Raw genomic sequence first — 57,671 nt, 5'->3', positions numbered from 1 at the left:
GGTTATGCAACTTGCCCTATGATTGGCTTTGACAAACAATCTGTAATTGACGCATTTAATATTGACGATAACTTAGTACCCGCTATGCTTATTTCAATTGGTAAAGGTGAAATGACAAATGATAGAGCATCACGCTTACCAGCTTCATCATTTGCAAAATTTGAATAAAGAATGTACTAATTTTGTAATAATATGATAATACTACACCTCAAAAAAAGATTATAATATAGGTAATGAAGTGAGGTGTTTAAGATGAACAAACGTTATCAAAAAGTTCTAGTACTTTACTTAATATCAACGTTAGTACCTTATATATTGATCAATAAGAATAAGAACATCTCTTTAACAAAGAGATGGTTACCTAGCTCTTTAATTGGTTATGGTATATTTGCATATGGGCTAAAGGCACTAACTAAAATGAAAAAAGCAGCTTAATTAGCTGCTTTTTTCATTTCTATATATTCATCATTCGTTATAACATAAATAGCATCATCTACAACTTTTTCTTTATGAATTCTATTTTTTGGCATAACACCAATTTTTTTCATTCCTAATCTTTCCATAACTTGTCCAGATTTAGGATTAATAGTGCTATGCATTGCATTTACTTGGTTTAATTTTAACTTATCAAACGCCAATGACAATATCTCTAATCCCGCTTCTGTCATATAGCCATTTTTAGAATAATTTAAATTGAGCACATATCCTATCTCACCTTTTTTATGTTCTGTATCTACTCTTAAATCTATTGTGCCAATTAATTTATGTTCTTCTTTTAAGACTATTCCATATTTGCCTAATGGTGATTTCAAATAGTAATTTGCGATGACTTCTTTTGTTTCTTCTTTTGACAAATGGGTTGGAAATACATGAGAAGTATTTTCTATATTAGATGAATATTCATAAAGTGATTCTGTATCATCTAAACTTACAGGTCTCAGTATAAGTCTGTCTGTTTCTAATGTTTGATTCTCACCTAAAGTTACTAATAATTCCATAATTCACACCTTCTTATGCTTTATTTTCATTTTGTGCTAAAGCTAAACAGCCAATTATTCCTTGTTCATCATTCAAACTTGGAGTAACGATGTACTCTTCTACTGGTGGAAGTGCAATATAGTCATTATTTAATAACTCAAATTGCTTATGAATTTTACTCAACAAATGATTTTGATGCATTACGCCTCCACCAAAAATGATTTTTTCTGGTGATAACATTAACGTTGTATTCAATGCTGCCTGAGCAATATAATAAGCTACTATATCCCAATCTTTCGAATCTTCTTTAATCTCTTTCGCTGATATACCAGCTCTTTTTTCAATAGCAGGTCCTGATGCAACCCCTTCTAAACAGTTACCATGAAATGGACATTTACCTTCAAAGCTTTGGTCATCTTCATGTATCTTTACCGTCATATGTCCCATCTCTGGATGACTATACCCTTGAACAAATTTACCACCGACCATAGCTCCTCCACCGATACCTGTACCAACTGTATAATATACTGCTGAATTAATATCTTTTGCGATACCTTTTTTAAACTCACCATATAATGAAGTGTTTACATCAGTTGTAAAAGCGACCGGAATATCAAAATGCTCTTTAATAGCCCCAATGAAATCAAAATTTTTCCATGCTGTCTTTGGTGTGGAAGTTATATAACCATATGTATCAGATTCTTTATTAATATCTATTGGACCAAATGAACCAATACCAATACTTATAATGTCATGCTCTTTAAAGAATTCTATAACTTTTGGCATCGTTTCAGTTGGTTCCGTAGTTGGTATAGAAACACTTTCTATAACAGTTAAGTTATCATCACCTACTGCACATACAAATTTTGTTCCCCCTGCTTCAATCGCTCCATAAAGTTTCAATAATCCCACTCACTTTCTATGATTATATTTTTTTAACTCAACTTAACATCTATACCTAAAACCATTTCTTTCTTTTAAAAACAGTTAACATTATAAACGCAATGATGACCATAATAATTAGAATGATATAATATCCGTCGTGCCAACTAAGCTCAGGCATATTTGTAAAGTTCATTCCGTATATCCCTGCAATCAAAGTTAAAGGCATAAATACTACTGAATATATCGTTAAGATTTTCATAATATTGTTCATTTTAAATGAGTTTAGAGAAATGTAATTATCACGTATGTCACTCGTCATTTCTCTCGAAGAATCAACCATTTCCATTTGCTTGATAAGATGATCATTAATATGTGTAATATATAGAAATTGCTGTTCATTTAGATGTAATACTTTCCCTTCTCTCATTCGATATACTAAATCTCTCATTGGTTGAACAGTTCGTTTAATAATTAACAACTCTTGCCTTAAATCAAAAGTATCATCTATTAAAGACTTCGTTGAAATATCTATATTATGACGATCTTCAAAATTAAATACTTTATCTTCAATATCGTAAATAAATGGGAAATAATTATCTACTATATCATCTAGCAAATTTAACAAAATATCTTTTGGCTCTTCCAAATTGATTGTTTGATTAAACAACTTTATTTTAACAGTATCTATTTCTTCAAAGCGCTCTTTATGATAAGTCACAATAAAATCATCGCCAATAAAAATATCAACTTCTTCAGCTTCAAGTGTTTTTAAATCTAACGCATGGAACACAACAAATTGATAATCATCATATTGTTTGAATTTGGGTCTTTGTTGAACAAGCGTAGCATCTTCAATAGATAATTCATGAAAATCAAAATAATCTACTAATACTTTTGCCTCTTCTTCTGTAGGTTCGTTTAAATCAACCCATAACCATTTTTTGTCTTCTGCAATATCTTTTGGTGATGTCGTTTCTTTTAGTTCATTATTTGAATTGCAATAATAAGTTTTAATCATTATATTCACACCAATTTTCATTTTACTTTTATCTATATTATACAATTTAAAAAGCAGTGAGCAAATATACTCACTGCTAACAAGTATTTAGGTAAATACGACTGTTTTATTTCCGTTTACAATCACTTTGTGTTCACAATGCCACTGTACTGCTCTTGCTAATACTTGAGACTCCACATGTCTACCAGTATTTTTCATGTCTTGTGCTGAATATCGATGATTAACTCTTACAACATCTTGTTCAATGATTGGACCAGCATCTAAATCTTCTGTAACATAATGACTTGTAGCTCCTATTAATTTGACACCTCTTGTATAAGCCTGTTTATAAGGATTTGCACCAATAAATGATGGCAAGAATGAATGGTGAATATTAATAATTTTTAGATGATGCCTTTCAACAAAGACTTCTGATAAAATCTGCATATACTTAGCTAGTACGAGTAAATCCACTCCATAACCATCACATATTCTCGAAATTTCATCTTCACTTTCACGTTTTGTTTCTTTAGTCACTTTTACATGGTGGAAAGGTATTCCCATATCTTCTACAAATTTACGGTTATTTTCATGATTACTAATAACACAGCTTATTTCTATTGGGAATTCTTGACGATTTGCGCGTAATATAATTTCACTTAACGCATGATCTTCTTTAGAAACTAATACTGCCGTTTTTACTTTTTCTTCAGCGTCAAAAATTTGAAAATTAATATTTCTTGTTGTTAGTTCTTTTTCTAAAATTGATTTCACTTCATCATTTTTATCAAATTCAATGCGTAGATATAAGTGATTCTCATTTTCTTGAACATCAGTATAATGATCTAAATGAAATATATTTGAATTTGTTTCTTTTATAATTGTTGATATTAGTGATGTAATACCAATTTCATCTTTGCAATCCGCTAATAAAATATAATGCTTACTCATGTATCTCATCCCTTTATTAATATTGGAAATATTCTAACAATAACAACTATTATAAAATTTAATTTGCAATAAAACAATGAATTGAGTAGCATATATTCAATGTAAACGCATTCACTATTAATTTGTGCTCAAATACATAAATTGGTCTAATTGCAATGCTTCTAAAGTCTCTCTAATTAATCTTTTACGGTCATAATAATTAAGCCCTTGATTTTCTAATTCAGTGACTTTTCCTTCATATACATATGCTCCATTAAATAAAGATTTATCTTTCGTTACTTTAATTGTAGACATTGCACCTTCTCTAGGTGAAATAAACATAGAGTCAAACATTTTATAAATTAAATCTCCAAATTTATGATTATATTTAGTTTTTCCTAAGTTGGTGGAGACAGCGCCTGGATGGACAGCTGTTACATTCAATCCACGATGATGAAACTGCTCGTATAATTCTTGCATGAAATACAATGTAGCTAGCTTAGATCTGCTATAAGATTTAATCGGATTAAATCTCAATGGATATTTGAAATTATGATGTCCTATATGAGCATATTTATATGCCCCAGAAGATACAATTATAATTTGTTTATCATGGCTTCTCATTATAGATTCAAATAAAATATGTGTTAATAAAAAGTGACCTAAATAATTTGTACCAAACATTAATTCAAAACCATCTACAGTTTTTTGTCTTGTTAATGAAACGACACCTGCATTATTAATTAAACAATCAATATATGGATATTGATCTAGTATTTGAGTAGCGGCTTTCATTACATTGGCTAAATTAGATAAGTCACATTTTATTACTTCTACAGTTATTTTTTTATGTTCTGCTATTAAAAGTGATTTTAAATGTTCACCTTTGTCTATATTTCTACACAATAAAATAATAATGTCATAGTCATTGGCTAACTCTTTAACTGTTGATTCACCTATTCCTGATGTTGGACCTGTAATTGCTAGTATTCTATTCGCCATTGTATATACTCCTTTAATTTATTACCGTTCTTTTACCCTGAAATATATATTTTAACTATGACATTTATTTTTTTACATAATTTTGATGTACATATATTAATTCTTTTGCCATTTCTTTAATAATTTCAGTTGAAATAAGCTGATCTTCAGCATGCATTAATAAGAGCGTCATCGGTACTGTTTCACCACTAGCTTCTGCTTGTATTAAATCTTTATGCACTTTATGACCATCAATTAAAAATTGATTACCTTCACTAATTAAATCTTCGGATTCTTTAAATTTTCCAGATTTAGCTTCATTAATTGCTTGCATATAACTACTCTTTGCCATACCAACATTAGTTATGATTTTAAAAGCAATTTGTTCGTATTTTTCCATAATATCACCTTACTTCATTAGGCTTTCAGCATGTTTTAAGACACGCTCTCCATCCATCATGCCATATTGTTGCATATCTATAACGTCTACCGGCACTTTACCATTAGCTACTTTTTCAACTTGTGCCTTTTGAAATCTCACTTGTGGTCCAAGTAGAATAACATCTACATCATCAACCTTTGTTTCCGCTTCAGATAAGGCTAAAGCTTTGACTTCATAATCTTTACCTTCATTTTCTGCTGCCTCTTGCATCTTTTTCACTAACATACTTGTCGACATACCTGCTGAACAAACTAATAATATTTTTTTCATTTATTTCATCTCCTGATTATTAAATTTAAAGAACGCCCATGGTTTCAAATAATTGAGCAATTGTAAATCATGAGGTGCAATTCTCCCAATTACATTTACTTTACCTGTATTTATCATAGGCTTTAAAGCAATTTGTAGCTCACCTTTATATTGTCCATATTCTTCGTTATCTATTAAGATGTCACCTCTTTTAATAGCAGTTGTATGATGAACAGGAAATGATTCTGCTTTATATTTCACACGACTTTGAGTTGAACGAATCATATAGTCACTTACATCACCTCTATAAAAATGTGGTTCTTCGATAACTATTTTTCTTTCTAATTCCGTAATATCATCAAATAACTTTACATCAAACGTGATTGCTTCGTTTTTTAAATAACTCAGTCTTTTTAATTCTTCTTCTGATGGATAACAATTACTTATAATCACATCATCAATGAGATCAGTTGCCCATAAGTATTGTGCTTGTGTAGAAATGGGGATTCCTCTATGTTCTTCTAAAGTTGGCAATCCTTCTGTAACTGGCCATGGTCCAAAGTCAGCTTCTTCACTTGAAACGAATGCTGCTGTTCTAAGACCATATTTTTTGAATTTTTTACTACCTTCAAGAAAGAATGCTTCCGATATACCAGCATATCGATGAGGATAAAAATTATGGCATCCTACTAAATGAGCTCGATTTGGTTCAAAGTCCATTACATTATCTATATAGTGATTCATGACACTCATGTTCAATTCAACCATTATGTCATATGGATTATACGTCATATCACTTGTTAATTTTGCGCCTACACCTTCATCAAGCCTTATTCCATCAACACCTAGATCATTAAAAAAAGATAAGTCATTAGGTTCAATACCGAGGACTTTAAAAGTTCTTGGTGCTACATCTATAAATATTTCAAAGTCTAAACTTTTAGCATAACGAATCGTTTTTTCAATGATAGGTAATAAAGTCGATTTATTATCATCAGTTAATTGCAATAAATTCGTAAAAATTCGTGTAAAACCATGCTCATGTGCTTTATCAATATAATTTAAATCCTCAGATTCTTTAGATTTTCCAGGATACAAAGATATACCTAAACGCCTCATAGAAATCACTTCCATTCGTAATATATTTATTTTTATATTATTTTGAATATTTAATCTATTTAGTTTATACTATAACAAAATCGAAGCGCTTACAAACAAAGGGGGAATTTTATGAATAACTTTGCTACTTGGATAGAAGGAAAACTTTCTGGTCCAATGACAAAGCTTTCGAATCAACGTCATTTACTCGCTATACGTGACGGGGTTATTTCGGCACTCCCATTCATTATTTTCGGTTCATTCTTTTTAATATTTGCAACTCCACCGTTACCTGAATCATGGGCAGTAACTCAGTGGGCAACTGAACATGCAGAACAAATTTTAATTCCTTATAGAATGACCATGTTCATTATGAGTTTATACATTGTCTTTGGGATAGGTTACAATCTCGCAAAATCCTATGATTTAGATCCATTGTCAGCAGCACAGCTTTCTACAGCAGCTTTTTTATTAACTATTGCGCCAACAATGGATAAAGAATTAGGATTCGTCTTACCAATGACCAACTTAGGAGGCCATGGATTATTCGTCGCAATGTTTGTAGCAATTTTCTCAGTAGAAACATACAGATTGTGTAAAAATAAAAACATCACCATTAAAATGCCACCACAAGTACCGCCATCCGTTAGTCGCTCTTTTGAGTCGTTAATACCAGTAGTCATCGTACTCGGTGCAATGAGTGTGATTACAGTTGTGTTTCAACTCGATTTACATACACTTGTAGATAAAATTGTAGGACCTCTCGTATTTGCAGGTGATACATTACCTGGTGTATTAGTACCAGTATTCTTAACAACATTCTTTTGGGCATTTGGTATTCACGGTATGTCAATTGTAGGTACGATTGAACGTCCGTTATGGGAAGTATATTTAGCTAAAAACGCAGAAGCACATGCAGCAGGAGAACCATTACCACATATAGCACCAGAAACATTCTTCCAGTGGTTTGTATGGATTGGAGGAGCAGGAGCAACATTAGGACTTGTTATATGTATATTATTATTTGCGAAATCTCAGTTCTTGAAAAAATTTGGTAAAGCCGTTTCTATACCATCTTTATTTAATATAAACGAACCCGTAATATTTGGATTGCCAATAGTACTAAACCCAATAATGGTTATTCCATTTATCATAATCCCTATCGTTTTAACAGTCATAACTTATTTCGCAACATTATTCGGACTCGTCAATGCAACAAGCGTAATGGCACCATGGACACTGCCAGCTCCAATCGGTGCATACTTAGCAACAGGAGGAGATTGGCGAGCAATCGTACTCGTCCTAATTAATATAACAGTATCCGTAATAATTTATTTTCCATTCTTCAAAATGTACGATCGCAAAATGGTACTAGAAGAAAGCGGAGAAACTAAAGAAGAAATAGAACATGATATGGAAAAATAGTAAATAGTAAGAACAGAGCAAACGCCTGAAATCCTGGTGTTTGCTCTGTTCTTTACGTATGATTCTTAGTTTGCGTTTCTTAGATTGTGCTTACTGGCAGAATTCTGAATTGTGCTCCTTAGACTGTTCTTACTGGCAGAATTCTGAATTGTGCTCCTTAGATTGTTCTTACTAGCAGAATTCCGAATTTTGCTCCTTAGAATGCTCTTACTGGCAGAATTCTGAATTATGTCCCTAACACTACCTCTTACGGACATTACTCGGAATTTTATCCCTTACAACACTTCTTACGGACATTTCTCGGAATTATGTCCCTTACAGCACCTCTTACGGACTTTTCTCGGAATTTTGTCCTTTACAGCACCTCTTACGGACTTTTCTCGGAATTTTGTCCCTTACAACACCTCTTACGGACATTTCTCGGAATTTTGTCCCTTACAACACTTCTTACGGACATTTCTCAGAATTTTGTCCCTTAAAAATAATCCTTCAACTTAAATATAACTATTAAAAATCCCCCGTTTTGTTGGCATTCCAACGAATCGGGGGAATCTCTTTAAAAGATTATATCAATAAAGAACCATACAACCATAACGAGCATGATTAAGGCTTTGGCTATTGAACTGGTTAAGAAACCAAGTAATGAACCGATACTTGCATTCGTAGCTGCTGAAATATCATTTTTTTGAATCATCTCAGTAACAAATACTAATACGAAAGGTACGATGATGATACCAAATGGTGGAAACACGAAACAACCTATTATTACACCGACTGCTGCCATTGTTTCTCCTAGTTTAGAACCACCGAATTTCTTAACGAAATAGCTATTCATTATGATATCTGAAAGTATCATAAATATAGTAAGTACTACCATTACAGTCCAGAAGACCCACGATAATTTACTTGAATCAATTGCAAAATGATATATAAAATAGCCTACCCATAAAAATAGTACTGATGGAATAATTGGTTTGATTAAACCAACAAAGGCAATTACAAACATTAGTATAATTAATATCCAACTTATTGCTGTCATTATTTTACTCCTAACTTGTTTTAACGTTATTATGTGTTACATGTTCTACTGTAAAAATTAATAATATAAATGCTAATCCTATTGATAAACTTGAAACGAAGAACACATTTCCTAGACCTACTATATCACTCATCACACCACCGAGTAAATTTCCACCTAGCTGACCTATTACCATAGCGTTAGCAAACAATGTTGATGCATATCCAGGAAACTCTGGTAAAATGTCTTGGAAATAACTGATTCCTAATCCAAGTAAAATTGCTAAGAAAAATGCTAATGCTAATTGACCAATTAACATTGCTTGGAAACTATCAAACACACCTATACTAAAGTAATAGCCGAATCCGAATATTGCTCCGACCATAAGTAGTGTCTTAGTTTTAAATTTACTTGCTATAATACCTAATATAATCATGAAAGGTACTTCTAAACCTGCACATAGACTTGCTAAATACCCTACATGCGATTCATCATCTTTCAAATATTCCGTTACATATAAAGGCATATTTAAGGTATACATCCATTGTCCAACATGTAATAAAATAAATGCTAAAAATGGTATCAATAATGTAGGTTCTTTTACTAAGTTTGGAGCTTTCTTTTCAGGAAAGTTTCCAATCGCATTATTGATAATTTTCTTAGGTTCTTTATAAAAAATAATTAATAAAACTAAAACTGTTAAAAATAATGTCATCGTTCCACCAAATAAACCATCATACCCAAATATGCTAAGTAATAATGTTCCGATTAATGGACCAAATAAAAACCCTAATGAAAATGTAGAACGTAGAACAGTATTGGCAAATATACTTCTATCTTTATAAGCAGATTCATTTATAGATTCACGTGCTGAGGCATACATTTGAGGCATTGCAGGTGCAGCAAGCCCTTGAAACATCGCATATAAAGCGATGAACAGCCATATAGTATGTATGTAGAAATAAATCGAGAAACATAACGCCCCCATTATTAAAGCGGTGATGATGAGATATTTACGATTAATTTTTCCACTATCAGAGAATCTTGCAACAATAGAGTTCACAGTAAATGATGCACTAGCTGCAAGCGCCATTAATAAACCGTACTGTCCTTTAGACATCCCTAATTGCTGAGTCGCATACAATACTAAAAAAGGAACCGTAATAGCAATAGCCATTCCTAATAAGCCCATATTAACTGTAAAAAGCTTATAATTTTTTATTTGAAATAATTTCAAAAACATGAATTCACAACTTCCTATATTTTTATTATATGTTTGTACTTTAATGCTAAACACCTATTACGTCAACGCTTAATTGATATATTTATCACAAACATGTAAAATCATTACTAAATATAATTAAAGGGGATATTGTAGTGGAATACAAAGTGAACTATATTTCAATTGGAAAAGTCGAAGATGTGACTTTTAACAATCAAAAAACTAAAAAAACTGCTATTTTTAAAGAACCCTTCGAAAATAAAATGTATCTTTCAAAAACAGGATTTGTTGAAGATCAACAACAATATAAAGGTCATGGTGGTCCAGAAAAAGCTATTTGTTTTTACAGTAAAGATAATTATGCCTATTGGAATGACATTATAGATCGACTACCCAAATATGCGATTTTTGGCGAAAACATTACAGTGTCTGGCTTAACCGAAAAAGATTTAAATATTGGAGATACTTATCAACTTGGTGAAGCCATCATTCAAGTTTCTTGTCCAAGACAACCATGTGCTACAATCGCTTTAAGATATGGAATAAAAGATTTAGTCAAACGTATGGCAGACAATTTAAAAACAGGATGCTATTTTCGAGTAATCAAAGAAGGCTATGTATCCCAGAATGATAACATGAAATTATTAAATACATGTAAACCACAACTTTCCATTTATGAGCTTAATGAAACACGTTATAAAGATAGTAGCAATCGTGAGCGCATAGAATATATATTAAATCACAAAGGTATCAATGAAGAAACACGTGATATTTTCAATAAATTACATAAGCGCCTTTCATAAACACGAAGGCTCAAATAAAAGAAAGGCTGGGACAAATTAATTGTCTCAGCCTTTCTTTTATTTCTTACCTATTTCAAGTTGATTAATATAATTTTTCAGTACTTCAATGAATGATTTAACTTGTGGTAACTGTAAGACATTATGTTCATAACAAATATATGTTGATCGTGTAAGTGGTTTACGCATAACATTTAACTTCTTGATTTCAAATTTATCTGTATCTATGTCACCTATTACCAATTCTGGCAATACTGTTACGCCTACTCCATTTAATAAGAGTTCTTTACATGTAGCTATTTGGTCTACTTTAATTAGTGCGTGGTATTCTTGTTGTAAATAATCGGAATACCATTCTTCAATTTGTTTTAAGTAAATTGGTTCTGCTTGAAACTCAATCATTGGTAATAGATGTAAGTCTTGTTTTTTACTTTTAGGATAAATAAAATAATGTTGTTCATTTAGTAAAAGGTCATTTTGAACATTCATCACTTCGTTTCCTCTAACTACCATGATGTGAAAGTCATTTTGATATTGTTTTATATGTTCACTAGAACCAATTTGTAATTGTATATCTACATTTGGATATAAATGCGTATATTCCCCCATAACTTGTGGAAGAATTGTTTGCCCAATCAACGAAGAAACTCCTATTGAAATGCTTCCGTTTACTTCTCCTAATTTCGAACTAATTTTATCTAATAGTAAACGTTCTTCTTTCAACATTTTTCTTGCATGCTCTATGACTAAGGATCCTTCATTAGTTGTAATAAGCTGCTTTTTTGTTCTTATAAAAATGTCTATACCAAAAAAGGTTTCTATAGATTTCAATCTCTGACTGACTGCTGGCTGCGATATGTAGAGAATGTCTGCAGCTTTTCGCAAAGTCTTTACATCTTCTAATGTTACTAATAACTTATAATCATCTACTTTCAAATGACACACTCCTTACTTTCATTTTATTATACCATGATTTAATTCAAGCACCACGACTACAACTTTAGACCGAAATATTAATTTTTTAAATTCTAAAATTGAAACTCTAATTATAATTCGTTATAGTTGAGAATGTACATAAAATAGGAAGGATAAAATCATGAACTTTTTAGAAATTATAAAATATATATTCCTTGGTTTACTTCAAGGAATAACAGAACCCATACCCATTTCTTCAAGCGGACACTTAGTAATGGCACAAGAATTTTTAGGATTACATACTGAAGGATTAACATTTGAAATTGTAGTTAATACCGCTTCATTGATTGCTGTACTTATATTATTCCGCAAAGACATTATCGAATTAATTGTCGACACATTTAAATATATTAAAGGCGATCGTACTGAAACTGTTAAAAAGAATTTTCAACTTGCTATGTATTTAGTAATTGCCACTATACCAGCTGGTGTATTAGGCATTATCTTTAAAGATATAATTGGTGATACTAAAAGTGTAATCATGGTAGGATTTATGCTTATCGTAACAGGTATTGCCTTATGGTTTATTAAAAATAAGCGCGGCCAAAAATTAGAAGGTGATTTAACGCTTAAAGATGCCATAATTGTAGGTTTATTCCAAGCTGTTGCTTTAATACCTGGAATTAGTCGTAGTGGTGCCACTATCGTTGGTGCTTTAGGTGTTGGGATGAATCAAAAAACAGCGTTTAAATTCTCATTCTTACTTTATATACCTGTAAGTCTTGGGACGGCTTTACTTGGCGTTAAAGATATTATTGAAACACCTCCAGATACATCACTAATGATTTCATATGCATTTGCATTTGTAGCTTCACTTGTAGCGAGTTATTTCTCATTGAAATGGTTACAAGGTATTATGGAACGTGGTCAACTCGGCATCTTTAGTAAATATTGTTTCGTTGTCGGACCAGTTGCAATAATATTAGCATTAATATTCTTATAAAAATTAAAAAACGGGGATTGCCATTAATAAAAGGCATCCTCGTTTTTATTTATAGATATATCCATCTAAATAGTTGTTTCATTACTTTGCGTTCATAATTTCATGAAAACAATATCTGATTCTCTTTTCAATTCCCTTGAAGTCAGTTTCTAATTTAAACATAATCTCATGTGCCGTTACATATGCTTTATGAAATTGAGCTTTAGATATTTTTTTCTCTTTTAGCATTCTTTCTAAATCATCTTCATCAACAAGTTCATATTCACCTGTCTTCGGTATTACTAACACATCCAAACATAAATCTAGCGTTCTAGCATTACCGAGTTGAGTGATATTCCTCAAATTCACATCAAAATAGTATTGTACTGGTCTGTTTTGTTTGTCATACATTACAGTTATACTATACGGCTTTTTCTCTGGCAAGATCTGCATCCACTTATAACCATTATCCGCAGCTGTAATTTCTTTCCCTACAACATTAACCTTTAAAGGTTCCTTCACCTGTACCATTGTAACTAAGCCAACAAGTCCTTTAAAGTGATTCGTATCCAGTACAACTTCTTTATATTCGCGATTAAGGAGACGTCGCCAATGACGTTTGTCAATATACTTAACTTTCACAAGTTACCAACTCCTTTTTTACATTATATAAAAAACTCGCCCCGATTCAAAGCATTCAAGATAGGTTTTCTAAATTAAATTTTTATTTATAAAAAAATACTACAAGAAACATGACGTTTACTTGTAGTATTTTAACAATTAATTTTTAATATATAATTTAAAAATACAAAGCGAATTTATATTTTTAATTCTAGAATTTATTGCTATTCCTTAGATAAATAATGAGATTTACCTTTTAAGAATAAACTTAAGATTAATGCAATAACACTAAATAATGTAGCAATCCAGAAAGCATCGTTGATACCTTGTACAGTTGCTAATTTATTTAAATATTCGATAAGTACAGATTTACCAGCATCATCTCCACCAACTGAATCAGAAAGTGCTTTAATTTGTTCTTGAATCATAGGATTTGTTGAGTCTAAGTTATCTGACATGTTAGCTAAATGAGAAGTCGTATTTTGAGTCATAACTGTTACAAGTATTGCTGTACCAATTGACCCTGCTAGTTGTCTAACAGTATTACTTATTGCATTACCATGCGGAATAAGTCTTTGAGGCAATGAATTCATACCTGCAGTCATAATCGGCATCATTATAAAACTCATACCGAATGAACGTACGATATATATAACTAATATTGTTGTATATGGTGTATCCATATTTAATTGTGTCAGTTCCCAAGTTGCGATTGTCATTATTGTTAAACCAATTAAAGCTAATGGTTTAATACCAAATGAGTCTAACATTTTACCAGCAATTGGACCCATGAATCCCATAATAAGTGATCCTGGTAATAATAATAGACCTGAATCTAAAGGAGAAAAGCCACGTAAATTTTGTAAGTATATAGGTAATAAAATCATACCACCAAATAAACTCATCGTTACAATCACATTGATTAATGTTGTCAATGTAAACCCTGAATATTTCAGTGCAGACATATCAAGCATTGGATTTTTCATTCTAACTTCACGAACAACAAATAATATTGTAAAGATTAGACCGATAACTAATGATAAAGAAACTGTTAATGAAGTCCAACCATCGTTACCCGCTTCACTAAATCCGTATAATAGTAAACCAAAGCCGAGTGTACTGAATACAATACCTGGCACATCAGGTTTAGGATTAGATGTTTGTTGATAAATCTTGAACCAGAAGAAACTAATGATTATAGATACTAATCCGATAGCAAACATACCATAGAACATTATGTTCCAATGATAGTTCTGAACGATCCAACCTGATAACGTTGGACCAATTGCTGGTGCTAAAATAAACGCGATACCTAAAGTACCCATTGCAGCACCACGTTTTTCTGGTGGGAAGATTGTCATAAATACATTTGAACCTAATGGCATTAATATACCAGCACCAATTGCTTGAACAACACGACCTGTCATCATCATTGGGAAGTTAAATGAAATGGCACATACTATTGACCCAATCGTAAATAGAACCATTGCGATAAGGAATAATTTTCTATATGAATACTTACTAATTAAGAATGCACTTATAGGAATTAAAATACCATTTACAAGCATGAACCCTGTCATTAACCATTGACCAGTAGATGCAGAAATACTAAATTCATTATTAATTACAGGTAAAGCTACGTTTAATAATGTTTGGTTTAGTATTGCGATAAACATACCAAACATCATCGCAACTAAAATTTTATTTCTTGAAATGCCTTTACCGTATACGAAGTTAACATGATTTTTCTTAATTTGTTCATTAATTGGTTCATCATCTTTTAATTCCATACCACGGTCTGATAAATCTTCATGTTCTTCATTAGAATCATTTTGTTCATCAGTTTTGATATCGTTAGAAGTCGTTTTCTCCGTCTCTGTTTTAGCCGGTTCATTATCTTCTTCCATCTTTTCAATATGAGTGTGTTTGTTTTTATCGATGTTGTCTTCATCTTTTGATTTCAATTGAGTTTCATCATTCACTTTTGAATTATCTGAAACATCTTTAGCAACTGATTTGCTTTTTTTTCGTTTTACTACAAATGCATTAATTCCAACCCATAAAAGGATTGCAATAATTATATAAGCCACCGTAAAGGTTGATGTCATAATACACCCTCCTTAATTCTTATGGATTCGAACTTCAACATTCATTCCTGGAACAACATTTGTTGATGGCTTAGAATCAAATGTGATTTTCACTGGAACAACTTGTGTCACCTTTGTATAGTTTCCATTACTATTTGATGAAGGCATCATTGAGAAACTTGATGCTGTTGCTAATCCAACTTGAGACACTTTACCTTTAACACTAGCTTCTTGGCCATCAATATAAACGTCAACAGCCTGTCCTTTTTCTACATCTTCAACGTCTGTATCATCAATATTTGCTGTAACATATAAATCATCAAAATTATATGCATATGCAATTGGTGATCCTGCTTGAACTAAACTATCTTCTGTTGCAGAAGTTTTAACGATAGTACTTTTTGAAGGTGCTTTAAGGTCCATAGTTTGAGATTGTCCATCTTCACCTTTACCAGAAACTTCACCTAGTTTATCGCCTTTACCGTACTCTTTACCTTCTTCAGCATCGAAGCTGTCCAAGTTACCTGAAACTGGGCTAGCAATCTTAATTTGCTCACCGTCTACTTTTGCATTTTCTGTCTTTACATAATCTGTTGCTTCACTATAATAATGGAATCCTACTAGTCCGATTGCTACTAAAATTACTATAGTGATAACATTTACAAGCACTATTTTTTTCATTACTCTATTTCCTCCATATTTCAATGATTTGTTTATTATACGTCGCTATGTAAATAAATTAAACCAACAAATTTTTAAAATTTGTCGGGTTAAAATGACAGAAAAGTTAGATAAATATTCATAATATATACATATTTAAAAGGAATATTAATGTATATTTTCGTCTCTTTTTGTTAAAATATAAGTTATGTAATTATTCGAGGTGAAATATGAAAAAACATGCAAGGCAATTAATCACGAGTAATATGGTTTACTTATTAGAACATTATCATTTTGAAGAAATAACAATAAAAATGTTGTGTGCAGAATGTGGTATTAACCGTTCTACTTTTTATGCACATTTTAAAGATAAATATGAAACTTATGAAGAAATAAAAAGATTCCATATGATGAATTATGAAACTTTAATGGATAATATAGAACGCTCTATTATAGACAATCCTGATGACAGAAGAAAATATGTAAAACAATATTTTACAAATGTATTTTATTATATTGCTAAACATCAAAGATTTTTTACAAGTGTATTTGTTGCACATCCTGAGCGAGAACTAATTATTAGTTTTATTTCACTCTTAAAAACTAGATTTGCTAAGTTGATTCATAGTCTTGGTACACTAGAAGAGGTAAACTACTTTCTTGATTACACAGTCGGCGGACAAATAGCTTCTATATATAGCTGGTTGAAAAATGGTTGTGAAGAAACACCAGAAAAGATGGCCGATATTATGTATCGTAATATTATTAAAATCAATAGATAATAAAAAAGAGCAGAAATTCATTGTTAAAATTGAATTTCTGCTCTTATTTGTTATAAAATCATTTACACTTCTACCGGATTGTGTGAATATAGCTACCCTTGCTTACACTTCTCTCAACTTGTGTGAATATAGCTACCCTTGCTTACACTTCTCTCAACTTGTGTGAATATGGCTACTCTTGCTTACACTTCTTCCCACTTGTGTAAATATGGCTACCCTTGCTTACACTTCTTCCCACTTGTGTAAATATGGCTATCCTTACTTACACTTCTCTCGACTTGTGTGAATATGGCTATCCTTGCTTACACTTCTTCCCATTTGTATGAATATGGCTACCCTTACTTACTCTTCTTTCCACTTGTGTGAATATGGCTACCCTTGCTCACACTTCTTTCCACTTGTGTGAATATGGCTGTCCTTGCTCACACTTCTTTCGACTTGTGTGAATATGGACGTCTTCTATCTTTCCAACTATTAAAAACTAGATAATCCAGTTTTTTCTTGAATTCTATACAATACTCTTTTCCACAATGATTCATCTTTAAATTCATCATATTGTGCTGTGATTGTGTATTTTTTATTATCCCATGCTTTATTAAAGTTTTGAGATAGTTTCGTAAATGCTTCGTCATCTTGTTTACCTTTAATTATGATGTCTGTTTCTAAGTTATAATCTTCTATATTTCTACGAGTTAGATTAGATGATCCTAAAATCATCGCAGCATTCTTATTTTCATGTTGTTCAAACAATAAATATTTTGAATGAAATTGCTCGCCATTACTTAATGCCCATTTTACTTTAATATTCCCTTTTGAACGATTTACTAATTCACTTGCTACAGGTTTATTTGGTACGCCTGGTTTTTCTTTGCCAAAAGCTTCTTTATTAATATCTAAAATAAGTTTTATTTGCACATTTCTTTTTGATGCTTTAATAAGTTCGTTGATTACATCTCTATCTGATAAATAAAACATGCCTATTGAAATTCGATCTTTAGATTGTGATTTTTTTATATTTTTAAGAATTTGTTCTTTAATTTTTCCTTCAGTAGCTAGTTGCACTGAGTATGTTGCATCATCACGCCAACTATTATTGTTAATCTTAAAGTCACTCGCTGAATATTGTGCACCGCTCATATTTGCTACGGCTATTTCGGATTTAATGATTGCATTTTGAATGGGTCCTGTTACTCTTACACCAACATTTTGATGATATCCACTCGGGTCATGTGGATTACTTGATAAGACCATACCGTGCTTTTCAGTTACAAGTGTCTTTCTATGGTTTGCTTTCATATTTAGTATTTTTAAATAGCCTCTTACTGTAACATCAGGCCCTTCACTGCTTAAAGGATTATTTAATTTACCATTTTCACTATTTCCAAACCATTGAAAGAACGTTCTATAAGTTCCTGAATAGATTGGATTAGAATCCCTCAATTTACTTAGATCAGTGTAATGGACATCTATGTTGTTTGCTTTTAAAGCCTTAATATTTCTCGGTGTATAAGAACCATAGAATGAATTAATCGGATCCGTAATGACAATAATTCTAATATTTGGATTCTCTTTCTTTTTAGCAATGAGTGATTGAGTTAATCGACTCGTTATATTTGGATATGTTTTATCACCTGTTTTATAATTATTAAATAAAAACATGTCCATAATAATAAAGTCATTAGCTTCATTTATTGTTTCATTAACTTTATCAAATATTTCATGTTCATAATGCATTTTATTACCAGATTTATAAGTGACATCTGTTAATAATTCAACATGATTCGTTTTAGTTTCAGAACTTATTTTGGAAACTCCGTGAGGTAAAGTTTTAAACACATGAAAAATACTAACGACAATAACAAGCACCACTAATAAGCATACAAGCCATAATAAATGCTTTTTTTGAAATTTATTTTTCTTTTTATTATTTTTCTTTTTTCTTTTTACTGAATTACTTTTTTTCTTTTGATTTTTCTTTATTTTATTAGCCAAGTGTTTAATTCACCCCTTTTACTTTGATTATACCAAAATTCAATTGACACCGATGTATTACTTTGTTAATTTTAATTAATATCAAATTTTTCAGAATTTTTAGAGTATATACATAGGAGTGAAGTAAATTGACAGAACAATTAAGACCTTTCCGTGCTGATCATGTAGGCAGTTTATTAAGAACAGAACCATTAAAAAAAGCACGTCAACAATATTCAGAAGGTGAAATTCCGGGAACTGAATTAAAAAAAGTTGAAGACCAAGAAATTGATAAAATCATCGAAAAACAATTAGAAGTCGGATTAAAAAGTATAACTGACGGAGAGTTCCGTCGTTCTTACTGGCATTTTGATTTCTTAGAGAATTTAACAGGTATTGAAGATTACGTACCAGAAATCGGGCTAACTTTTAATGGTGTAGAAACTAAAAAGCATGATGTAAAAGTTGTAGGTAAAGTGAAATTTAATCCAGAACACCCACACTTTGAACATTTTGATTATTTACACAAAAAAGTAAATGGTAGAGCTGCTAGCAAAGTTTCTATCCCAAGTCCTAATCAGTTATTCCATCCAAACATTTTAAATCAAGAAATTTATCCAGATATTTATGAATATGCTAAAGATGTATCAGAAGCTTATCGCCAATCTATACTTAAGTTCTATGACCTAGGCTGCCGTTATTTACAAATTGACGATGTATATTGGGCTGGGTTAGCTGCAACAACACAACTAATTAAGAATAGAGAACGTACTGCAGAAGAAAAAGAAGAAGCTATTAAACTAGCAGCAAAAGTAGTCAATGATGCATTAGCAGACTTACCGGAAGATTTACTTATCACAACTCATATTTGTCGTGGTAACTATCAATCATCGTGGGCAATAACAGGTGGTTACGAGCCAATTGCTAAAGATTTATTCACTGAGAAATTACAAGGTTTCTTCCTAGAATATGATGATAACCGCTCTGGTGACTTTGAACCATTAAGACATTTCAATAGAGATGATGCTTATATCGTTTTAGGTCTTTTCACTTCTAAGACAGGCGAATTAGAAAATAAGCAAAATATTTTAGACAGATTAGATGAAGCTACTAAATATGTTTCAAAAGAACAATTATGTTTGAGTCCACAATGTGGATTCGCTTCAACAGAAGAAGGTAATATCCTTTCTGAAGAAGATCAATGGAAAAAATTATCTTACGTTATTGAAACTGCAAAAGAAGTATATGGAGAACTATAATAATCATAAAAACGTCCAATTCGTATTATTCGAATTGGACGTTTTTCATTTTATTAATAATAGATTACTTAATAGATTCAAATGCATATTTTTTAATCGCTTCTTCATGTTGTGGATACTGTTCTAACAATTCATCTTGTGTGAAAAGTTCGAATTTCTCAAACTGAAAGCCTGGTGAACACATACACCCTACTAGTGCATAGTCATTGTCTCCTTCAACTGTTGAAGCGAATATAACACCTTTAGGTACTAACGCTTGCAATACATCACCTTTATCAACATGAGGACCGACGTTAACTTGTTCATACTTTCCATCTGGATGTATCATATGCACTGTCAACGTTTGACCTGCATGATAATACCACACTTCATCTGATTGTATTCTGTGAAAATGAGATATATTGTTCTTTTCTAATAAGAAGTAAATACTTGTATATAAAGCGTTATGATCACTTAGTGTTTGTTCTGATTTTATGACTTCTTTATAATATCCACCTTCAGGATGAGGCGTTAAATCAAGCATATTAATCCATTTATCTTTATTCATAAGCACTCCTTATTATAAATCTACATTATGAAATACTTGTTGAACATCTTCTAAATCTTCAATAGCATCTACTAACTTTTCAAAAGTATCTTGATCTTCTTCTGATAAAGTTACTTCCGATTGAGCTAGCATTGATAGTTCAGCAACTTCAAAATCTTCTACGCCATTTTCTTTAAGAACATTTTGAACTTGTGAAAATTGATCAGGTTCTGCATAGACAATTGTTAACTCTTCTTCTTCAACAACATCTCTTACATCTAAATCTTCTTCTAATAAAAGTTCAAAAATTTCATCAACAGATTTTCCTTTAAATGCAAATACAGCAGTATGATTAAACATGTATGCAACTGATCCAGATACACCCATATTGCCGCCATTTTTACCGAATGCTGCACGAACATCACTAGCTGTACGGTTTACATTATTAGTTAATGCATCAACAATTAGCATTGAACCACTTGGCCCAAAACCTTCATATCTTAGCTCATCATAATTTTCTTCTGATCCACCTTTAGCTTTTTCAATGGCTTTATCAATAATATGTTTTGGAACAGAATAAGTTTTAGCTTTTTCTAATACAAATTTAAGATTTTGGTTTGATTCAGGATCTGGTTCACCTGATTTAGCAGCTACATAAATTTCACGGCCAAATTTAGCATAAATTCTACTTGTATTTTTATCTTTTTGGGCTTTTTTATCTTTAATATTATTCCATTTACGTCCCATAATTCCATCTCTCTTTCAAAGTGAGTTATTTAACATACTTATTATACAATATTGATCTAATCTGGCAAAGTTTACAGGTCAAAAAATAATAAGCGACTGAGACATTTAATTTGTTTCAGCCGCTTTAGTAACTATTTTAATCTTTAATAATACTTGCGAGTCTTAATATGTGCATAATGATATTAAGAAGATTGATAAATAAATTGAATCCCATTTCCCTTGGAGAAAAATTGCCTAACTTCATACGGTTAAAGTCGTAAACAGTATATAGTAAGAATAAACCTATACCAATTACTGATAATACTGTATGAAAAATTGGGTTATTCAAAAATAAACCTAAAAGACTCGCAAAAATAAGTGCAATTAATGTAACGAATAAATATTTACCTAAACCTGATGCATCATCAATCATAAAATAACCTAAAATTCCGAATGCTGCGAATGCACCAATAGCTAATGCAATATTTCCATAAAATGCTTGAGTTCCTAATGTGCCTAAATAATACATAAAGGAAGTATATGAAATAATACCTATTAAGAAAGCAAATACATTTGATATAAGACCGCTAAATTTTCTAGATGATTTTACAAATAGTGTGAGCATTATAAGTACAAATAATCCTATCGTTATTGGAAGATGTAATGCCGGTGGTACAAATTGACCTAAATAAGTTCCAATACCAAAAATCACCCAATAGTATAAGAAATATAGCCAAGTTTTTCTAATTGCTGAACCATGTGTATCATCAGCTTGATATGATCCATAATTATGTTCATAACTCATCCATAATCATTCCTTTTTTATAAGTAATACCAACATTTTACATGTTATAACTCTATATATCAATTGCGAGGTCTCTACACAATTGTAACATTTAGTTCACATACATAATTTACCACATTGCATTTGGATACGCTCACAACACGTTTTAGTGAGTTAAATTTTTATTATAAAAGCATGTTCTAATTATTGTGTTTTTATTACAAAGTGATTACAGACAGTACATGTAATGTTATTTTTGTTACCATTAATTCTATCGAAGGATTTATATATATTAGTATTCTGTTTTTATATTTTTTAGATAACGAGGAGGATAAGCCTTTGAAAAAATTTGCATTCGCAGTAACAGCAGTTTCAGGTGTTGCAGCTATAGCAGCTCACAACGATGCAGAAGCATCAACTCAACACACTGTAAAAAATGGTGAATCTTTATGGATTATTGCAGACGAATATGGTGTGTCTGTTGATCAACTGAAATCTAGTAACAATATTTCAGGAAACATGATTTTCCCAGGACAAGTCATTACTGTAAACGGAAGTAGTTCAGCTGGAGGAAGTGGCTCTCAAGAAAGTACAGCAACTTCAGGTTCTACATACACAGTTAAAAATGGTGATTCATTAGATGTAATCGCTCAACAACACGGTGTTTCAGTTGACCAACTTATGAAATCAAATAATTTAAAAGGTTATATTATCTATCCAGGTCAAAACTTAAAAATTGCTGGTGGAAGTGGTAGCGATACAGCAACTGCCCCATCTAACAATACGCAACCATCTCAAACTGGTGGTAGCCAATCGTTCAATGACCAAAACTTATATGACTGGGGACAATGTACATATTACGTATTTGACCGTAGATCACAAGCTGGTAGTGCAATTAGCACTTACTGGGGAGATGCAAAATATTGGGCTGGCGCTGCACAAGCTGACGGGTTCCGTGTAGATAGCACACCTGCAGTTGGTTCAATTATGCAATCTACAACTGGACAATATGGTCACGTGTCATACGTTGAATCTATTAATTCAGATGGTAGTTTACTAGTTTCAGAAACTAACTACAATACAGCACCTGGTGTTACTGATTATAGAACAATACCAGCTTCTCAAGTTTATAACTATTCATATATTCATTAATATTTAAAAAGCCAGTTCACAATGTGAACTGGCTTTTTTGTATGTATGTAGGTTAATAAAATGTACAGTGTACAGTATCATATGGGTGAATCGCACGATATCTCTGGAGTCTTCGTGCGTTTTAGCCTGATTTAACTTGAATCGCACGATATCTCTGGAGTCTTCGTGCGTTTTTACCAGATTTGAACTGAATCGCACGATATCTCTGGAGTCTTCGTGCGTTTTTACCGGAATTGACCTGAATCGCACGATATCTTAATAGTCTTCGTGCGTTTTTACCAGATTTGAACTGAATCGCACGATATCTCTGGAGTCTTCGTGCGTTTTAGCCGGATTTAACCCGAATCGCACGATATCTTAATAGTCTTCGTGCGTTTTAGCCCGATTTGACCCGAATCGCACGATATCTCTGGAGTCTTCGTGCGTTTTTACCGGATTTGACTTGAATCGCACGATATCTCAATAGTCTTCGTGCGTTTTAGCCCGATTTAACCCGAATCGCACGATATCTCAATAGTCTTCGTGCGTTTTAACCCGATTTAACCTGAATCGCACGATATCTCTACAGTCTTCGTGCGTTTTTACCGGATTTGACCCGAATCGCACGATATCTCAATAGTCTTCGTGCGTTTTAGCCCGATCTGACCTGAATTAAAAATAACAAAATGAGGCTGAGACAAATATATTGTCCCAGCCTCGTTTTATTTCTTATACAAATAACATACAAATATGATAAATAACAAACGCAAGTACGATTGATACTGGTAACGTTATAATCCATGTAATAATCATTCTTTGTGCTGTTGTCCATTTCACACCTTTTACGCGCTGTGATGAACCTACACCTAATATAGATGAAGATACAACATGTGTAGTTGATACTGGTAAGTGAATAAAAGTAGCACCAAATATAATAAATGCTGATGATAAATCTGCTGCTACACCGTTAGCTGGACGTATTTTCATAATATTTCCACCAACAGTTTTAATTATTTTCCAGCCACCTACTGCAGTTCCAAGTCCCATTGCGGTAGCACAACTTACTTTAACCCATAGCTCAATGTCTGTTGTTGATTGCATATTTGCTGAAATAAGCGCCATTGTAATAATACCCATTGCTTTTTGAGCATCATTTGTACCATGAGAAAATGCTTGTAAAGCTGCAGTACCAATTTGTATAAATCTAAAGTTTCTATTTGTTTTAGTCAAATTATTATTTTTAAACACTACTTTGAATATAGAATATACTGTAAAACCAACTATAAATGCTAATAGTGGTGATGCAATTAAAGCTAGTATAATTTTAGAAAATCCTTGGTAATGTAATACTCCAAATCCTGCAGATGCAATAGCTGCCCCTGCAATTGAACCTATTAATGCGTGTGAAGATGAACTTGGGATCCCGAAGTACCAAGTAATAAGATTCCATGCTATTGCCGAAATTAAAGCTGCTAATATCACAATTGAACCATTTTCTAATTTAAATGGATCTACAATATCTTTAGCAATGGTTTGAGCAACACCAGTAGCGACTAACGCACCGATAAAGTTCATAACCGCTGCTAATAGGATTGCATGTCTTGGCTTTAGTGCTTTTGTAGATACTGCTGTTGCGATTGCATTGGCTGTGTCATGAAAACCATTAATAAAGTCAAAAAGTAATGCACATACAACAATAGCTACAGTAATAATGAGTAAACTATCCATTTTTTAAAACTCCTTAGCTATTTTTCATAATAATTTGTTCTAATTTGTTTGCTACTAATTGACATTTATCTGCTACATCTTCTAATGATTCATAAATATCTTTAATTTTAATTAATGTTACTGGATCTGTTTCACTGTTGAAAATGTATTTGATAGATTCTCTTAAAATAACATCACAATTCGTTTCATATTCTTTAATGTTGATTGAATGAACACGAATATGTGAGAATTTCTTCTCAGCTACTAAAGTTACAGCTATTTCAATTTCTTTGATTGCGGCTTGTATGTTCTTAACGAATTCTGCCATGTAGTCGTCTGAATAACTAATAGAGTACATTTCAAACATCGCTGAAGTTTCTTCCATTTCATCTAATACATCATCTAATGCATCACATAATTCTAAAATATCTTCTCTTTCTATCGGTGTAATGAATGTCTGATTCAAATCAGTGATCATTTGGTGCATAAGATCATCACCATTAGACTCATAGGCTTTTATTTTATCTGAATAAGCTTTTAAGTCGAACTCTGAGTCAAAATCCATTTCTCCAAATTCAACTGATGCGCGGCTTAAATTCTCAGCTATAGCTTCTAACTGAATACCAAACTTATCCTTTTTCTTATTAAACATTAGTAATCCTCCCAAAATTTACATCTTAATTTACGTAATTACTCTTTCATTGTACTCTTTCAAAATCAATTCGACCACTATTTATTAATTTAATTTTAATCTTTTATCTTATATGTAAACATTCTGTAACAGTTTATTTACACTGGTATTTTATAACATAAAAAAAGACTAATGGCAAGCATTAGTCTAATTTTTTATAATACACGTTGTATAACTCGTTTAGAATGTACATAACCTAAGATAGCAAACAAAATATAAATTAAAGAATATAGAGACATTACTATAAGCACTGGTGTATAGAATGATTGCCCCATAAAGAACCATGCTGATTTAGCTGCAAAATAGCCATGACTTAAGCCAATTACTAATGGCAATGCAAAGTTAAACCCTATTTTCAACGCGATACCTTTAGACATATCTTGAGAGGTATAACCTAATTTTCTTAAGATTATATAATTTGAAGTTTCATCCTCTGTTTCATCGATTTGCTTAATGTAAATAATACAACCAGTTGAAAGTAGAAATGCTATACCTAAGAACCCTAAAATGAATAGCATCACACCAATTCCACTTTTCGAATCTTTATATATTTTTTGATATGAAAGTGCAGTATCATTTTCTTTTGTTTGTTTATCAAATATTTGTTCAGCTTTTTTGATATCTTTATCGTTACTCAAATTAAGTCCATATTGCTCATTGTAATCATCATTTTTCACTTCATTTTGTTTCATTTGATCAAATGTATCATCTGAAACTACATAGATTGGTGAATTAAATGTGACGATAGAGGCTAGATAAGATTCTTTACTTATGGACTTCACTCTAAGTTGCTTAGTTTTATTATTCAATTTATATGACATATGTTCATCATCATTTACTTTAATCACTTTATCGAGAATATCACTATAACCTACTACAGCTACTTCATTATTTTTTAAATCTATATCTTTAAATTCTGAAGATTTTGCAACAGTTGCTGGAAAGTCAGATGATTTACCTGTCGTATCATTAGCACCTGCAAACACTTTAGTATCATCAATTACATATCGTGTTACATTATAATTTTTCTCTTTAAATTGTATATTATTTTCATTTAGAGCTTTTTTAAATTGATTATTTGCATCTTTATTTACAAAAATATAATCATCTGGTGCTGTAGTTCTAGCTGTTTCTTCAACATTGTAATATGAGATATAGCTCAATGCTAATAGTCCGACCGCCATAGCTGAAACCGTTGCGATAATTGTTAGTGATAGTGCATTTGTTTTCATTTTATGCATGATTGATGACGTTGAAACGACATCTGTAACACTGAGCATACCTTTTTTATATTTGCGTATTGTATTGAATATGAGTGATATTGAACATCTAAACAATAGGTAAGCACCTACTATCGTTAAGAACAATACCGCTAACATGTTCACATAAAGTCCCATCATACCTTTTGTTCCGAGTTGATCAAACATCACACTAGATAAATAATATCCTCCGATAATCATTAAAATACCAATTGCCCCAAAAATTAATTCATAAAGTTTAATTCTTTTAATTTTTGTGTCTGTAGCATTAAATTCATTCATTAAGCTAAGAATTGTTTTTCTTTTGATAAATATCATGTTTTGAAGAGAAATTATTAAATAAATGACAACCATTAATACAATGGTTTGGATAAAGGCTTCACCACTAAAGTTTAAATGTGCTTCTTGCTGAATGCCGATGATTTTATATAAAATCATTAATAATATTTTTGAAGAGAAGAAACCTAAAAACGAACCAAATACGACTGTTAACATATATAGTACAAAATTTTCTAAAGCGAATATTTTAAAAACTTCACGTTTTGTCATACCAATTAATTGATATAATCCTATTTCTCTCGATCTTCTTTTAATAAATAATTTATTTGCATAAAGTAGGAATATAACGATAATTACCGTTAATATTGTTATACCAACTTTTATAGCCGCTTCTGGCTTAACGCCTGATTGTACACCATTCAAATCTTCTGAATACTTTAACGTAACAAATCCGAAGAATAACATGACACTCATCGTTATTGAAAAGAGATACATTCCATAATGACGGATGTTACGTCTTAAATTTTTAATAACGATTTGATTAAAGCTCATTTACAACACCACCTAACACGCTTTGTGTTTTGATGATTTCTTTATAGAATGTCTCTCTATCATCGTCTCCTTTATAAAGTTCAGAATATACTTTTCCATCTTTCAAGAAAATAACTCTATTTGAATAACTAGCTGCTGCAGAATCATGTGTGACCATAATGATTGTAGATTGAGTTGATTGATTCATTTGATTTAATTTATTCAATAAATCAGATGCAGATTTAGAATCTAAAGCACCAGTCGGCTCATCTGCAAATATAATCGATGGTTGTCCTATAAATGCTCTTGCTGCAGATGTTCTTTGTTTTTGTCCACCAGAAATTTCACTTGGATATTTATCTTTGATATCTAATATACCTAACGCTTTACTGATTTCTTCGTATCTTATTTGTGCCTCTTTTTTTGATACTTTTTGAATCGTTAAAGGCAACATAATATTCTCTTGTACAGTGAGTGTATTTAATAAATTATACTCTTGAAATATAAAGCCTAATTCTTTTTTTCTAAAGTTAGACATTTGTCTATTATTCATGTTTTGTAATAGATGACCGTTAATTTCAATTTGACCTGTCGTAGCATAATCAATTGAACTTAAAACATTCAATAGGGTTGTTTTACCAGAACCTGATGGCCCCATTATACTAATGAATTCACCTTTCTCTACAGTCATATCTATTTGTTTTAATACTTCTTGTTGATTTTTTTTAGAACCATACACTTTTACTAATTGTTCAGTTTTTAAAATACTCATCCTCAAAACTCCTTTGAAATTTGTCTATGATTCAATATTAAAGGCTTTTTTAATTAATCTCCTTTGAATCATCGTACATTTTGAGGTTTGAAGTGACATTATTGTCACTTGATTGTTCAAGAGCAGTAAAACAGTTAGGATGTGGGAAAATAAGTAACACAGTCGTACCTTCTCCATATGTAGATTTTATATTTACATTTATACTTAAACCTTCAGCAATTTCTCTAACCAAATAAAGTCCCATTCCTGTAGCAGTCGACTCTCTTTGATTTGTAGTTGAAGTAAATCCTCTTTCAAATACTCTTGGCAAATCTCGTGTTTTTATTCCTCTACCATTATCTTGGATTTTTAAATGCAATTGATTGTTTTGTTCATAAGTAGAAATAGTTATGTCACTGTTTTTAGTATATTTCAACGCATTGCTAATCAGTTGTCTAATAATGGTACGACACCATTTTTCATCTGTATAAACTTTTTCGTCATCTATTTGAATATCATAGCCTATCCCTTTTGCAATACTAATATTTCGCGCATGTTGAATTTCTTTAATAATCATATCTTTTAATGAGTAATGTCCAAAATAAAAATCATTACTCTTTGAAGATAATCTTCTAATATATAGCTGTTGATCGAGCAAATAGTCTATTCTACTCCACTCATATAATAAGTCTTGTTTTAATTCCGTTTCCTCTATTTGATCTAACAATAACTTCATTGCTGTAATAGGCGTTTTGACTTCATGTATCCAATCGAGTAAGTCATTTTTAGTAAGCTGAATTTCTTTATTTTGGTCATGTATAGTATGTCGTACACTTTCATCATAACTTTGAATATAGTCGAAAATTATTTTCTCATATGCCGATTGATTTAATGCTTTATGCTCAATTTCTTTTATAGGAATGTCATGCTTTAACGCCATATAAAATCGCGTTTCTCTTGTATAAATTAACCATAGAAATACAATAAAAATAATAAAATTGATACCTATTAAATATAATGCACTTCTTGTTGAAAATGCTACATCTAACCAACTTGTCAAAATTATAATAAGCTGCATAAGAATAAATAATAATATCCAAGTCCATTTCTCTTTAACAAACCATTTTATCATTTTATCCCTCCAGCTCATGCGCTATATAACCTTTGCCTACTTTCGTTTCAATCAAATCATTAAGTCCAATGTCCGTTAGTTTTTTCCTTAAACGATTCACATTAACAGTTAAAGTATTATCACTAACAAATTGTTCATCATCCCATAATGCTGTAATAATTGTATCTCTACTAACGACTTCATTCTTATGATTAAGCAATATTTCTAATATAAACATTTCATTTTTAGTTAGAGATATTTCATTACCATCTTTCTCTATAACATGTTTGCCATAATCTACTCGTGCTTTATTCCATAATTTAATTCTAGGTTCCTCTTTATTATATTGATAAACTCTTCTATAAATTGCCTGTAATTTAGCAACAAGTACTTCTGTATGAAATGGTTTTTGAATAAAATCATCTGCACCCAGTTCCATACTCATCACTTGATCCATTGGGTGATCTCTTGAAGAAAGAAACACGATAGGAATGTTAGATTGTTTTCTAATAGCTCGACACCAATAGAATCCATCATATTGTGGCAATTGAATATCGATGATAACCATATCAGGCTGTAATGCTTTATATTCCTCAAACACTAAGCCAAAATCATTTATACCATGTACGGACCAATCCCATTTTTCTAATTGGCTTTTCATAGCTTTAAATAAAGTTTCATCATCCTCAATAATTAATAGTTTCATATACTATCCCTCTTACTTTGTATATTTTTTTATTTCTCCAGCCGTTGTTCGTAACTGAAAGTCTTTTATTCTACAATCCACTTCAAAGCCTTTCATCGTAACATTATGAATTGGTGCTTGAGATAAATAATAAATACTCCATGGTATTCTTGGTATATAGTTATATAAATGTACGATGAATTCATTCGTCAGTCTTAGCTTTCTAAATTCCAATACACCATTGTCTTCATATAAATTGACTGCCAGTGCACCTCCAACAACTTTAAACTGAATGAGATCCTCATGAATACTTGGGGTAATTCGTTGTAATTTTAATAATGGATTACTTCTATGTTTAAAGTACACATTATACGTATCACCAATTAGTTCTGTAGTGACAAGGGTACCACTTGTTTCTTGTAACCATTCAAAGTAATATTTCACAACTTGTTCCATGTCCCATTCATATGGTATAGGCATTCTATCTACACTTCTTACATCATCAAATTTAGACTTTTGTAATTCTATAGAAACAGCTGGTCGTTTAATAGATTGCTCTGTAGCTTGAACTTCAATTCCTGTTGATTTTAATGTATCTATCGTTTCTTGATCAAATGGAGAACCGGTAATATAGATGATTTTCTTCACATTGTTTTCTTTACATGCTTTTGCCATATTATCACTAGCAAGTAAATTCAAATTCCGAGCTGTACTTTGTGTTAATTTTGCAGATTTTTTATTAGGATCTAAATAATAAATTGCAATGTCTATACCTTCCAAAGCATCAATCATATCCTTTAATACATAAATATCACATTTTCTCCAAGTGATATCCATATCAATCATATCAGCTTCATACTTTGTAATCGTATATAGATTACCAACATCTTTTAATGTACTTATTAAATGCTTACCTATGTATCCTGAACCACCGGAAATTAATACATTCGCTTTCATTTTAAGCACTCCTTTGCATTCGGACTTTATATATGTGTTATAATATTTATAACTTATTGCATATTTACAATAAATATAACATTGTTTGTAATTTATAAATAGAAATAGGAGATATTTTATGAAAGAAATCATACGAGAAATTCGAATAAATGATGTTGAAAACTTTAATAAATTATTAGATAGCGTGATTAATCAATCAGAATATCTATTATTTAATCCAGGTGAACATCAAATTTCAATACAAAATCAAACTTTATTTCTAGAAGAAATGATTACAACAAGTAATTCTACTATAATTGTTGCCGAATTAAATGATGCTTTAATTGGTTATGTAACACTTCAAGGTGGAAGAACAAAAAGAAATAGTCACGCTGCTAAAATTGCTATGGGATTACTTCCATCTTTTAGAAACAAAGGTATCGGCTATAAATTATTACAAGAAACAGAAGCATGGGCGGTAAGAAGACAACTTCATCGACTAGAACTAAACGTTGTTACTGAGAATGAACCTGCTTATCGTTTGTATGAAAAATTTGGTTTCAAAGTAGAAGGCAAAAAAGAAGAAACGTTATATTTTAATGAAAAATATTATGATGAATTTGTAATGGCTAAATTATTATAAAAAAAGACAAACTAATCAAGCAAAAGCTCGCTTAGTTTGTCTTTTTTATTTGTCTTTCTTTAATACTGTTTCTGATTCTTGAGTTGCATTATTCTCATATGGTGACTGTTTCGTATTCGCACCTAGAAACATCATGACACTATTATAAGTCGTTTTAGACTCTTTTAAATTCATGTGAAATTGATATTGGTGACGCAAACCATGTGTACCATCAAAGAATGAAGTTGTTGTTTCTATACCTTGTTCGTTTAACACTTTATCAAATTCTCTATTTTGTGGATCAAATGGGTCAGCATCTCCAACCGTTAAAAATGTAGGTGGATAATACTTCGTTACTTGATCTACAGTAGATAATTGATTAATCTGGGCAAAGTTTCTTTCCCATTTTTTCGAACCTGTATAACTTGTCATAAATAAATCAATTCTAGGAAAATCAGTACTTCTTACGGTTTGCATATTATAAAGGCCACCAAATAGAATTGCGCCTCTTAAATACTCTTGTTTGATACTAGCTTTCATATCCATTTGCTGTTGTAACTTTGGATTTGTTTGAATAGCGACATATTGACTAGCTATTTGAGCTCCCGCTGAATCACCACCATAAAGAATTTGTTTATGGTCAATATTAAATTTATTTTTATATTTCAGTGTATATTTAGTTGCTTGATCTAATTGATGTATAGGTGTAGGATATTGCGAATCTGGTGCTAAAGCGTAATTAACATTCACTATAATATATCCTTTTTCAGCAATTTGAGCCAAATATGGATTTTTTTGTCTTTTATCCCCGGCGATAAATCCACCACCATGCGTCCAAAATATGACAGGCAATTTTTCACCTTTTTTCATTTTTGAAGGCACAATAATATCCATTTGACTTTTTGGTGCAGAATGTCCATAACTTACATCCCGAATCAATTTCACTTTTTTATTATTAAGAAGTAATTGATTTGCTCTTTGCGCTTGCAATTGTTTTTCTTGTTGTTTATGTTCTTGATATTTATTAAAAATATAAAAACCACTTACAACAACGATGATCGCCACAATCAAAATAAACAACCGTCGTTTTTTCCTTTTCATATGTTCACTTCCTCATGTAAGAAGACAGTTTAACATATTCATTTATTTTATGCGATATGTTTTTTATTATCTTTTTTTCTCAATATATATTTAACGAGTATTGCACCGCATATAACTAAACCAATTACACCCATTGCTGGATAAAGTTTATCTATTAATGCAGAGAAACCTACAAAGCTTAATCCATAAGCCAATAACATTGCAATCGTTAATAACAATACATATTTTTTTGAAAATGGTACTGTAAATCTAGCGGTAAATGAATACATTAACCCTAAAATCGTATTGTACATTACCATTAGCATAATAACCGACAGTGCTAAACCAACTATTGGTGATATAGTTCTAGCCAATGCTAATGTAGGGATTTCTACATCTTTAATATTAGGATATTCTGCTAATAATCCTGAGTTAATCAGTGCTAATAATACTAAATAAATAACACCGCCAATAATTCCACCTAAACCTGAAATACGACGTTTATCAGCATCTCCACCTATTGCAATTAACGTACTAAATCCTACAGAGAAAGCTAATCCTCCATAAATGAATCCTTGAGCAATACCCCAAAATAGACTTGGCTCTTCTACTGTACTATTTATTTCAGAAATACCAACATGTCCATTTATAAAGAAATAACCTGCAATGATAAGAATAATAATTATTAAGAATGGTGTTACTACACCTAACGCTTTAACAATTTTATCAAAATCTAATAACAGTGTGATATAAATAACCACACACATAATTAAGGCTCCTAGCCATGTTGGCACACCAAAACTTTCTTGAAATGCAGAACCTGCACCAGCTATCATCGTGACAGATATTCCAAATAAGAAGAATATTAATACATAGTCTATAACAATACCTGCTTTACCAAATAAATAGTTGATAGTAGAGCTGTGATCATCAGCATCTAACGCAGTACCAATTTTTGCTACTTGTCGGCCAAAGAACGCTAGCATAATCCCTGAGATGATTACACCTAGATAGCCATACAAACCATAGTGTGTAAAGAATTTCATTACTTCTTGTCCTGTTGAAAATCCAGCTCCCACTACGACTCCGACATAAGCAAATCCTATTTTTGTTGCTTCTTTAACATTTGACACAAATCTTCCTCCTCATTTACTTGTTCAATATAGTGACATATACCCACTATCATAAAAACTATTCCAGTAATTTAAAAAAACCTCTTACAAAAGTAAGTGGTTTTGTAAAAACACAAATTTAGTTACGATTTTTCTTCCAATGATTTGCTATAGTTCGCTCTTGTAACTGTAAATCCTACAATTATTGCTAGAACTAATAACACAATACCAAACCAATAAGAATGATGTATACCCACTGTCATAGCATTATTAATTTGTTCTGTTGTTGGATTTTTAATACCTTGAAGTGCTGTAGTTTGACCACTATTCATAATACTCACAAATACAGCGATACCTAATGCACCACCAATTGGTTGTAACATATTTGAAACAGCTGTTCCATGTGGATACATTTCTTTAGGTATAGCATTTAAAGCATTTGTATTTGCAGGCATTAACACTGCAGAAATACTGATCATTAAAATAATATACACAACGACAAATACCCAAACGGATATACCCGGGTGAATTGTTGAATAAAATATTGAAACACATAATAATACAATCAAACCTGGTACAACGAGTTTTCTCGGTCCAATTTTATCAAATATTGCCCCCATAAATGGTGATAAGAAACCATTAAGTAGCGCGCCAGGTAATAAAATAAGACCAGCTATTTTAGCACTGAATCCCATAGGACCTTGTAAATACATAGGCATAACTATTTCAGATGCAAACATTGTCATAATAACTACAACAAATATAATGACACCTTTAGTATAGTTATGGTATTTAAACACTTTTAGGTCCAATAGCGGTTCGTCTAATTTAAGTTGTCTAAATACAAATAAAGTCATCATTATTATACCAACAATTAACGTTATAAAGATTGATGGATTTGAGAATCCACCTTCTGTACTACTAACTGAAGATACACTGTAAATGATTGTTGATATACCTATTGTAGATAAAACAATTGAGAAAATATCAATTTTTGGTCTCGTTATTTCTCCTACATTTTGTAAATATCTAAAGGCAAAAATAAAGGTAAATATCATGAATGGAATGACAATTAAAAATAACCATCTCCAACCCATATAGTCTACAATAACACCTGATAATGTGGGTCCTAGTGCTGGTGCAAACATAATCACTAAACCAAATTGCCCCATTATTTTCCCACGTTCATGCTCATTATATAACAAAAGCATTGCGTTCATAACTGTCGGAATCATAAGTCCAGTTCCTGCTGCTTGAATCATTCTACCAACTAATAACATAGGGAAATTAATTGCTAAACCTGCTGTTAACGTCCCGATTGTGAAGATTGTTACTAACCCTAAAAATAACCTTCTCGTTGTAAACCATTGATTTACCACGGCAGACAGTGGCGTTAGTACACCCATTACTAACATAAACCCAGTTGCCATCCATTGAACAGTTGGCGCATCAACATTAAATACTGACATCAATTCTTTTAATGCAATATTTAAAAGCGTCTCGTTTAAAATCATGAAGAATGTACCAACCAAAAATACAATCATGATGATTTTTCTTTTAACCTGATTATCCATTTGTTTCTCCTAATATTTGTTTTTGTAACTTTCCTATAATCCCATAAAAAATAAACCTAGTCAAACGACTAGGTTTATGCATTTTGAGAATTAGATAATTGAGAAAAATCTACTACAACTTTATCCATTCTCTTAGCAGTTTCTTTCATTATGTTTCTAGCAACTTTATTATCGGGATCTATTTTAAGTATTTGTTTACTAATGTCAAATGCTTGCTTATCGGAAAGCAAAGGTTCTGGAATTGCATGTAATAAAAGCATTTGCAATAAACTCTTCACTTCTTTATATTCTGTTAATATCATCGATCTTTCAGCATGATAATAAGCTGAGTAGAATGCACCATCATGCTCACTATATGGATAGACATGTAGCAAAAATGCTAAGTCATGAAGTTCACTTGTTTCTTCCTTCTTAATAGAATCTAATATAAAAGTATAAAACATTGTACTTTCTTCTTCGTGAGCTGCTGAAATGAAGTGTTCTTCAAATTCTAAGAAATCCACTTCGGACATCAATCTATATGCAGTATCAAATTCGCCACTTAATATATGACCTTTTATTAAATCTTTCATTTAATGTCCTCCTTCTCTCTTTTCAACATTCACTGTATGCTCATTTTTATAGTTAAAAATATTATAACACGTTTTGTAATAAATTACCTTTAAAACATTAAACCAAATTAAATTTTAAAATATAAATGGTGATGATATTTACATCGATGATTAAACCTTGATGCACAATGTGGGCATACTTCTTTTAACATATAATCATTTATTGAAATTGTTTGTTTACATACACCACACAATATAGCATGTTCATCAAATTCACTTTTATCCCATCTTTTAAGTTCATGTTTTTCACATTCTTCATGACATTTATAGCAAGGATAAAATTTGTTACAACATTTAAATTTAATTGCAATGATATCTAGAGGTGTTTGATAATGCTCACATCTAGATTCATCATCTACTGTTAGACCATATATAGTTACCATAATATCCTCCAAACATTTTAATAAAACAAAACATCTCACAATAACGTCTATTTTGTCAATTTATAATCATTTGACATAGATGACTATTTTTTATAGAATTAACATATGAACATATATTCATATGTTAGGAGAATAAAATGAGTACTTATAATATATTAGATGATGAAACATTGTTACTAGTGTCACAAACCTTTAAAGCATTAAGTGATCCAACTCGAGTAAAGATTTTACATTTACTTTGTACAGGCAGACACTCAGTTGGATGTATAGCAGAAACACTTTCACTTAGTCAATCTTCAGTTTCCCATCAATTGAGATTTTTAAAGAATCTTCGACTTGTTAAATTTGAAAGAGAAGGAAAGAGTATATTCTACTCAATTGATGATGACCACGTTATTCTATTTTTAAAACAAGCAATCGAACACGCTAAACATTAATTTAAATTGAGAGGTGTTTATATGGGACATGAACATCACGGACATGACCACAACCATGTTCATACAAATAATAAAAAAATATTACTGATTTCTTTCATAATCATTACTTTATTTATGATTGTAGAAGTAATTGGAGGATATGTTACAAATAGCTTAGCATTATTATCAGATGCAGGTCATATGCTTAGTGATGCAATTTCTTTATTTATTGCACTCATGGCTTTTAAATTCGGTGAACGTGTTGCAAATCAACATAAAACATATGGCTATCGCCGTTTTGAAATACTCGCTGCTTTTATAAATGGAATTTTATTAATTGCTATTAGCTTATATATATTTTATGAAGCAATCTCACGATTTATAAATCCACCTGAAGTAGCTTCAACAGGTATGCTCATCATTAGTACAATTGGATTAATCGTTAATCTTGTTATTGCATGGTTAATGTTTAAAGGATCTGACACAAAAAACAATTTAAATATGCGTGGTGCTTTTATACATGTACTTGGGGATTTATTAGGATCAGTCGGTGCAATAGTAGCGGCAATAATCATGATAATTTTCGGTTGGAAGTTAGCCGATCCAATAGCAAGTGTTATTGTTGCTATTCTCATTATAAGAAGCGGATATGGTGTTACAAAATCAGCATTAAACGTATTAATGGAAGGAACACCATCAAATATCGATATACACGAAATTTCAGAAACAATCACATCACATCCAGAAATAATCGATGTACATGATTTGCACATTTGGTCTATCACAAGTGATCTAACAGCATTAAGTTGTCATGCAGTTGTAGATAGAGAAAAAACAGTATTAGAATGCGACAGTATAATAGAAGAAATTAACCATAAACTAAACCATAAATCCATACAACATGCTACTATCCAATTAGAAACATCAGACCATCAGCACGATAATTCTTTATTATGTTGTATGGATCAAACAGAACATGTTCATTAAACAAGTAGAAAGGCTGGGAGTGAGCTGAATCGCACGATATCTCTGGAGTCTTCGTGCGTTTTGACTGAATTTAAGCTGAATCGCACGATATCTCTGAAGTCTTCGTGCGTTTTGACCCGATTTGAGCTGAATCGCACGATATCTCTGGAGTCTTCGTGCGTTTTGGCCCGATTTGAGCTGAATCGCACGATATCTCTGAAGTCTTCGTGCGTTTTGGATCGATTTGATCTGAATCGCACGATATCTCTGAAGTCTTCGTGCGTTTTGGACCGATTTAATCTGAATCGCACGATATCTCTGAAGTCTTCGTGCGTTTTGGACCGATTTGAGCTAAATCGCACGATATCTTTCGAGTCTTCGTGCGTTTTGGCTGGATTTTACCTGAATCGCACGATATCTCTGAAGTCTTCGTGCGTTTAAATTAGTTTTTCTACTCTCACCCTTATTTATAATATACTTTAGTTTTGTTTTTCATTTTAACTTTGAACTCTTCTTTCATTATATAAGAAAGTGTATTTCTATGAATGCCATTACACCATTTTCTAGCTTCTCTCATTGTGAAGGGTTCCCCTTTAATGCATAGCAATTCTTCAAGTGTCTTCAAGATTAATTTTTTCCTTGAAATTCTGCTAAAACAGAAATTACATGTAATCATTTTTTGTTTTTCTTTCAAAGTCTCACTGATAATATTCTTACAATGTGTACATCTTATTCCAGGATTTATATTTTCGAATTTAAACTTTGGGTATTGATGATATTCGTCTTCAAAAGGAGAATTTAGCTTTTGCAGGGAAGTGTTAATTAAGTGGTTTTGCTGAGGATTTTCATTTCTAATTAAGTGTTTTACTTTATTTAATTGAGTAGGTAAAATAATCAAGTCATTGTTTACTTTACCAGTTAACTTAAAATTTTCATTAATAAAAACCAAGTAACTCTTTATCATTCTTTGGATATTTAATCTTTTAATTAAAAGTTCTAAATAGTATTCGTTTCTTTCTAACTGTGCTGTTGGATACTTTATAATAAAACCACTTTGCCCAATTAAGTTACCATTTTTAAATTCATAACTGCCATAATAATTTTTTATTTCAAACTGATAGATGATTTTATCTGTTATCACTATAAAATCATATTGATAATCTTGATTGTTTCTAAGTTGTAAATTATAAATATATTCTACATTTTCAATGCAACTTAATAATTCTAAAAATTTATTTTCTCCCTCTTTTCCTTTCTTATAAGTTTCATACTTTTGAATATCTTGCTGTTTAATACTTGTTCTTCCAATTAAAGATTCAATTAAATTATAATAATTTTTACTCATGAAGGCACCTTCTTTGTTGTCATATTCTATTTCCATTTTAATCCAATTCAATCAAAAAATCGAGGTTGGGACAATTCATTGTCTCAACCTCGAACTTATTTTATCTATATAAATGATTCAAATATTAGTTGTTTTCCTGGTACGGCTTTCTCATCAAATCCATCTAAGAATGGTTGGTTATCATATGGTACTTTAATTCTTTCTACATTTATTGCACCATCTTTAACTTCTACAATTCCATATACTGCATAAGCGCCATTGTTCAAACCTACAGATCCTGGATTAAAATATATTGTCTAAATATCATCAAAATGGTGTAATACATGATTATGTCCAAATGTTACAAAATCAGCATCTAAGCCATTAAATAATCCATGCACATGTTCTAATGAGGGCTCAACGATTGGTTCAAATGGATCGTCACTAATATGTTGCTTGATATTTTCTTCAAGTATACGATAATGAGTGAAATAAAATTTTAATCCTTCAATATCTTCAGTAACTTCACGTTGCAAGTTGTTCAAAAAGTTATAATATTTAGTATCTAAATGTTCCACTATCCATTGATGATGTTCATAAAATTTATTTTTTAAACTTTCAGGATAATCTTCTTTATTTGCAACTGCCATTATTGCTTCATCATGGTTTCCAGCAATATAAGTCATATCATCTCTATTTGTAATAACTTCTAGAACTTCATTCGTTTGATGTCCGACACCAATGTTATCGCCTAAATTATAAATGTGTTTAATGTCTTTTTTATTATCTATATCTGTAAGTACAGCTGTCAAAGCATCATAGTTTCCGTGTATATCTGTTAAAATTGCAAATTTAACCATAATACAACTCCTTAATGATTAATTATTAAATTGCTCAACCGCTTCTTTAATTTCTATGTCCCCTGATACAACTTGAAATTCTTGTCCAATTTTACCATCATTATTTAATACTTCTTGTATCACATTAGCAACGTCTTGGCGTGGTACTTTTCCGCGTTCAACTTCTTCTGCTATTTCTACTTTACCTAATCCATCATCGTTAGTTAATAATCCTGGATGCACAATTGTATATGGTAAACCAGAATCTCTTAAATGAACATCAGCATAATGTTTAGCAATTGTATAAGGTTTCAAGTCACCTTCAAATGCTGATCTTCTAGTATCAAATGAAGAAACGAGTACGAAATGTTTTGTACCTGCTTTCTTACTTGCTTCTATTGATTTAACAGCACCATCTAAATCAATGATAATCGTTTGATCTGCTCCAGTGTGACCACCAGATCCAGCAGTAAACACAACTTTATCTGCGTCTTTTATTTTTTCAGAAATGTCATTAATATCATCATATTCTAAATCAAGTGACACTGTTTTGGCACCTAATTCTTCAAAGAAAGCTGCTTGGCTATTTTTTCTAATGCCTGCTGTTACTTCATTTCCTTGATCGATTAAGCTTTTTACTAAATGTCTTCCAATTTGTCCATTAGCACCTATTACGAATATATTCATTTAAAACACTCCTTTAAATTTTTTCATGTATAAATTGATAATTGTGCAATCTATCTGAGGTAATTAACCTTTCTGTAACTTCATATGGTTTTTCATAATTCATGTCTGATACAACAATAGAACCGTCACTTTTCACTTCATTAACGATCGCAACATGTCCTAATTCACCATAATCAGTTTGTAATATAGAACCTTCTCTTGGTTGACCATCGACTTTATAACCTTCATCTTTAGCACGATCATCCCACTGTTTTGCATCACCCCAAGATGATCCAATTCTTTTATCAATATTTAATCTTTCTTCATAAACATAAAATGTACACTGACCTTCTTGATAAAAATTTCCTAACGAGCGGTCATCTGTTTTATCATTTTTCTTAATTTGTTCTGTCCGTATAGCTATTTCTTTTTCCTTTATTTGCTTTTTGATATCTTCAGTGTAATCACTTATAAAATCAAATCCACCTTGGCTTCTAAAAAGAAATGCCATTGCAATAATAGCAGTCCATGTAGCAATGAACACAATAAATCGGAATAACTTTTTCATAGTCCACTCCTAAAAATCTTATACTTTAAATATATGAGTAATTTAATACGATATCAAACAAAGTGCTTATTACCTTCTTTTAAAAGTTTGTAATTATTATAATGTTTTTGACAATTAAATGACATTTGCAATGTTATTTATGTTACCCTAATTATACAAATAAACAATGAGGTGAATCTTATGTTCAAATTCCAATTGGACTATTATAGAAATGGACAAGGCTTACATATCAAAACAATTTTATTAACAATCCTTTCCTCAATTATTATGGTTCTATTAATGTTAATTCCGGGTATAGCATTTATAATTGGAGGATTTTCTTTAGCGGCATCACAAGACTTTTCAGGTGAACCATCAGGCGGTGGCATAGCAACATTTCTAATCTCAATGGTCATAGGGTTTATATTATTTATTCTGATGTATATTTTTATATTAATCCCTATAGCTTATGGAATTCTAAAATTCTATAAAGATACAGATTTAGGCATTAGTCCACGCTTTAGTGATTTATTTATGTTCTTAAAAAAAGGAAACTATGTTAAAACATTAAAGCTAACTTTAATTATTGGTTTAATTAGTGTAGCAATGTATTTCATTGTTTACATAGTTGTCATTATTGTAGAAGTGATATTCTTCGCAATATTTGGTACTTCAATGGCGTTAATGCAACCAAGTTCGGCTAGTGAAGGTATTGGTGCAATGTCTATATCATTCATCGTAATCATGTTATTTATGATATTGGTATTATTCGCCTTATTTATACCTTTATATTATTTTGTTATCTTTATAGTTAACACAGTACTTGTCCATATTGATCAAAGATCATTACCAACAATAACTAAATTCTCAATCGGTTGGAACATAACAAGTAAGGGACCTCATAGTGCTTGGAAGTTATTATTCAGTAATTTAATTTATATTGTAGCAGCGTATATTATCATAGCGATCATTGGAGTTATAGCAGCAGTTATTATTTCATTGATGCCAAGTGTGATACAAATATTATTCGCAATTATAGGTTATATACTATTCTACCTATTTATGTTTGCAGTATTCTACTTCTTATATGGTAGCCTTATGAACTTCTATCATAAAAATAAAAATGCACTTTATCCAAAAAATAACTAAAGTTAAATTTTAAGAGCTCAATTAATTTTGAGCTCTTTTTTTATTTATCTTTATGAACGCTTCCCCTGTTTTTTATCTCATTCCATTTTTCTTACATCAAATTTTTAACGCCATATATCGATTGAAATTCAAAGTCTGGCTCTACTTCTATATATTCAAACTCACTAAAATTACGATTTATCCATGCAGTTTTAAATCCAAACTTTTGTGCTCCGACAATGTCCCACTTATTAGACGATACGAACAGAACTTCTTGTTTCTCATATGGAATCCTTTCTTCTAATAATACATATCCATTAGAATTGGGTTTATACATACCAAATTCTTCAAGCGCTAAAATATGTTTAAAGCTACTATCTATATTTGAATGTTTCAATACTTTTTGAATCATTTCCTGATTGCCATTACTAAATATAACTTTATCGATATGTGATATATCATTTAATGATTGAGTTACTTCAGGGAATACTTGCAAGCGATAATACTCTTCCACACACTCATTTACGTCACTTAATGAATAGTCAAAATCATTTCTATCAAGTACATATTCGAGTGAATCTTTTATAACTTTACTAAATGGTTTATATTGATCTACTAGTTGTCTAACATGAGTATATTCTATAAGTTTATGACGCCAAGCTTTAGCTATTTTTTCTCCGTTTCCAGGAAATAATTTCTCACACTTTTCTTGGACACTATTTATATCGAATAAAGTTCCATATATATCGAAAACGACCGTTTTAATCATAATAATCACTCCTTATAAATCCTTTCATTTTATTATATCCAAACGAATATAAAACAATCCCGCAAAATATATTGCTAACAATATATTTTGCGGGATTGACGATCTATAAAGTCACTATAAATAAAAATCAGACTGGATAAATTAATTATCCCAGCCTGAATATCATTTTGTTATTTAAATAATTTAGTTTATTAAAAATTTCTTACTTAAGTAGTCAGCTACACCATTTTCTTCGTTTGTTCTTCTTGTTACTTCTTTACCCAATTCTTTTATATGATCTGGTGCATTTTTCATAACTATTGGGTAATCAACGTGTTCTAGCATTTGTTTATCATTGTCACTATCACCAATTGCATATGTCTTAACATCTTTATCTAGTTCTAAATATTTTAACGCAGCTTCTATTGCTGTCGCTTTGTTTACACCCATAGGCATCGTTTCAAGATTACATGGTGTAGAATGAGAAATAGAAATATTAAGTTCTTCCTTCATTGGTAGAATAAGTTCTTCCCATTTTTTAATTTCTGTTTTATGCTTTTTGAAAAAATAAAACTTTGAATATGCATCTTCTGGTATTTCATCGACCCATTTTATTTTTTCACTTAATGCTTCTTGTCGAGATTTCCATTCATTAGCTTCTACATCTCCTACTTGTTCAGTTGATATTTCTGACAGTAGCAATGTTTTATCGCGGTTTAATGCAATTCTATTTTTATAGTAAGGGAATAATTCATAATATATTTGATGCTTTTCTGCTAAATCAATAAGTTTATGTACTGTTTCCATCGGTAGTTGATTTTTAAATATTTCTTTGCCATTAATATAACCTACTGCACCATTGGATGATAATATACCATCAACTTCAAAATTCTCAGGAACCAAATATGAAATCTCATCATAAGCTCGTCCAGTAGCTATAAATACTTTAATGCCTTTTTGTCGAACTTCTTGAATAATCTCATTAGTATAATCAGTTACTCTATTTTCTTCATTTAAAATTGTGCCATCCATATCTAAAAAAACTACTTGCGTTGTCATGTTGATGCCTCCATATAATTTATCAATATCTATTATTTCATGCTCATATAATAAAGGCAATATTTTAGATTTATATTACTTTTTAGATAATATTGGTCTATTGTTCTTAAACGAAACATCAACATTTATGTTAAATAAGTTACTCATATTTTTTTCATTAACAACGTCATTAATATTTCCTGATCGAAATACCTTACCATCTTTTAATAATAAAATCTTCTTAAATACAGGCAACACTTCTTCTAGATGATGTGTAACATATATCATTGTTGGACCACTTTTATCTTGACCAATATTCTCAATTCTTTCCAATAAATCTTCTCTTGCAACAAAATCTAAGCCATTTGTTGGTTCATCAAGTATTAGAAGTCTCGGTTCTGACATTAAAGCTCTACCAATTAATACACGCGTTTGTTCACCTTGTGATAAATTTTCAAATCTTCGGTTAATATAATCTTTGGTAATACCTAATGCTTCGCAAATTTCATTTGCTTTATCTTTAATTTGTTTACTTGGTTCTTCATATACACCTATTGACGCATAAGCACCACTAATAACAGTCGTAAAAGCATTGTCTTCTTCTCTCATTTTCTTAAATAAAGATTGAGAAACATAACCAATTTGCTTTCTAATACCATCAGCTGAATATCCAAGTTTACCTTGTTTCATATCTAATATTTCAAATTCACCTGAAGAAGGCGCTGTATACGCATTAATAATATCAAGTATTGTGGATTTTCCTGCTCCATTTAATCCGTACAATACCCAATGCTCTCCATCAACTATTTCCCAAGAAATATCTTTTAGTATGTATTTACCTTCACGTATCCAGTTAATATGTTTCAAATCAAGAAGCATATTTACATCTCCTTTAATTTACTGTTTTCATAATATTCACTAATTGTACATGAAAGTTTAAGTATATTAAAGATGATTGGATCAGAAGGTAATTTATAATTTATTGTATTTCAGGATTTATTTCGAATCGTAAACCATCTGGTGAAGTTAGAATCTTGCTTTTAGCGTTTGGCATTTGTACCACTATATTTGCTAAACCATAACTATTGTCTGATTCTTCTCTTTTTTGATTTGATTGCCAAGTATTAATCGCAATATGATGGTGATAATTTTTAGTAGACATAAACAAAGCATTTGGAAAATTATCTACTACTGCTTTTAAACCTAAAGTATTTAAATAAAATTCTTTAGATACTTCAATATCATTTGTTTTTAAATGTAAATGTCCAATTTTTGCATCAGCAGGCATTCCATTCCAACCTTCATTTGAAGCTTGTTCAACTAGCGCTTCTGCATTCACCTCATGTGTATCCATTGCAACATTGCCATCGTTCCATTCCCAGTTACGTGCATCACGATCACGATATATTTCTATACCATTTCCATCTGGATCATTTAAATATAGTGCTTCAGACACTATATGGTCACCAGCACCTAACTGAACATTTAATCTTGAAGCGTGAATTAAGAAATCTGCTAAATCTGCTGTTGTAGGTAGTAATATTGCAATATGAAATAAACCCGCTTCTCTTATACTAGGTTTTCTTCCATCTTTTAATAATTTCAAAGTAATCGTATGTCCTGAATCACCTATTTCAAATACTGTTTCTGTTTCAGTCTTAGTTCTTATTGTTAATCCAATTATATTGTCATAAAATACTGTCATTTTCTCTAAATCTGTAACATTTAATGTGATACCTTTAACTAATGTTGCATCTTTACCATGAAACATATATAACACCTCTTCTATTTTCTTTATCTATAACATTAGTATACTTTATATACTATAAAAAGTATACTAATATGTTTTAAAAAATGCCCATAAACGTCATACTCATAAGTAAGTCCGTCTATGGACAGTTCTTTTATATTTCTAATTCAAGTCTCACCATGTCTTTACATTGTATGCCATTCTCAAAAATAGGATCTTTATAATATTTAATGAAGTAATCAATATCTATAGATTTCATTCTAAATCCAGCTTGTTGATATAGTTTTAATTGACCAATACCAGAGTTTCCGGTACCTACAGTTATAGTATGACAATCTAATTCTTTACCGACTGTTATAATATGTTCAATTAATTGACGACCAATCCCTTTGTTTTGAAATTGAGGATCAACAGCTAAATTAACTAATTCCAAAGTATTTGGTCTCGTTAACAATCCCACTACAATACCGATTGTTTGACCTTGTTCCTCATAAATGTAAACTTTACCTCTTAAAGTATAATCATTAATCGCTTGTTGATTGTCATCAGCTAAAGATAGCAATTCATAATGTCTTTCCGTTAAAAACTTACATAATGATATCATTACTTCACCTACAACATTTCAATTTATTAAGCTTTCTTACGTTTAACAAACCAGATAATAAATACAATGATTCCAATAGCAATAATCGCATACATAAAGTTTGAATAAACATCCATATAGTTAACTATTTGATGCCAATTATCTCCAACTTTAGCACCAACTATAACTAATACTAAATTCCAAATAAGTGTACCTAAAGTCGTTAATAATAAGAACAACCATTGATTCATACCACTCATACCAGCAGGGATAGAAATCAAACTTCTAATAAGTGGAATAAATCTGCAGAAGAACACCGTCCATGGACCGTACTTATCGAACCATGCATCAGCTTTTCTTACATCTTCTTTCGTTAATCTTAAATACTTGCCCCACTTCTCAATAATTCTTTCGAGTCTATCAACGTTAAGTATACGACCAATCCAATATAAAATAACAGCTCCAACAACTGATCCTATAGTAGAGGCAATAACCACACCTACTATTGTTAATTCTGATTTAGTTGTCATAAATCCTCCAAACGTCAAAATTACTTCTGACGGAATAGGAGGAAAAACATTTTCTAATAATATTAATAAGGCTATACCCAAATAACCAAATTGCTCCATGATACTTGTAATCCAACTCTCCATTAATTTGCTCCTTTAAGTTATCATCTTTATATAAATACCTTTTCAAGCTATAACATAAACCTTCAAAAATAATACTTAACTTAATTATATAATAAAACAATCATAATAAGAGTCAGACTTAAGAATGAATATTTTTCAGTTTTATTTTGGATCCAATTTTATTATAATTTAACTTTTTTTAATCTTAGCGCGTTCGACACAACACTTACAGAACTTAATGCCATTGCTGCGCCAGCAACCCATGGAGCTAAGAGACCTAATGCAGCTATCGGTATGCCAGCTGTATTGTAACCAAATGCCCAAAATAAATTTTGTTTAATATTCTTAATTGTAGCATGGCTAATTTTAATCGCTTTTGGAATGAGTAATAATTCTCCACCTAAAATCGTTACATCAGCTGCTTCTATTGCAACTTCAGTTCCTGTACCTATTGCAATACCTATATCTGCTATAGCTAGTGCTGGTGCATCATTAACACCATCTCCTACCATCGCTACTTTGTTACCTGTATTTTGAATGGCTTTTATTTTGTCTGCTTTTTCTTCTGGTAATACTTCAGATATAACATTATGAATACCTACTTGTTTCGCTATTGCTTGAGCTGTTCTCTCATTATCACCAGTTAGCATTATAACCTCTAGACCTTCATCATGTAACATTTTAATAGCTTCAGGTGCATTCTCTTTAATTGTGTCAGCTACAGCAACTATACCTTTAAAAACGCCACCTACTGCTACTAGCATAGCTGTCTTACCTTCAGTTTCTAATTTAGATAAATCTTCATCAAATATATTTGTGTCAATGCCGTTTTGTGACATCAATTTTCTATTACCTACTAATACATTCTCACTATTTATTAATGCCCGTATACCGTATCCAGGGATTGCATCAAAATCATCTACATCTGCTAGTGTTATATCTTGCTCAGTTGCATACGCCACTATGGCTTCAGCTAATGGATGCTCTGATCCTTTTTCAGCACTAGCTAATAATTTCAATGTCTCAATATCTCCTGTAAAATCTGTTACTTCTGGTTTACCTTTTGTAATTGTTCCAGTCTTATCCAATACGATTGCATTTAATTGGTGTGTGCGTTCTAAATGTTCTCCACCTTTAAATAGTATGCCGCTTTCTGCAGCTTTTCCTGTTCCTACCATTATGGACGTTGGTGTTGCTAATCCTAAAGCACAAGGACAAGCAATAACAAGAACAGCAATTGCCGCAACGAGTGCATTTTCAAATTGACCAGCATCAACTAAAGTAATCCAAATTAAAAAAGTTAAAATAGCTATACCTACAACTATTGGAACAAAGTAACCTGAAATAACATCTGCTAACCTTTGAATAGGTGCTTTAGAACCTTGAGCTTCTTCGACAACTTTAACGATAGATGCCAACGCAGTATCTTTTCCTACTTTTGTTGCTTTCATATTAATTAACCCATTTTTATTAATTGTAGAACCTATAACTTCTTCGTTTATTGACTTTTCAACTGGTATTGATTCGCCAGTTATCATAGATTCATCAATAGCCGTTCTCCCTTTTTGAATAATACCGTCTACAGGTATCTTTTCGCCTGGTTTAATACTTAAAATATCACCAACAGCTACATTCTCTATTGGAATCATGATTTCCTCATTATTTCGTATTACTCTTGCTTCTTTAGCTTGCAAACTTAATAGTGAAGATAATGCATTTATCGTTTGGCTTTTAGCACGTTTTTCTAAATATTTTCCAAATAATATTAAAGTGATTAATACCGCACTTGTTTCAAAATATAAATGAGGCATATAATCTGGTCTACCAATTGTTTTTATCGCTTCATATAAGCTATAAAAATATGCTGCACTTGTCCCTAATGCAACAAGCACATCCATGTTTGCACCACCATTTTTTAAGTTTTTATATGCTCCAACGTAAAATTGCCAACCAATTATAAATTGAACAGGTGATGCTAATACAAATTGGAACCATGGATTCATTAAAATTTGTGGCACTGGAAGATTAAATAAATGAACAAACATCGTTAATATAAGCGGTAATGACAAAATAGCTGAAACAATAAGTTTTATTTTCATTTGTTTAACTTCATTTTCTTTATATGTCTTTTTGTCTTTTGAATCATTTTTAGACTCTGCATCATAGCCAATATTTTTAATTTTATCAATAATTGACTTTTCATCGATTAACTCTGGATTATATTCTACACTCGCTTGTTCAGTTGTTAAGTTTACAGTTGCAGTTTCAATCCCTTGTTGACGATTTAAAACTTTTTCAATACGGCTTGAACATGCAGCACATGTCATACCATAAACATCTAAATCTAATTTTTCAGTCAAAACACCATAGCCTAAATTTTCTATTTTTTTCGTTACATCAGATAATTGAGTTGAATCATCTTTAAACTTAATAGAAGCCTTTTCAGTAGATAAATTCACTTGTGCTTCTACGCCATCCATTCTGTTTAAGACTTTCTCAATTCTACTTGAACATGCAGCACATGTCATACCTGTTACGCCAATAGTAACTTGTTTGTCTTCATTCATTTAGTTGACCTCCTTACTTAGAAAATTGCTTAAGTACACTCATCAATTCATCAATTGTTTCTTCGCCTTCTCCGTTTTGAATAGCATCTGTAACACAATGTTTAATATGACGTTCAGTAACAGCAAATCCTACATTTTTTAATGCAGATTGAATGGCACTAATTTGTACAAGAATATCAACACAATATCTATCTTCTTCAACCATATTTTGAATTCCTCTAACTTGACCTTCAATACGCTTAAGTCTATTTATAACTTTATCTTTCTCTTCTTTAGTTCTTGGTGTTACTGTATGTTCATGTAAAAACTCACTCATAACTTCACGTCCTCTCTTTAAATACAACTATACCCCCCTAGCGTATATTTTTCAATGTGAATGCTCAATTTAAGCATAAAAATGAAAAAAAGCTGGGACAAATTAATTGTCCCAGCCTTTGATTTTCTATATTAATTATTCAACTGTAACTGATTTAGCTAAGTTACGTGGTTTGTCTACGTCACAGCCTCTGTGTAATGCTGCGTAGTAAGAAATAAGTTGTAATGTAACAACTGAAACAAGTGGAGATAACATTTCATGTACGTGTGGAATAACATACGTATCATGATCATGTTCTAAACCTTCCATTGAAATGATACATGGATTAGCACCACGTGCTACAACTTCTTTAACATTACCTCTAATTGATAAGTTAACTTTTTCTTGAGTAGCTAAAGCAACAATTGGTGTACCTTCTTCAATTAATGCGATTGTACCGTGTTTTAATTCTCCACCAGCAAATCCTTCAGCTTGTATATAAGAGATTTCTTTAAGTTTTAATGCGCCTTCAAGACCTACGTAGTAATCCATTGTACGGCCAATGAAGAATGCGTTACGTGTTGTTTCTAAGAAATCTTTAGCAATTTGTTCCATTTTTGGAGCGTCATCAACTATTGCTGTAATTGCAGTAGTCACTTTTGCTAATTCAGGGATAATATCTACACCTGTATTTTTGTTATGTGCATTAGCTACTACTTGAGAAAGTATTGCTAATACTGCTATTTGAGCTGTATATGCTTTTGTAGACGCAACAGCGATTTCTGGACCAGCATGTAAGATTAATGTATGATCCGCTTCACGTGATAGTGTAGAGCCTGGAACGTTTGTAATTGTTAAAGCTTTATGTCCTAAACGTTTAGCTTCTACTAATACTGCACGGCTATCTGCTGTTTCACCTGATTGTGAGATAAAGATGAATAATGGTTTTTTAGACAATATAGGCATGTTATAAACAAACTCTGAAGCAACATGTACTTCAGTTGGTACTTCAGCCCATTTTTCAATAAATTCTTTACCAACTAAACCGGCATGGTAACTCGTACCACAAGCAACGATATAAATTCTGTCAGCTTGAGCTACATCATCTATAATTGCTTTATCAATTTTAAGATTGCCTTCTTCGTCTTGATAATTTTGAATGATATTACGCATTACACCAGGTTGTTCATGAATTTCTTTTAACATGTAATGATCATAAGTACCTTTTTCAACGTCTGAAGCATCAATTTCAGCTTTATAGCTATCTCTTTCAATCACTTTACCATCTTGATCTTTAATAATTACTTCATCGCGTTTAACGATTACGATTTCATTATCAACTAATTCTTTATAAGTATCCGTAACAGCTAACATTGCAATTGCATCTGAAGCGATAACATTAAAGTCTTCTCCGATACCTACTAATAAAGGTGATTTGTTTTTAGCTACATAAATTGTATCTGCATCTTGTTCATCTAATAAACCAAGTGCATAAGAACCATGTAATAATGATAATACTTTATTGAAAGCTTCTTCAGTAGTTAATCCTTCATTTGAGAAGTACTCGATTAATTCGACAATTACTTCAGTATCAGTATCTGATTTGAAAGTAATGCCTTCTAAATATTCACTCTTAAGTTGTTCATAATTTTCAATTACACCATTGTGTACTAATGTAAAACGACCTGATGTTGATTGATGTGGATGAGCATTTTCATAGTTTGGTACACCATGTGTTGCCCAACGAGTATGACCAATACCAATATTTCCATCAAAATCATCTGAAGCTGCTTTACGTAACTCAGCAATTCTCCCTTTTGCTTTAAATACTTTAATCTCTTCTTCGTTTCTAACAGCAATACCAGCTGAATCATAACCTCTATATTCTAATTTTTCTAATCCTTTAAGTAATAATTCTTTAGCATTTGCTGTACCTATATATCCTACTATTCCACACATAAACAAAATTCCTCCAATTTTAAATAAGCGGTTAGACACCAAAAAAAATTGTCCAGTCGCTTTCAATACATTCTTTAATTTATGGCTATTCCAATGGCTTTGGACATACAGTCACCTATATGCTTTAAACATTGAACTTTCGAATGGGCCACATCCGGGATAGCATCCGCCGATAATTCGATAACTATCCTCCTCGTCAACAAAGGCAACTACATTCATTCAACATGTATCTGTTTATACACGCATCATTAATCATGTATGACCATTGTTCAGGCGCTATAAGTTTCCTTATTTTAGTATACCTCACATTCCTCCTTAAGTAAGCTTCTTTCATTCTACAATGAAACTGTGTGTTGTGCAATTATAATACTATATTTCATACAAATATATTACTTTTGCTAAATATATTAATTATAAAAAAATGAGGCAAAGACAAATTAATTGTCTCTACCTCAATTCATACTATTCAATACCCATTTCTTCTTTTACAACATCTGCAATACTGTTTACGTATCTTTCAGCATCTTCTTCTGTTTTAGCTTCAACCATAACTCTAACTAATGGTTCTGTTCCTGAAGGTCTTACTAATATACGTCCTTCACCATTCATTTCAACTTCAACTTTAGTCATAATTTCTGACACTTTTGTATTTTCTTCCACTCCAAATTTGTCTGAAACTCTAACATTTACTAATCTTTGTGGATATTTTTTCATTTTGCTTGTTAAATCACTTAAACTTTTGCCTGATCTTTTTATAATACTTGCTAAGTGTGCACCAGTTAATAAACCGTCACCAGTTGTATTATAATCCATAAGAACAATATGTCCCGACTGTTCTCCACCAAGGCTATAAGACCCACGTCTCATTTCTTCAACGACATATCTATCGCCAACTTTTGTTTTGTTTGATTTAATGCCTTCTTCTTCTAACGCTTTATAAAAGCCTAAATTACTCATAACAGTTGAAACAACCATATTATCTTTTAACTCACCATTTTTAGCCATATCTTGTGCTAAAACAAACATAATTTGGTCGCCATCAACGATTTGTCCTTTTTCGTCTACAGCAATTATTCTGTCGCCATCACCATCAAAAGCTAATCCTAAATCAGCTTCATGTTCTAATACCGATTTAGCTAATTCTTCTGGATGTGTAGAACCAACATTTAAATTAATATTGTATCCATCAGGTTTACAACCAATTGTTTCACTTGTCGCTTCTAAGTCACCAAATAAGTATGGTGCTAGTGAATAAGTGGCACCGTGTGCGCCATCCAACACAATTTTCAATCCGTCTAAATCACCATCAACCGTAGATTTAATATAGCTAATATATTTTTGAGCACCTTCAAAGTAATCAGAAATAGGATTCAATTGATTACCAGTTGGTCTTGGTAAATTATCTTCTGAAGAGTCTATTAATTTTTCAATTTCTAATTCTTCATCATCCGTTAATTTAAAGCCATCTGGACCAAAGAATTTAATACCGTTGTCAGCTACAGGGTTATGAGATGCACTAATCATTACCCCAAGATCAGCATCCATTTCTCTCGTTAAATATGCAACACCTGGAGTTGATATTACTCCTAATCTCATTACTTCTGCACCAATTGACGAAAGACCTGCTATTAAAGCAGATTCTAACATTTCCCCTGAAACACGTGTGTCTCTACCAACTAAAACTTTTGGATTCTCACTATTATGCTTCTTTGATAATACATAACCACCAAATCTACCTAATTTGAATGCAATTTCCGGTGTTAACTCAGAATTTGCTACACCTCTTACACCATCAGTACCAAAATATTTGCCCATTATAATTCTCCTTTATTTCCATTAGTTTTTAGAAGTTGTAATTTTTGCTTCAACATCTTTATATTCAGCGTCATCCACACCATCTGGCAAGTTTAAATCAACTTTTTTAGTTGTATTCCCGTCAACGTTAGAAACGTCTACAGGTACATCTATTGATTCAATACCATCTAGTACATTACGCGAACCATATATTTTAACTTCAGATTTATCTAAATTAATTCCATCAATACTAACACCTTTTGATGAAGTACCCTTTGTAATAGGATTTAAACTTACTGTTTTACTAGATCTAGCTACTTTAATATTAACATTTACGGTATCTGGTCTAATTTGCACATCCAATTTATTTAAATTGCTATCAAGTACACTTATACCAGCTTTTTCAGTCGTATCGTCTGTTAATTGTTTATTTTCATCTAATGTTGCCTTAACATATGAAATCTTATTCAGTTCTTCCTGCCCACCTGTAATAGTGACTTGTGAAGGATTTACTGTCTCTCCAACTAATTCGTATCCTGAAGCAATTCTATTTTGATTTATTTCTGCTTCAATTGGATATTTTTTAGACACTTTATCTTGTAGTGAAACATTAGCACTTTTTGGAATCACAGTTGCTTTCAATTCATCACTTAAACCTTTAATCTTAAATTCTTCTTTATACTGACCAACTGATTTGTTTTTTAAATCTAACTCTACTTTAAAATTCAATAATTTCTCAGCTTGTAATATTGTAGACTGCGGTCCTGAAACTTTAACGTCTACTGTTTTAGGTGCACCTGACAAATATAATTCTTTCGTATCATACAACGTATCGACAGGTACATCTTCTATTGTATGATCAGAACTTTTTAAAGCATTTTCTGAAAACAAACTGCCAAACACATTATTAACAGATAAAAACATGAGTAATGCTAGCACTAAAGCTACAAAACGTAATCCCCATTTAGATTCTAGCATCTACTTCACATCCTTTCTGTTTTGAACAGAACCAAACCAATGCTCAACTAGTAACTCTCTAAATGCTTCGCTTGATATTTCTTTTCTAAGTTTGCCATTAATTGTTACAGAAATCGAACCCGTTTCTTCAGATACAACAACTGTAAACGCATCTGATACTTCTGAAATACCTACAGCTGCTCTATGTCTAGTTCCTAGACTTTTAGAGATTTTTTGACTATCTGATAAAGGTAAATAACTCGCTGCTGTAGCAATTTTTTGCTCTTGAATAATCATTGCACCATCGTGTAATGGTGTATTAGGAATGAATATATTAGTCAGTAACTCTTGAGAAATATCAGCATTTATTGGTATACCCGTTTCTATGTAATCTTGCAATCCTGTTTCTTTCTCGAACACAATTAATGCTCCAATTCTTCTTTTTGCCATATATTGTACTGCTTTATCGACACTATCAGTTAATCTTTCTTGTTCTGCTGATGTCGCTACATTAACTCGTTTAAATAAACTTCCGCGCCCTAACTGTTCCAAAGCTCTTCTGAACTCAGGTTGGAATATTACAATAATAGCTAAAAAACCCCATTGTAATACAAAATCAAACAGGAGCGTAGTAGTTGTTAAATTTAAAAAATTACTTATTGTTCTACCTATTATGATGAAAAATATACCTTTTAATAATTGTATCGCTTTTGTACCTTTAACTACAGTTATGATCAAGTACAATACATACCATACAATAATCAAATCAAGTATACCTGTAATAACCTTTAAGGCACTCAATTCACCAAAAATATCAGGTAACTGCATAGTATCTCCTCCGTCTTTCATTTACCTAGTGCTTATTATAACAATTTTTTCGGTATATTGTTAATTTAATTATATATAAAACAAAAAAGCCTCTTTAAAAGAGACTTCTTAATTTAAATACATCTGTATATCGTTGTCAATTATAATAACTTTTCACCAAAAAAGGATCCCATTAAACCTATCGCTTGATGTGCAGTCTTATTATATTCATCAATTAAAGGATTAACTTCTACTAAATCAGCAGAAACAATCAAGTTTGATTCATTTAACATTTCCATTGCTAAATGGCTTTCTCTGTATGTTGCCCCTCCTGGTACAGTCGTTCCAGTACCTGGCGTTTCAACTGGGTCTAACGCATCAACATCAAGTGAAAGATGAATACCATCCGTTTTAGCTTTTAAATAATCAATAGTTTCAGAAATCACTTTACTCATTCCAAGTCTATCGATATCTGCCATAGTATATGTAAGTATACCTTGTTCTTTTATATATTTCTTTTCTCCATCATCTAAATCCCTCATACCTATTAATACAACATTTTCAGGTTTAACTTTATTTTTATACCCACCAATATTAGTGAGATTTTCATTTCCATCTCCTAATAAAGCTCTTAAAGGCATTCCATGAATATTTCCACTTGGAGAAGATTCTATTGTATTTAAATCACCATGTGCATCATACCAAATGACCCCTAAATTCTCATAGTGTTTACTTATACCTGCAATAGAACCTATAGATAATGAATGATCTCCACCTAAAATTAATGGGAAGTTACCATTATTCTTCGTTTCATTTACAGCTTCATATAAATTATTTGAAAATGAAATAACTTCATCTAAATTTCTTAATCCATTTTGTTCACTTTTATATTTTTTCATATCTATTACTGGAGATTCCACATTCCCTTTGTCTATTACTTCATGACCTATATTCTCAATTCTTTCAATTAAACCAGCATATCTTAAAGCATCTGGTCCAAAATTAACCCCTAATTTACGTTGACCAAAAGCCGTTGGAGCACCGATTATTTCAATGCGCTTATTCATAATTTAAAATCCCCCTTATTTAGCATTACTATTATATTCTATTATATGTAAGCACTTACATCAAGCTATACAAGGGTTCTTGGATAATATTAATATATCCCAAATATTTATACACTCATGCATAAACATCGTGCATAATTTATTTATATAAATATACAAAAAAAGAGACGTTAGCTTAAACTAACGTCTCTTACTTATGAGCCATAGAGGATTCGAACCTCTGACCCTCTGATTAAAAGTCAGATGCTCTACCAACTGAGCTAATGGCTCTAAAATGGCTGGGCTAGCTGGATTCGAACCAGCGGGTGACGGAGTCAAAGTCCGTTGCCTTACCGCTTGGCTATAGCCCAATCATGGTGGAGGGGGGCAGATTCGAACTGCCGAACCCGAAGGAGCGGATTTACAGTCCGCCGCGTTTAGCCACTTCGCTACCCCTCCAGCTTATTTTTTTAAATGGTGGAGAATGACGGGTTCGAACCGCCGACCCTCTGCTTGTAAGGCAGATGCTCTCCCAGCTGAGCTAATTCTCCATAAATAAAATGACCCCTACGGGATTCGAACCCGTGTTACCGCCGTGAAAGGGCGGTGTCTTAACCGCTTGACCAAGGGGCCATGGCTCCACAGGTAGGACTCGAACCTACGACCGATCGGTTAACAGCCGATAGCTCTACCACTGAGCTACTGTGGAAAAATAAATATTTGCCCGGCAACGTCCTACTCTCGCGGAACGTAAGCCCAACTACCATCGGCGCTAAAGAGCTTAACTTCTGTGTTCGGCATGGGAACA

General features: G+C 31.6%; 58 protein-coding genes, 6 tRNA genes, 1 rRNA gene and 1 pseudogene (1 of these 66 running past the window's edge). 12 read left to right on the top strand and 54 right to left on the bottom strand.

The features are described from left to right. Both LQ608_RS06585 and LQ608_RS06580 read left to right on the top strand, forming a co-directional pair. Positions 1-168, top strand: the final stretch of a protein-coding gene (locus LQ608_RS06585; protein WP_239750871.1) for a nitroreductase family protein. Its footprint begins 435 nt before the window's first position; the window shows 168 of its 603 coding nt (coding positions 436-603); its start codon lies off the left edge, out of view; the stop codon is at positions 166-168. A gap of 84 nt (positions 169-252) precedes the next feature. Next, positions 253-435 (top strand): hypothetical protein, encoded by a 183-nt coding sequence (locus LQ608_RS06580; RefSeq protein ID WP_239750869.1) that lies wholly within the window; start codon positions 253-255, stop codon positions 433-435. On the opposite strand, the gene LQ608_RS06575 is transcribed toward LQ608_RS06580, so the two are convergent. The 8 genes from LQ608_RS06575 to LQ608_RS06540 all read right to left on the bottom strand — a co-directional run bounded on the left by LQ608_RS06575 (position 432) and on the right by LQ608_RS06540 (position 6,581). Further along, positions 432-998, bottom strand: a complete 567-nt coding sequence (locus tag LQ608_RS06575) for a GNAT family N-acetyltransferase (RefSeq protein ID WP_239750867.1) — start codon at positions 996-998, stop codon at positions 432-434. The two genes, LQ608_RS06580 and LQ608_RS06575, sit on opposite strands and share 4 nt — an antisense overlap. 13 nt (positions 999-1,011) lie before the next feature. After that, complete coding sequence (gene scrK / locus LQ608_RS06570) at positions 1,012-1,881, bottom strand: fructokinase ScrK (protein WP_239750865.1); 870 nt, start codon at positions 1,879-1,881, stop codon at positions 1,012-1,014. A 55-nt stretch (positions 1,882-1,936) separates the two neighbouring features. Further along, positions 1,937-2,881: a magnesium/cobalt transporter CorA gene (corA, locus tag LQ608_RS06565; RefSeq protein ID WP_239750863.1), complete on the bottom strand. Its 945-nt coding sequence runs from the start codon at positions 2,879-2,881 to the stop codon at positions 1,937-1,939. An 87-nt stretch (positions 2,882-2,968) separates the two neighbouring features. Further along, a complete protein-coding gene (purU, locus tag LQ608_RS06560) occupies positions 2,969-3,811 on the bottom strand; it encodes a formyltetrahydrofolate deformylase (RefSeq protein WP_239750862.1) in 843 nt (280 codons plus the stop codon). Positions 3,812-3,928: 117 nt separating this feature from the next. Further along, complete coding sequence (locus tag LQ608_RS06555) at positions 3,929-4,792, bottom strand: SDR family NAD(P)-dependent oxidoreductase (RefSeq protein WP_239750860.1); 864 nt, start codon at positions 4,790-4,792, stop codon at positions 3,929-3,931. A gap of 64 nt (positions 4,793-4,856) precedes the next feature. Continuing rightward, positions 4,857-5,171 (bottom strand): PTS sugar transporter subunit IIA, encoded by a 315-nt coding sequence (locus LQ608_RS06550; protein WP_239750859.1) that lies wholly within the window; start codon positions 5,169-5,171, stop codon positions 4,857-4,859. Positions 5,172-5,180: 9 nt separating this feature from the next. Next, entirely contained in the window at positions 5,181-5,483 is a 303-nt protein-coding gene (locus LQ608_RS06545) for a PTS sugar transporter subunit IIB (protein ID WP_239750857.1), read from the bottom strand. Further along, positions 5,484-6,581, bottom strand: coding sequence for a DUF871 domain-containing protein (locus LQ608_RS06540; protein ID WP_239750856.1), 1,098 nt, complete (start codon positions 6,579-6,581; stop codon positions 5,484-5,486). It abuts the gene before it with no gap. Between the two features lie 111 nt (positions 6,582-6,692). Between LQ608_RS06540 and LQ608_RS06535 the strand changes: the two genes are divergently transcribed. Next, a complete protein-coding gene (locus tag LQ608_RS06535) occupies positions 6,693-7,985 on the top strand; it encodes a PTS sugar transporter subunit IIC (RefSeq protein WP_239750855.1) in 1,293 nt (430 codons plus the stop codon). 556 nt (positions 7,986-8,541) lie between these two features. Here LQ608_RS06535 and LQ608_RS06530 read toward each other — a convergent pair. Together LQ608_RS06530 and LQ608_RS06525 are read right to left on the bottom strand one after the other, a co-directional pair. Beyond that, entirely contained in the window at positions 8,542-9,024 is a 483-nt protein-coding gene (locus tag LQ608_RS06530; RefSeq protein ID WP_239750853.1) for a DUF456 domain-containing protein, read from the bottom strand. 10 nt (positions 9,025-9,034) lie between these two features. Then, complete coding sequence (locus tag LQ608_RS06525; RefSeq protein WP_078357062.1) at positions 9,035-10,246, bottom strand: sugar efflux transporter; 1,212 nt, start codon at positions 10,244-10,246, stop codon at positions 9,035-9,037. A 134-nt stretch (positions 10,247-10,380) separates the two neighbouring features. Here LQ608_RS06525 and LQ608_RS06520 point away from each other — a divergent pair, with 134 nt between their 5' ends. Then, positions 10,381-11,028, top strand: a complete 648-nt coding sequence (locus tag LQ608_RS06520) for an MOSC domain-containing protein (RefSeq protein WP_239750852.1) — start codon at positions 10,381-10,383, stop codon at positions 11,026-11,028. 57 nt (positions 11,029-11,085) lie between these two features. Here LQ608_RS06520 and LQ608_RS06515 read toward each other — a convergent pair whose 3' ends face one another. Next, positions 11,086-11,961: a LysR family transcriptional regulator gene (locus LQ608_RS06515; protein ID WP_078357064.1), complete on the bottom strand. Its 876-nt coding sequence runs from the start codon at positions 11,959-11,961 to the stop codon at positions 11,086-11,088. Positions 11,962-12,121: 160 nt separating this feature from the next. On the opposite strand from LQ608_RS06515, the gene LQ608_RS06510 reads away from it, so the two are divergent. Next, positions 12,122-12,943: an undecaprenyl-diphosphate phosphatase gene (locus LQ608_RS06510; protein WP_239750850.1), complete on the top strand. Its 822-nt coding sequence runs from the start codon at positions 12,122-12,124 to the stop codon at positions 12,941-12,943. A gap of 81 nt (positions 12,944-13,024) precedes the next feature. On the opposite strand, the gene LQ608_RS06505 is transcribed toward LQ608_RS06510, so the two are convergent. The 3 genes from LQ608_RS06505 to LQ608_RS06495 form a co-directional block, all read right to left on the bottom strand. Next, complete coding sequence (locus LQ608_RS06505; RefSeq protein WP_078357066.1) at positions 13,025-13,564, bottom strand: ribonuclease FAU-1 family protein; 540 nt, start codon at positions 13,562-13,564, stop codon at positions 13,025-13,027. 203 nt (positions 13,565-13,767) lie between these two features. After that, entirely contained in the window at positions 13,768-15,651 is a 1,884-nt protein-coding gene (locus LQ608_RS06500; RefSeq protein WP_239750848.1) for a DHA2 family efflux MFS transporter permease subunit, read from the bottom strand. 12 nt (positions 15,652-15,663) lie between these two features. Next, positions 15,664-16,311 (bottom strand): HlyD family secretion protein, encoded by a 648-nt coding sequence (locus LQ608_RS06495; RefSeq protein WP_239750846.1) that lies wholly within the window; start codon positions 16,309-16,311, stop codon positions 15,664-15,666. Between the two features lie 209 nt (positions 16,312-16,520). Between LQ608_RS06495 and LQ608_RS06490 the strand changes: the two genes are divergently transcribed. After that, positions 16,521-17,072 carry a TetR/AcrR family transcriptional regulator gene (locus LQ608_RS06490; protein WP_239750844.1) on the top strand — a complete coding sequence of 184 codons (552 nt, stop codon included), beginning with the start codon at positions 16,521-16,523 and terminating at the stop codon, positions 17,070-17,072. A gap of 474 nt (positions 17,073-17,546) precedes the next feature. Here LQ608_RS06490 and LQ608_RS06485 read toward each other — a convergent pair whose 3' ends face one another. Continuing rightward, entirely contained in the window at positions 17,547-19,064 is a 1,518-nt protein-coding gene (locus LQ608_RS06485) for a phospholipase D-like domain-containing protein (RefSeq protein ID WP_239750842.1), read from the bottom strand. 128 nt (positions 19,065-19,192) lie between these two features. Here LQ608_RS06485 and LQ608_RS06480 point away from each other — a divergent pair, with 128 nt between their 5' ends. Then, positions 19,193-20,302, top strand: coding sequence for a 5-methyltetrahydropteroyltriglutamate--homocysteine S-methyltransferase (locus LQ608_RS06480; protein WP_239750840.1), 1,110 nt, complete (start codon positions 19,193-19,195; stop codon positions 20,300-20,302). A 64-nt stretch (positions 20,303-20,366) separates the two neighbouring features. On the opposite strand, the gene LQ608_RS06475 is transcribed toward LQ608_RS06480, so the two are convergent. The 3 genes from LQ608_RS06475 to LQ608_RS06465 form a co-directional block, all read right to left on the bottom strand. Next, positions 20,367-20,849 carry a cupin domain-containing protein gene (locus tag LQ608_RS06475; RefSeq protein WP_239750838.1) on the bottom strand — a complete coding sequence of 161 codons (483 nt, stop codon included), beginning with the start codon at positions 20,847-20,849 and terminating at the stop codon, positions 20,367-20,369. 12 nt (positions 20,850-20,861) lie between these two features. Then, entirely contained in the window at positions 20,862-21,575 is a 714-nt protein-coding gene (locus LQ608_RS06470) for a YebC/PmpR family DNA-binding transcriptional regulator (RefSeq protein ID WP_078357073.1), read from the bottom strand. Positions 21,576-21,711: 136 nt separating this feature from the next. Further along, a complete protein-coding gene (locus tag LQ608_RS06465; protein WP_078357074.1) occupies positions 21,712-22,359 on the bottom strand; it encodes a Bax inhibitor-1/YccA family protein in 648 nt (215 codons plus the stop codon). Between the two features lie 318 nt (positions 22,360-22,677). Here LQ608_RS06465 and LQ608_RS06460 point away from each other — a divergent pair, with 318 nt between their 5' ends. Then, entirely contained in the window at positions 22,678-23,490 is an 813-nt protein-coding gene (locus tag LQ608_RS06460; protein WP_078357075.1) for a LysM peptidoglycan-binding domain-containing protein, read from the top strand. 708 nt (positions 23,491-24,198) lie between these two features. Here the strand turns inward: LQ608_RS06460 and LQ608_RS06455 are convergent. The 7 genes from LQ608_RS06455 to LQ608_RS06425 all read right to left on the bottom strand — a co-directional run bounded on the left by LQ608_RS06455 (position 24,199) and on the right by LQ608_RS06425 (position 31,440). Then, positions 24,199-25,197: an inorganic phosphate transporter gene (locus LQ608_RS06455; protein WP_239750836.1), complete on the bottom strand. Its 999-nt coding sequence runs from the start codon at positions 25,195-25,197 to the stop codon at positions 24,199-24,201. Positions 25,198-25,210: 13 nt separating this feature from the next. Then, positions 25,211-25,828 (bottom strand): DUF47 domain-containing protein, encoded by a 618-nt coding sequence (locus tag LQ608_RS06450; RefSeq protein WP_078357077.1) that lies wholly within the window; start codon positions 25,826-25,828, stop codon positions 25,211-25,213. Positions 25,829-26,022: 194 nt separating this feature from the next. Continuing rightward, entirely contained in the window at positions 26,023-27,957 is a 1,935-nt protein-coding gene (locus LQ608_RS06445) for an ABC transporter permease (RefSeq protein WP_239750833.1), read from the bottom strand. Beyond that, positions 27,947-28,708: an ABC transporter ATP-binding protein gene (locus tag LQ608_RS06440; RefSeq protein ID WP_107509170.1), complete on the bottom strand. Its 762-nt coding sequence runs from the start codon at positions 28,706-28,708 to the stop codon at positions 27,947-27,949. The genes LQ608_RS06445 and LQ608_RS06440 overlap by 11 nt, the downstream gene beginning before the upstream one ends. Before the next feature lie 49 nt (positions 28,709-28,757). Further along, positions 28,758-29,819: a sensor histidine kinase gene (locus tag LQ608_RS06435; protein ID WP_239750832.1), complete on the bottom strand. Its 1,062-nt coding sequence runs from the start codon at positions 29,817-29,819 to the stop codon at positions 28,758-28,760. Position 29,820: 1 nt separating this feature from the next. Then, the gene (locus LQ608_RS06430) at positions 29,821-30,504 is read right to left on the bottom strand and encodes a response regulator transcription factor (RefSeq protein WP_239750831.1); all 684 of its coding nucleotides are present in this window, start codon (positions 30,502-30,504) and stop codon (positions 29,821-29,823) included. 12 nt (positions 30,505-30,516) lie between these two features. Continuing rightward, positions 30,517-31,440 (bottom strand): NAD-dependent epimerase/dehydratase family protein, encoded by a 924-nt coding sequence (locus LQ608_RS06425; protein ID WP_239734453.1) that lies wholly within the window; start codon positions 31,438-31,440, stop codon positions 30,517-30,519. Positions 31,441-31,558: 118 nt separating this feature from the next. On the opposite strand from LQ608_RS06425, the gene LQ608_RS06420 reads away from it, so the two are divergent. Continuing rightward, positions 31,559-32,062, top strand: coding sequence for a GNAT family N-acetyltransferase (locus LQ608_RS06420; protein WP_239750829.1), 504 nt, complete (start codon positions 31,559-31,561; stop codon positions 32,060-32,062). Positions 32,063-32,107: 45 nt separating this feature from the next. Here LQ608_RS06420 and LQ608_RS06415 read toward each other — a convergent pair whose 3' ends face one another. From LQ608_RS06415 to LQ608_RS06395, 5 genes are all read right to left on the bottom strand, one after another. Continuing rightward, positions 32,108-33,142 (bottom strand): alpha/beta hydrolase, encoded by a 1,035-nt coding sequence (locus LQ608_RS06415; protein WP_239750827.1) that lies wholly within the window; start codon positions 33,140-33,142, stop codon positions 32,108-32,110. A gap of 47 nt (positions 33,143-33,189) precedes the next feature. Beyond that, on the bottom strand, positions 33,190-34,254 hold the full coding sequence (locus LQ608_RS06410) for a YkvI family membrane protein (protein ID WP_078357085.1): 1,065 nt from the start codon (positions 34,252-34,254) through the stop codon (positions 33,190-33,192). A 122-nt stretch (positions 34,255-34,376) separates the two neighbouring features. Continuing rightward, positions 34,377-35,807: an MDR family MFS transporter gene (locus LQ608_RS06405; protein ID WP_239750826.1), complete on the bottom strand. Its 1,431-nt coding sequence runs from the start codon at positions 35,805-35,807 to the stop codon at positions 34,377-34,379. A 74-nt stretch (positions 35,808-35,881) separates the two neighbouring features. Further along, the gene (locus LQ608_RS06400; RefSeq protein ID WP_078357087.1) at positions 35,882-36,379 is read right to left on the bottom strand and encodes a hypothetical protein; all 498 of its coding nucleotides are present in this window, start codon (positions 36,377-36,379) and stop codon (positions 35,882-35,884) included. A 107-nt stretch (positions 36,380-36,486) separates the two neighbouring features. Then, entirely contained in the window at positions 36,487-36,801 is a 315-nt protein-coding gene (locus tag LQ608_RS06395; protein ID WP_078357088.1) for a CHY zinc finger protein, read from the bottom strand. A 137-nt stretch (positions 36,802-36,938) separates the two neighbouring features. Between LQ608_RS06395 and LQ608_RS06390 the strand changes: the two genes are divergently transcribed. Next, positions 36,939-37,238: an ArsR/SmtB family transcription factor gene (locus LQ608_RS06390; RefSeq protein WP_078357089.1), complete on the top strand. Its 300-nt coding sequence runs from the start codon at positions 36,939-36,941 to the stop codon at positions 37,236-37,238. A gap of 21 nt (positions 37,239-37,259) precedes the next feature. Further along, complete coding sequence (locus LQ608_RS06385; RefSeq protein ID WP_239750824.1) at positions 37,260-38,204, top strand: cation diffusion facilitator family transporter; 945 nt, start codon at positions 37,260-37,262, stop codon at positions 38,202-38,204. Positions 38,205-38,646: 442 nt separating this feature from the next. Here LQ608_RS06385 and LQ608_RS06380 read toward each other — a convergent pair whose 3' ends face one another. The 4 genes and pseudogenes from LQ608_RS06380 to LQ608_RS06365 all read right to left on the bottom strand — a co-directional run bounded on the left by LQ608_RS06380 (position 38,647) and on the right by LQ608_RS06365 (position 41,580). Further along, on the bottom strand, positions 38,647-39,528 hold the full coding sequence (locus LQ608_RS06380) for a nuclease-related domain-containing protein (RefSeq protein WP_239750823.1): 882 nt from the start codon (positions 39,526-39,528) through the stop codon (positions 38,647-38,649). Between the two features lie 104 nt (positions 39,529-39,632). Then, positions 39,633-40,367, bottom strand: a pseudogene (locus LQ608_RS06375) (metallophosphoesterase family protein). A gap of 18 nt (positions 40,368-40,385) precedes the next feature. Next, the gene (locus LQ608_RS06370; protein WP_239750820.1) at positions 40,386-41,033 is read right to left on the bottom strand and encodes an SDR family oxidoreductase; all 648 of its coding nucleotides are present in this window, start codon (positions 41,031-41,033) and stop codon (positions 40,386-40,388) included. Positions 41,034-41,046: 13 nt separating this feature from the next. Then, positions 41,047-41,580 carry a CHAP domain-containing protein gene (locus LQ608_RS06365; RefSeq protein WP_078358441.1) on the bottom strand — a complete coding sequence of 178 codons (534 nt, stop codon included), beginning with the start codon at positions 41,578-41,580 and terminating at the stop codon, positions 41,047-41,049. Positions 41,581-41,760: 180 nt separating this feature from the next. Here LQ608_RS06365 and LQ608_RS06360 point away from each other — a divergent pair, with 180 nt between their 5' ends. Further along, on the top strand, positions 41,761-42,708 hold the full coding sequence (locus LQ608_RS06360) for a hypothetical protein (protein WP_239750818.1): 948 nt from the start codon (positions 41,761-41,763) through the stop codon (positions 42,706-42,708). Positions 42,709-42,799: 91 nt separating this feature from the next. On the opposite strand, the gene LQ608_RS06355 is transcribed toward LQ608_RS06360, so the two are convergent. The 20 genes from LQ608_RS06355 to rrf form a co-directional block, all read right to left on the bottom strand. Continuing rightward, positions 42,800-43,456, bottom strand: a complete 657-nt coding sequence (locus LQ608_RS06355) for a haloacid dehalogenase type II (RefSeq protein WP_239750816.1) — start codon at positions 43,454-43,456, stop codon at positions 42,800-42,802. A 183-nt stretch (positions 43,457-43,639) separates the two neighbouring features. Beyond that, positions 43,640-44,494 (bottom strand): HAD family hydrolase, encoded by an 855-nt coding sequence (locus LQ608_RS06350; protein WP_239750814.1) that lies wholly within the window; start codon positions 44,492-44,494, stop codon positions 43,640-43,642. 75 nt (positions 44,495-44,569) lie between these two features. Then, positions 44,570-45,352 (bottom strand): ABC transporter ATP-binding protein, encoded by a 783-nt coding sequence (locus LQ608_RS06345; RefSeq protein ID WP_239750813.1) that lies wholly within the window; start codon positions 45,350-45,352, stop codon positions 44,570-44,572. 100 nt (positions 45,353-45,452) lie between these two features. Further along, the gene (locus tag LQ608_RS06340; RefSeq protein WP_239750811.1) at positions 45,453-46,244 is read right to left on the bottom strand and encodes a VOC family protein; all 792 of its coding nucleotides are present in this window, start codon (positions 46,242-46,244) and stop codon (positions 45,453-45,455) included. A 133-nt stretch (positions 46,245-46,377) separates the two neighbouring features. Further along, positions 46,378-46,827: a GNAT family N-acetyltransferase gene (locus LQ608_RS06335; protein ID WP_107509161.1), complete on the bottom strand. Its 450-nt coding sequence runs from the start codon at positions 46,825-46,827 to the stop codon at positions 46,378-46,380. Positions 46,828-46,853: 26 nt separating this feature from the next. Then, entirely contained in the window at positions 46,854-47,459 is a 606-nt protein-coding gene (locus tag LQ608_RS06330) for a DedA family protein (protein ID WP_239750809.1), read from the bottom strand. Between the two features lie 161 nt (positions 47,460-47,620). Next, positions 47,621-50,005: a heavy metal translocating P-type ATPase gene (locus LQ608_RS06325; protein ID WP_239750807.1), complete on the bottom strand. Its 2,385-nt coding sequence runs from the start codon at positions 50,003-50,005 to the stop codon at positions 47,621-47,623. Positions 50,006-50,018: 13 nt separating this feature from the next. Continuing rightward, a complete protein-coding gene (locus LQ608_RS06320; RefSeq protein ID WP_078358455.1) occupies positions 50,019-50,321 on the bottom strand; it encodes a metal-sensing transcriptional repressor in 303 nt (100 codons plus the stop codon). A gap of 135 nt (positions 50,322-50,456) precedes the next feature. Further along, positions 50,457-52,259, bottom strand: coding sequence for a glutamine--fructose-6-phosphate transaminase (isomerizing) (gene glmS / locus LQ608_RS06315; RefSeq protein WP_107509158.1), 1,803 nt, complete (start codon positions 52,257-52,259; stop codon positions 50,457-50,459). A 462-nt stretch (positions 52,260-52,721) separates the two neighbouring features. Then, positions 52,722-54,074 carry a phosphoglucosamine mutase gene (glmM, locus tag LQ608_RS06310; RefSeq protein WP_239750805.1) on the bottom strand — a complete coding sequence of 451 codons (1,353 nt, stop codon included), beginning with the start codon at positions 54,072-54,074 and terminating at the stop codon, positions 52,722-52,724. 21 nt (positions 54,075-54,095) lie between these two features. Beyond that, entirely contained in the window at positions 54,096-55,031 is a 936-nt protein-coding gene (locus tag LQ608_RS06305; protein ID WP_078358452.1) for a CdaR family protein, read from the bottom strand. Further along, the gene (gene cdaA / locus LQ608_RS06300; protein ID WP_078358453.1) at positions 55,032-55,838 is read right to left on the bottom strand and encodes a diadenylate cyclase CdaA; all 807 of its coding nucleotides are present in this window, start codon (positions 55,836-55,838) and stop codon (positions 55,032-55,034) included. Positions 55,839-55,978: 140 nt separating this feature from the next. Then, a complete protein-coding gene (rocF, locus tag LQ608_RS06295) occupies positions 55,979-56,884 on the bottom strand; it encodes an arginase (protein WP_239750804.1) in 906 nt (301 codons plus the stop codon). Between the two features lie 197 nt (positions 56,885-57,081). Next, positions 57,082-57,154: transfer RNA gene (locus LQ608_RS06290), tRNA-Lys, on the bottom strand. A gap of 5 nt (positions 57,155-57,159) precedes the next feature. Beyond that, positions 57,160-57,234: transfer RNA gene (locus LQ608_RS06285), tRNA-Gln, on the bottom strand. Positions 57,235-57,238: 4 nt separating this feature from the next. Further along, positions 57,239-57,322: transfer RNA gene (locus LQ608_RS06280), tRNA-Tyr, on the bottom strand. 16 nt (positions 57,323-57,338) lie between these two features. After that, positions 57,339-57,414, bottom strand: a tRNA-Val gene (locus LQ608_RS06275). A 10-nt stretch (positions 57,415-57,424) separates the two neighbouring features. Then, positions 57,425-57,496 (bottom strand) — tRNA-Glu (locus LQ608_RS06270). 1 nt (position 57,497) lies between these two features. Then, positions 57,498-57,572: transfer RNA gene (locus LQ608_RS06265), tRNA-Asn, on the bottom strand. Positions 57,573-57,585: 13 nt separating this feature from the next. Then, a 5S ribosomal RNA gene (rrf, locus tag LQ608_RS06260) occupies positions 57,586-57,671 on the bottom strand; the annotation flags it as partial.

It is taken from the genome of Mammaliicoccus sp. H-M34 (assembly GCF_022386495.1).
GTDB classification, from domain to species: domain Bacteria; phylum Bacillota; class Bacilli; order Staphylococcales; family Staphylococcaceae; genus Mammaliicoccus; species Mammaliicoccus fleurettii.
The sequence above is the reverse complement of the archived record's forward strand: the minus strand, read 5'-3'. Positions and strand labels throughout refer to the sequence as shown.

Bases quoted from the DNA above. Each gene is read 5' to 3' on its own strand.
- LQ608_RS06580 (WP_239750869.1), top strand. From the start codon at position 253: ATGAACAAACGTTATCAAAAAGTTCTAGTACTTTACTTAATATCAACG.
- LQ608_RS06575 (WP_239750867.1), bottom strand. From the start codon at position 998: ATGGAATTATTAGTAACTTTAGGTGAGAATCAAACATTAGAAACAGAC.
- corA (WP_239750863.1), bottom strand. From the start codon at position 2,881: ATGATTAAAACTTATTATTGCAATTCAAATAATGAACTAAAAGAAACG.
- purU (WP_239750862.1), bottom strand. From the start codon at position 3,811: ATGAGTAAGCATTATATTTTATTAGCGGATTGCAAAGATGAAATTGGT.
- LQ608_RS06555 (WP_239750860.1), bottom strand. From the start codon at position 4,792: ATGGCGAATAGAATACTAGCAATTACAGGTCCAACATCAGGAATAGGT.
- LQ608_RS06550 (WP_239750859.1), bottom strand. From the start codon at position 5,171: ATGGAAAAATACGAACAAATTGCTTTTAAAATCATAACTAATGTTGGT.
- LQ608_RS06545 (WP_239750857.1), bottom strand. From the start codon at position 5,483: ATGAAAAAAATATTATTAGTTTGTTCAGCAGGTATGTCGACAAGTATG.
- LQ608_RS06540 (WP_239750856.1), bottom strand. From the start codon at position 6,581: ATGAGGCGTTTAGGTATATCTTTGTATCCTGGAAAATCTAAAGAATCT.
- LQ608_RS06535 (WP_239750855.1), top strand. From the start codon at position 6,693: ATGAATAACTTTGCTACTTGGATAGAAGGAAAACTTTCTGGTCCAATG.
- LQ608_RS06530 (WP_239750853.1), bottom strand. From the start codon at position 9,024: ATGACAGCAATAAGTTGGATATTAATTATACTAATGTTTGTAATTGCC.
- LQ608_RS06525 (WP_078357062.1), bottom strand. From the start codon at position 10,246: ATGTTTTTGAAATTATTTCAAATAAAAAATTATAAGCTTTTTACAGTT.
- LQ608_RS06510 (WP_239750850.1), top strand. From the start codon at position 12,122: ATGAACTTTTTAGAAATTATAAAATATATATTCCTTGGTTTACTTCAA.
- LQ608_RS06500 (WP_239750848.1), bottom strand. From the start codon at position 15,651: ATGACATCAACCTTTACGGTGGCTTATATAATTATTGCAATCCTTTTA.
- LQ608_RS06495 (WP_239750846.1), bottom strand. From the start codon at position 16,311: ATGAAAAAAATAGTGCTTGTAAATGTTATCACTATAGTAATTTTAGTA.
- LQ608_RS06490 (WP_239750844.1), top strand. From the start codon at position 16,521: ATGAAAAAACATGCAAGGCAATTAATCACGAGTAATATGGTTTACTTA.
- LQ608_RS06475 (WP_239750838.1), bottom strand. From the start codon at position 20,849: ATGAATAAAGATAAATGGATTAATATGCTTGATTTAACGCCTCATCCT.
- LQ608_RS06470 (WP_078357073.1), bottom strand. From the start codon at position 21,575: ATGGGACGTAAATGGAATAATATTAAAGATAAAAAAGCCCAAAAAGAT.
- LQ608_RS06465 (WP_078357074.1), bottom strand. From the start codon at position 22,359: ATGAGTTATGAACATAATTATGGATCATATCAAGCTGATGATACACAT.
- LQ608_RS06455 (WP_239750836.1), bottom strand. From the start codon at position 25,197: ATGGATAGTTTACTCATTATTACTGTAGCTATTGTTGTATGTGCATTA.
- LQ608_RS06450 (WP_078357077.1), bottom strand. From the start codon at position 25,828: ATGTTTAATAAGAAAAAGGATAAGTTTGGTATTCAGTTAGAAGCTATA.
- LQ608_RS06445 (WP_239750833.1), bottom strand. From the start codon at position 27,957: ATGAGCTTTAATCAAATCGTTATTAAAAATTTAAGACGTAACATCCGT.
- LQ608_RS06440 (WP_107509170.1), bottom strand. From the start codon at position 28,708: ATGAGTATTTTAAAAACTGAACAATTAGTAAAAGTGTATGGTTCTAAA.
- LQ608_RS06435 (WP_239750832.1), bottom strand. From the start codon at position 29,819: ATGATAAAATGGTTTGTTAAAGAGAAATGGACTTGGATATTATTATTT.
- LQ608_RS06430 (WP_239750831.1), bottom strand. From the start codon at position 30,504: ATGAAACTATTAATTATTGAGGATGATGAAACTTTATTTAAAGCTATG.
- LQ608_RS06425 (WP_239734453.1), bottom strand. From the start codon at position 31,440: ATGAAAGCGAATGTATTAATTTCCGGTGGTTCAGGATACATAGGTAAG.
- LQ608_RS06420 (WP_239750829.1), top strand. From the start codon at position 31,559: ATGAAAGAAATCATACGAGAAATTCGAATAAATGATGTTGAAAACTTT.
- LQ608_RS06415 (WP_239750827.1), bottom strand. From the start codon at position 33,142: ATGAAAAGGAAAAAACGACGGTTGTTTATTTTGATTGTGGCGATCATC.
- LQ608_RS06405 (WP_239750826.1), bottom strand. From the start codon at position 35,807: ATGGATAATCAGGTTAAAAGAAAAATCATCATGATTGTATTTTTGGTT.
- LQ608_RS06400 (WP_078357087.1), bottom strand. From the start codon at position 36,379: ATGAAAGATTTAATAAAAGGTCATATATTAAGTGGCGAATTTGATACT.
- LQ608_RS06395 (WP_078357088.1), bottom strand. From the start codon at position 36,801: ATGGTAACTATATATGGTCTAACAGTAGATGATGAATCTAGATGTGAG.
- LQ608_RS06390 (WP_078357089.1), top strand. From the start codon at position 36,939: ATGAGTACTTATAATATATTAGATGATGAAACATTGTTACTAGTGTCA.
- LQ608_RS06385 (WP_239750824.1), top strand. From the start codon at position 37,260: ATGGGACATGAACATCACGGACATGACCACAACCATGTTCATACAAAT.
- LQ608_RS06380 (WP_239750823.1), bottom strand. From the start codon at position 39,528: ATGAGTAAAAATTATTATAATTTAATTGAATCTTTAATTGGAAGAACA.
- LQ608_RS06370 (WP_239750820.1), bottom strand. From the start codon at position 41,033: ATGAATATATTCGTAATAGGTGCTAATGGACAAATTGGAAGACATTTA.
- LQ608_RS06365 (WP_078358441.1), bottom strand. From the start codon at position 41,580: ATGAAAAAGTTATTCCGATTTATTGTGTTCATTGCTACATGGACTGCT.
- LQ608_RS06360 (WP_239750818.1), top strand. From the start codon at position 41,761: ATGTTCAAATTCCAATTGGACTATTATAGAAATGGACAAGGCTTACAT.
- LQ608_RS06355 (WP_239750816.1), bottom strand. From the start codon at position 43,456: ATGATTAAAACGGTCGTTTTCGATATATATGGAACTTTATTCGATATA.
- LQ608_RS06350 (WP_239750814.1), bottom strand. From the start codon at position 44,494: ATGACAACGCAAGTAGTTTTTTTAGATATGGATGGCACAATTTTAAAT.
- LQ608_RS06345 (WP_239750813.1), bottom strand. From the start codon at position 45,352: ATGCTTCTTGATTTGAAACATATTAACTGGATACGTGAAGGTAAATAC.
- LQ608_RS06340 (WP_239750811.1), bottom strand. From the start codon at position 46,244: ATGTTTCATGGTAAAGATGCAACATTAGTTAAAGGTATCACATTAAAT.
- LQ608_RS06335 (WP_107509161.1), bottom strand. From the start codon at position 46,827: ATGATATCATTATGTAAGTTTTTAACGGAAAGACATTATGAATTGCTA.
- LQ608_RS06330 (WP_239750809.1), bottom strand. From the start codon at position 47,459: ATGGAGAGTTGGATTACAAGTATCATGGAGCAATTTGGTTATTTGGGT.
- LQ608_RS06325 (WP_239750807.1), bottom strand. From the start codon at position 50,005: ATGAATGAAGACAAACAAGTTACTATTGGCGTAACAGGTATGACATGT.
- LQ608_RS06320 (WP_078358455.1), bottom strand. From the start codon at position 50,321: ATGAGTGAGTTTTTACATGAACATACAGTAACACCAAGAACTAAAGAA.
- glmS (WP_107509158.1), bottom strand. From the start codon at position 52,259: ATGTGTGGAATAGTAGGATATATAGGTACAGCAAATGCTAAAGAATTA.
- glmM (WP_239750805.1), bottom strand. From the start codon at position 54,074: ATGGGCAAATATTTTGGTACTGATGGTGTAAGAGGTGTAGCAAATTCT.
- LQ608_RS06305 (WP_078358452.1), bottom strand. From the start codon at position 55,031: ATGCTAGAATCTAAATGGGGATTACGTTTTGTAGCTTTAGTGCTAGCA.
- cdaA (WP_078358453.1), bottom strand. From the start codon at position 55,838: ATGCAGTTACCTGATATTTTTGGTGAATTGAGTGCCTTAAAGGTTATT.
- rocF (WP_239750804.1), bottom strand. From the start codon at position 56,884: ATGAATAAGCGCATTGAAATAATCGGTGCTCCAACGGCTTTTGGTCAA.